This is a genomic window from Streptomyces sp. NPDC030995 (assembly GCF_055571215.1).
Genome location: NZ_JBVIFS010000047.1, coordinates 1 through 41,872, shown reverse-complemented (window position 1 = coordinate 41,872; position 41,872 = coordinate 1). Strand labels below are relative to the sequence as shown.

At 69.8% G+C, this 41,872-nt stretch carries 34 protein-coding genes and 3 pseudogenes; 19 read left to right on the top strand and 18 right to left on the bottom strand.

Annotated elements, in window-relative coordinates:
- Positions 1 to 458 precede the first annotated feature (458 nt).
- The 3 genes and pseudogenes from ACZ45T_RS36445 to ACZ45T_RS36435 form a co-directional block, all read left to right on the top strand.
- Positions 459 to 674, top strand: a complete 216-nt coding sequence (locus tag ACZ45T_RS36445; protein ID WP_468448441.1) for a hypothetical protein — start codon at positions 459 to 461, stop codon at positions 672 to 674.
- On the top strand, positions 674 to 913 hold the full coding sequence (locus ACZ45T_RS36440; protein WP_468448440.1) for a hypothetical protein: 240 nt from the start codon (positions 674 to 676) through the stop codon (positions 911 to 913). The genes ACZ45T_RS36445 and ACZ45T_RS36440 overlap by 1 nt, the downstream gene beginning before the upstream one ends.
- Positions 914 to 919: 6 nt before the next feature.
- Positions 920 to 1,227 (top strand): annotated as a pseudogene (locus tag ACZ45T_RS36435) (Ku protein); the annotation flags it as partial.
- 249 nt (positions 1,228 to 1,476) lie between these two features.
- On the opposite strand, the gene ACZ45T_RS36430 reads toward ACZ45T_RS36435, so the two are convergent.
- The 3 genes from ACZ45T_RS36430 to ACZ45T_RS36420 all read right to left on the bottom strand — a co-directional run bounded on the left by ACZ45T_RS36430 (position 1,477) and on the right by ACZ45T_RS36420 (position 4,455).
- The gene (locus ACZ45T_RS36430; RefSeq protein WP_468448439.1) at positions 1,477 to 2,367 is read right to left on the bottom strand and encodes a hypothetical protein; all 891 of its coding nucleotides are present in this window, start codon (positions 2,365 to 2,367) and stop codon (positions 1,477 to 1,479) included.
- 367 nt (positions 2,368 to 2,734) lie between these two features.
- On the bottom strand, positions 2,735 to 3,292 hold the full coding sequence (locus ACZ45T_RS36425) for a hypothetical protein (protein WP_468448438.1): 558 nt from the start codon (positions 3,290 to 3,292) through the stop codon (positions 2,735 to 2,737).
- Between the two features lie 200 nt (positions 3,293 to 3,492).
- Positions 3,493 to 4,455, bottom strand: coding sequence for a serine hydrolase domain-containing protein (locus ACZ45T_RS36420; RefSeq protein ID WP_468448437.1), 963 nt, complete (start codon positions 4,453 to 4,455; stop codon positions 3,493 to 3,495).
- 396 nt (positions 4,456 to 4,851) lie between these two features.
- On the opposite strand from ACZ45T_RS36420, the gene ACZ45T_RS36415 reads away from it, so the two are divergent.
- Entirely contained in the window at positions 4,852 to 5,703 is an 852-nt protein-coding gene (locus tag ACZ45T_RS36415) for an ABC transporter ATP-binding protein (protein WP_468448436.1), read from the top strand.
- Between the two features lie 437 nt (positions 5,704 to 6,140).
- Positions 6,141 to 7,865 (top strand): ATP-binding SpoIIE family protein phosphatase, encoded by a 1,725-nt coding sequence (locus tag ACZ45T_RS36410; RefSeq protein ID WP_468448435.1) that lies wholly within the window; start codon positions 6,141 to 6,143, stop codon positions 7,863 to 7,865.
- Here ACZ45T_RS36410 and ACZ45T_RS36405 read toward each other — a convergent pair.
- Positions 7,862 to 9,331, bottom strand: coding sequence for a carboxylesterase/lipase family protein (locus ACZ45T_RS36405; RefSeq protein ID WP_468448434.1), 1,470 nt, complete (start codon positions 9,329 to 9,331; stop codon positions 7,862 to 7,864). The two genes, ACZ45T_RS36410 and ACZ45T_RS36405, sit on opposite strands and share 4 nt — an antisense overlap.
- 108 nt (positions 9,332 to 9,439) lie before the next feature.
- Here ACZ45T_RS36405 and ACZ45T_RS36400 point away from each other — a divergent pair, with 108 nt between their 5' ends.
- From ACZ45T_RS36400 to ACZ45T_RS36390, 3 genes are read left to right on the top strand one after another with little or no spacing between them, the layout of a single operon-like run.
- Positions 9,440 to 10,288 carry an MBL fold metallo-hydrolase gene (locus ACZ45T_RS36400; protein ID WP_468448433.1) on the top strand — a complete coding sequence of 283 codons (849 nt, stop codon included), beginning with the start codon at positions 9,440 to 9,442 and terminating at the stop codon, positions 10,286 to 10,288.
- 3 nt (positions 10,289 to 10,291) lie between these two features.
- Positions 10,292 to 11,185, top strand: coding sequence for a LysR family transcriptional regulator (locus tag ACZ45T_RS36395; RefSeq protein WP_468448432.1), 894 nt, complete (start codon positions 10,292 to 10,294; stop codon positions 11,183 to 11,185).
- 57 nt (positions 11,186 to 11,242) lie between these two features.
- Positions 11,243 to 12,298: a tartrate dehydrogenase gene (locus ACZ45T_RS36390; RefSeq protein WP_468448431.1), complete on the top strand. Its 1,056-nt coding sequence runs from the start codon at positions 11,243 to 11,245 to the stop codon at positions 12,296 to 12,298.
- A gap of 123 nt (positions 12,299 to 12,421) precedes the next feature.
- On the opposite strand, the gene ACZ45T_RS36385 is transcribed toward ACZ45T_RS36390, so the two are convergent.
- Together ACZ45T_RS36385 and ACZ45T_RS36380 are read right to left on the bottom strand one after the other, a co-directional pair.
- Positions 12,422 to 14,002 (bottom strand): carboxylesterase/lipase family protein, encoded by a 1,581-nt coding sequence (locus ACZ45T_RS36385; RefSeq protein ID WP_468448430.1) that lies wholly within the window; start codon positions 14,000 to 14,002, stop codon positions 12,422 to 12,424.
- A 13-nt stretch (positions 14,003 to 14,015) separates the two neighbouring features.
- Positions 14,016 to 15,362, bottom strand: coding sequence for a M20/M25/M40 family metallo-hydrolase (locus ACZ45T_RS36380; RefSeq protein ID WP_468448429.1), 1,347 nt, complete (start codon positions 15,360 to 15,362; stop codon positions 14,016 to 14,018).
- A 443-nt stretch (positions 15,363 to 15,805) separates the two neighbouring features.
- Between ACZ45T_RS36380 and ACZ45T_RS36375 the strand changes: the two genes are divergently transcribed.
- Positions 15,806 to 16,564 carry a class I SAM-dependent methyltransferase gene (locus ACZ45T_RS36375; RefSeq protein ID WP_468448428.1) on the top strand — a complete coding sequence of 253 codons (759 nt, stop codon included), beginning with the start codon at positions 15,806 to 15,808 and terminating at the stop codon, positions 16,562 to 16,564.
- 49 nt (positions 16,565 to 16,613) lie between these two features.
- Entirely contained in the window at positions 16,614 to 17,468 is an 855-nt protein-coding gene (locus ACZ45T_RS36370; RefSeq protein ID WP_468448427.1) for an alpha/beta fold hydrolase, read from the top strand.
- Positions 17,469 to 17,619: 151 nt separating this feature from the next.
- On the opposite strand, the gene ACZ45T_RS36365 is transcribed toward ACZ45T_RS36370, so the two are convergent.
- Positions 17,620 to 18,267: a TetR/AcrR family transcriptional regulator gene (locus ACZ45T_RS36365; RefSeq protein WP_468448426.1), complete on the bottom strand. Its 648-nt coding sequence runs from the start codon at positions 18,265 to 18,267 to the stop codon at positions 17,620 to 17,622.
- Between the two features lie 107 nt (positions 18,268 to 18,374).
- Between ACZ45T_RS36365 and ACZ45T_RS36360 the strand changes: the two genes are divergently transcribed.
- The 5 genes from ACZ45T_RS36360 (at position 18,375) to ACZ45T_RS36340 (ending at position 23,391) form a co-directional block, all read left to right on the top strand.
- Positions 18,375 to 19,313 (top strand): DMT family transporter, encoded by a 939-nt coding sequence (locus tag ACZ45T_RS36360; protein ID WP_468448425.1) that lies wholly within the window; start codon positions 18,375 to 18,377, stop codon positions 19,311 to 19,313.
- A gap of 40 nt (positions 19,314 to 19,353) precedes the next feature.
- Positions 19,354 to 20,154, top strand: coding sequence for an oxygen-binding di-iron domain-containing protein (locus tag ACZ45T_RS36355; RefSeq protein WP_468448424.1), 801 nt, complete (start codon positions 19,354 to 19,356; stop codon positions 20,152 to 20,154).
- Between the two features lie 104 nt (positions 20,155 to 20,258).
- On the top strand, positions 20,259 to 20,951 hold the full coding sequence (locus ACZ45T_RS36350) for a DsbA family oxidoreductase (protein ID WP_468448423.1): 693 nt from the start codon (positions 20,259 to 20,261) through the stop codon (positions 20,949 to 20,951).
- Positions 20,952 to 21,226: 275 nt separating this feature from the next.
- Positions 21,227 to 22,885, top strand: a complete 1,659-nt coding sequence (locus ACZ45T_RS36345; protein ID WP_468448422.1) for a DUF885 domain-containing protein — start codon at positions 21,227 to 21,229, stop codon at positions 22,883 to 22,885.
- A 302-nt stretch (positions 22,886 to 23,187) separates the two neighbouring features.
- Positions 23,188 to 23,391, top strand: a complete 204-nt coding sequence (locus ACZ45T_RS36340) for a hypothetical protein (RefSeq protein ID WP_468448421.1) — start codon at positions 23,188 to 23,190, stop codon at positions 23,389 to 23,391.
- A 387-nt stretch (positions 23,392 to 23,778) separates the two neighbouring features.
- Here the strand turns inward: ACZ45T_RS36340 and ACZ45T_RS36335 are convergent, their stop codons facing one another.
- The 3 genes and pseudogenes from ACZ45T_RS36335 to ACZ45T_RS36325 form a co-directional block, all read right to left on the bottom strand.
- The gene (locus ACZ45T_RS36335) at positions 23,779 to 24,285 is read right to left on the bottom strand and encodes a hypothetical protein (protein WP_468448420.1); all 507 of its coding nucleotides are present in this window, start codon (positions 24,283 to 24,285) and stop codon (positions 23,779 to 23,781) included.
- Between the two features lie 60 nt (positions 24,286 to 24,345).
- Positions 24,346 to 24,578, bottom strand: a pseudogene (locus tag ACZ45T_RS36330) (IS256 family transposase); the annotation flags it as partial.
- A 561-nt stretch (positions 24,579 to 25,139) separates the two neighbouring features.
- Positions 25,140 to 25,816, bottom strand: a pseudogene (locus tag ACZ45T_RS36325) (transposase); the annotation flags it as partial.
- Positions 25,817 to 25,950: 134 nt separating this feature from the next.
- Here ACZ45T_RS36325 and ACZ45T_RS36320 point away from each other — a divergent pair.
- Both ACZ45T_RS36320 and ACZ45T_RS36315 read left to right on the top strand, forming a co-directional pair.
- Positions 25,951 to 26,397, top strand: coding sequence for a nitroreductase family deazaflavin-dependent oxidoreductase (locus tag ACZ45T_RS36320; RefSeq protein WP_468448419.1), 447 nt, complete (start codon positions 25,951 to 25,953; stop codon positions 26,395 to 26,397).
- A 242-nt stretch (positions 26,398 to 26,639) separates the two neighbouring features.
- Positions 26,640 to 27,023 carry a VOC family protein gene (locus ACZ45T_RS36315; RefSeq protein ID WP_468448418.1) on the top strand — a complete coding sequence of 128 codons (384 nt, stop codon included), beginning with the start codon at positions 26,640 to 26,642 and terminating at the stop codon, positions 27,021 to 27,023.
- A gap of 355 nt (positions 27,024 to 27,378) precedes the next feature.
- On the opposite strand, the gene ACZ45T_RS36310 is transcribed toward ACZ45T_RS36315, so the two are convergent.
- Entirely contained in the window at positions 27,379 to 27,579 is a 201-nt protein-coding gene (locus tag ACZ45T_RS36310; protein WP_468448417.1) for a hypothetical protein, read from the bottom strand.
- A gap of 316 nt (positions 27,580 to 27,895) precedes the next feature.
- On the opposite strand from ACZ45T_RS36310, the gene ACZ45T_RS36305 reads away from it, so the two are divergent.
- Positions 27,896 to 28,120, top strand: coding sequence for a hypothetical protein (locus ACZ45T_RS36305; RefSeq protein WP_468448416.1), 225 nt, complete (start codon positions 27,896 to 27,898; stop codon positions 28,118 to 28,120).
- Between the two features lie 174 nt (positions 28,121 to 28,294).
- Here ACZ45T_RS36305 and ACZ45T_RS36300 read toward each other — a convergent pair whose 3' ends face one another.
- The 6 genes from ACZ45T_RS36300 to ACZ45T_RS36275 all read right to left on the bottom strand — a co-directional run bounded on the left by ACZ45T_RS36300 (position 28,295) and on the right by ACZ45T_RS36275 (position 39,690).
- Positions 28,295 to 29,914 carry an extracellular catalytic domain type 2 short-chain-length polyhydroxyalkanoate depolymerase gene (locus ACZ45T_RS36300; protein ID WP_468448415.1) on the bottom strand — a complete coding sequence of 540 codons (1,620 nt, stop codon included), beginning with the start codon at positions 29,912 to 29,914 and terminating at the stop codon, positions 28,295 to 28,297.
- 865 nt (positions 29,915 to 30,779) lie between these two features.
- Complete coding sequence (locus tag ACZ45T_RS36295; RefSeq protein WP_468448414.1) at positions 30,780 to 31,970, bottom strand: agmatine deiminase family protein; 1,191 nt, start codon at positions 31,968 to 31,970, stop codon at positions 30,780 to 30,782.
- Between the two features lie 32 nt (positions 31,971 to 32,002).
- On the bottom strand, positions 32,003 to 34,171 hold the full coding sequence (locus ACZ45T_RS36290; protein WP_468448413.1) for an MMPL family transporter: 2,169 nt from the start codon (positions 34,169 to 34,171) through the stop codon (positions 32,003 to 32,005).
- A gap of 38 nt (positions 34,172 to 34,209) precedes the next feature.
- Positions 34,210 to 35,952 carry a hypothetical protein gene (locus tag ACZ45T_RS36285; protein WP_468448412.1) on the bottom strand — a complete coding sequence of 581 codons (1,743 nt, stop codon included), beginning with the start codon at positions 35,950 to 35,952 and terminating at the stop codon, positions 34,210 to 34,212.
- A 473-nt stretch (positions 35,953 to 36,425) separates the two neighbouring features.
- On the bottom strand, positions 36,426 to 37,577 hold the full coding sequence (locus ACZ45T_RS36280; RefSeq protein ID WP_468448411.1) for a tryptophan 7-halogenase: 1,152 nt from the start codon (positions 37,575 to 37,577) through the stop codon (positions 36,426 to 36,428).
- A gap of 34 nt (positions 37,578 to 37,611) precedes the next feature.
- Positions 37,612 to 39,690 (bottom strand): LodA/GoxA family CTQ-dependent oxidase, encoded by a 2,079-nt coding sequence (locus tag ACZ45T_RS36275; protein ID WP_468448410.1) that lies wholly within the window; start codon positions 39,688 to 39,690, stop codon positions 37,612 to 37,614.
- 469 nt (positions 39,691 to 40,159) lie between these two features.
- On the opposite strand from ACZ45T_RS36275, the gene ACZ45T_RS36270 reads away from it, so the two are divergent.
- Positions 40,160 to 41,443 carry an NAD(P)/FAD-dependent oxidoreductase gene (locus tag ACZ45T_RS36270; protein WP_468448409.1) on the top strand — a complete coding sequence of 428 codons (1,284 nt, stop codon included), beginning with the start codon at positions 40,160 to 40,162 and terminating at the stop codon, positions 41,441 to 41,443.
- 136 nt (positions 41,444 to 41,579) lie between these two features.
- Here ACZ45T_RS36270 and ACZ45T_RS36265 read toward each other — a convergent pair.
- The coding region (locus tag ACZ45T_RS36265; RefSeq protein WP_468448408.1) for a transposase at positions 41,580 to 41,872 on the bottom strand (293 nt) is incomplete at its 5' end.

Here is a 41,872-nt window from a genome sequence, read left to right as displayed (position 1 = left end):
ACCGCACCTGATCGACGGATGCCTCACCCAAGCCGGACTGATCATGGACAGCTGACCCTGACCAGCGCCCGACACCACTCATTCAATTTCAGTAGCGGTTGGTCAGGTGGGCCGTGGGCGGCACCTGGGAACGGATCCTCGCCGCGGTCCTGGCAGCGACCGACGCCGGTGACGACATCGGTTGACCGGAGCCAGGAGAAGGGGCTCCGGGCCAGGTCGAGCCCGAGGATCACGGGCTTGGGCGCTCCCGCGGTGGCGCCGGCTTTCGAGGACGTCACGGCAGGAATGTTGTTCGTGGCTCACTGGGCTAACGCGGCAAAGATCGTGTCCACCATGTCGAGTGTCTCGGTCCCGTGGCTCGCGACCGGGTTAGGCGGTCTCCCGTCGCAGGGTGCCGGTGTCGCGGTCGTGCGGCGTCGCGGTCGCGCCTCGCGATTCGCTCTTGTGGGTGGCGGCTGATGACCTCCATCGATCAGATCGCCACCCTGGCAACGTTCGGCTCGGTGTGGGCCGTGCTCACTGTCGGCCACAACCTTGCGGACCACGTCATTGGGCAGACCGACCACCAGGCCGCGGGGAAGGCGGCGCCGTCGGCGGCGGAGATCGCCGACGGTGTCAGCCCGCGGCGGGGTTGGGTGCGTGCCTGCGACACGTCGCCCAGTAACACCTGGTGATGGCCGTGATGCTGACGCTGGTCTGGGTCGTTCTGCCGCTGCAGATGTCCTGGTCCGGCCTGGTGGCGGGCCTCGCCGTGTCGGCCGTGACCCACGCCTCCTTCGATCGGCGGTGGCCGGTCCGCTGGCTCTTGGAGCACGTCGGCTCCAAGGGGTTTGCCGAGCTGAAGGCGGCCGGGATGAACGGCATGTATCTCACTGACCTTCTCTGTACCAATGACACGGCGGTTCTGGGCTGACCTAGGCTGGACGGCCGTGAGCTGGACCAGAGTGAGATCACCCGGGGGCTATGAGACCGCGGTCGGCACGATCGTCCCGGTCAGTGATGAGGACTTGGACGCGTTGCCGCTGCCACGGCGAAGGCGATCGAGATCGTGGCGTTCTTCCCGGCCTCGTCCATCGGCCCGATCCAGATCGGGCCCTCCTACTACCTGGCCGCCGAGGGCTCGGCGCCAAGCCGTACGAGCTGCTGAGCCAGGCCCTGGGGCGCAGCAGCAAGGTGGCGGTGGCCAAGTTCGCGATGCGGGACCGTGAGCGGCTCGGGCTGCTCCGCGGTCCTGGGTTTGGCAGCATGGGCGCTGAGGTTGTCGAGCTGGCCCGGCGTCCCCGAATCTGCTGTTCGACCAGCGTCCCAGCAGTCCCCGGCGTGCAGGCGGAGCGTCAGCCGGCCCGCTCCGACCCCCCGCTCGATCAGCCACGTGGGCGGCTCGGGCAGGGGGCGCGGCGCGCGGCGAGGGCCCCCGGCTCCTCAGCGGTGCTCAGTGTCCGCTTGGCGCGGCGGGGCTCGGACCGGGGGCGGAGGCTAGCTTGCTGTCGCGTCGGGTGAGCAAATCGCGCGGGCGGCGCCTCCCCTGACGGTAGTGCTGTCGTTGAAGTAGTCCATTAGCCAGGTGTCGCCGGGCGCGAAGGTGGTGCCCCGGCGAGAGTCAATGGGAATGACGTGCGCCCCCGTGACGAAACCGCCGCTAATCGCGACCTCGCCGGCCGGACACACGACACGAGCCGCCCCGAAACTGTCCGGCGGTGTCGTCGTGGCGGTGCCGGTTACCTCGTGTGTGCTGATAGGGCCGCTGCCGCCCGTCGCGCCCGTCGCGCCCGTCGCGCCGGTCGCGCCCGTCGCGCCGGTCGCGCCCGTCGCGCCGGTCGCGCCCGTCGCGCCGGTCGCGCCCGTGGCTCCGGTGGCGCCCGGGGTACCGGGCTCACCTTGGGTGCCGGTGGCGCCGGCTGGACCGCTCGGGCCCGTCGGACCGGTGGCTCCGCCGCCGGCGCCGGTGGCGCCCGTGGCTCCGGTGGCGCCCGGGGTACCGGGCTCACCTTGGGTGCCAGTGGCGCCGGCTGGACCTGTCGGGCCCGTTGCACCGGGCTCACCCTGGGGGCCGGTGGCGCCCGTCGGACCGGTGGCGCCCGGCTGTCCCGGCTGGCACTCGTCGTCGTGGTCGTCGTCCTCACCGGCCACTGTCCGGGGCCAGTAGTCATCGGGCCGGTGGTGATCCGGCCGGCATTCGTCGCCTCCTCCTGTGGGGCCCGCTGTGCGGACTGCCTTGGTGGTCTGGATGGTTTGGGCGGTGGCGAGGGCGGGGCCGGCGATTCCCGTGAGTACCAGGGCAAGCGATGCGAGGGTGCCGCCAGTCAGCCAGCTGCTGCGTCTGGGCAGTGGTCCAAGGGTTGTACTGGTCTTGTGCTCGGTGCTCATGTAACGCCGCTCTTTCTCGAAACCGGATCGCACGATGGCGGTGGGTCCCCTTCCGGACCACCTCGGCCATCGTGGGGATCGGGATCACAGGTGGTGGGACGCCTCGCGGAGGCGTCAGTGGATCGGACCAGTGGTGCCGACCCCAATGGGTGCATACGCGGTGGCACCGCGGGACCCGTCAGCGGGCTGTGATCAAGTTGAGCAGATGGCATCTTTTGCCCCGACCTCCGTCACTTCCTCGAAGGCCCCACCGACCGATCTGCCGCCGGACTCCGGCCGGGCAGGGCCGAGTCGAACTGATCGTCGTCGGTGCAGTCAACACACCAGGCCCTTCACCAGACCGCGCTGCTGGTCTCCGCCCTGCTGATCACACTGGTGTGACATCAGCGGCGGGGCAGGGGGACGACGCCCTTGGCATCGTCCCCTGCCTTTGATCCGGGACCGCAGCGGCCGTACTGAGCTGACGGCCCTCCAGGCCGGTCAGCCCGTCCGGCACGATGCCGGTCCAGGCCGCCAGCAGCAGCATGTAGGGAATCGCATCCCTGTGGGACGGGAACAGCCCAGCCCTCACCCTCTCGATGCCCCGGTGCCTCCTGGTGAACTCATCCGGCGTGATGCCCAGGTGAGCGGCGGCCTCGGTCCGCGTCACCGGCCCCATACCGAACACCGCGACACGGTGCCTACGCAAGTGCATCAACCAGTCCCGGGCCGCCAGCGCGTACGCCCGCCACGAATTCGGCGACGGCGCCGCGCTCGACGGCAGCGTACGAAGCCAGGCATTCACCGCCCGCGTCGCCCTGGGGCCGCCCTCGTCCTCGAACAGGAAGTCGTCGTCGAACAGTACCGACATCCGTTCGGGGATCAACGGCTCGCCATCGAGCCCCCAGGACTGCCAGCCCTCGGCAGAGAAGAAGTGCACCAACACGCGTCGGGACGGTAAGTCCGCGACACGTCCGTCATCAACTGCTAACCCCACGTCTGATCAACGGGAGTTGAGGAATGACTTCGAGCGCCACTCGTCCCACACCGCGCGCACTGCACGCGACGTCACGTCCACGCCGATTACGCCAACGCCCGCGGCTGTCGTGTCAGTCGGCGGCCCGCAGGGGGTCGTCGGCCGCCCCGTCATTTGGTCCAGATGTCCAGCAGTTGGTTCGCCGCACGGAAATTATCGGGTGAATCCACGTTGCACACCACGGTGACTGCAGTGTTCCGGTCCGGGCTCACCTTGAAGGTGCTGTGGAACTGCTCCCAGTCGCCGCGGTGCACCAGGCTCTTGTCGGGGAGAAGGAGGATCCCGGCCCCGTACCGTCCTTCTTCGATGCCGCGCTGGCGCAGGACGTCGCCCACACTCACGGCTCCCTCCGTGACTCCGGTCAGCAGTTCCGTTCCACCGATGCGGCCGGTGCGGTAGTTGTCGGCCCAGCGGACGAATTCCCCAGGGGTGGTCTGGACGGACCCGTCTCCGTACTGTTTCCAGGGGGAGGAATTGGGAGTGAAGGAGCCGTCCTTCTCGTCGTACGACTTCGCCTTGCCGGGAACGTCCACCGCCGGGGACAAGGTCATGCGCAGGTGCAGCGGGGTGAAGAATTCCTGCTGGAGGAACGTCGGGAACGGCGTGCCGGTGACCCTTTCGGCAACGTGGGCCAGGAGGATGTAGTTGGAGTTGGAGTAGGAGAAACGCTTACCTGGCGGATCCTCCGGCTGTGAGGCGAGGATGGCCGCGATCGCTTCCTGCTGGCCGACCGGATCCGTCACCTCGATGCCCTTGTCCTCCAGCAGATCCTGGTAGTCGGGAATGCCGCTGGTGTGACGCATCAGGTCGCCCAGCGTGACATGCTGCGTCCAGGCGGGCGGGTTGTCGAGGTAATCGGACAGGGGGTCGTTCAGTGTGAGTTGATGCCGCCCGGCCAGCAAAAGAACCGCATCCGCAGTGAATTGCTTGGAATTGGATGCCATGTCGAAGACCGTCTTCGAGGTAATGGCACGCCCGGTCGCCAGGTCGGCTTTCCCTCTGCCCGCCTCCCAGATGACATCACCGCGTTTGCCCACCGCGGCCGCGCAGCCTGGACCATCGGCGGAAGGCACCAGCTCCTGGAGAACCCCCGCACTGCGTTTCTCGCGGTCGTCGCGGTCGCGTATGCCTGCGGGCCTATGACGCCGGAAAGCGCGACCACAATCACGGCACCCCATGCCGTGCACAACACGACGCCATCCGATCCACGTAGACCACCTTCTTCCCTACTGTCGAGAGTCCTCCGGCGGTCATACCCTGGCCAATCGATCAAGAGCCGACGGATTCTGCTGCAGACAGTCGCGGTGGCCGAGCGGCGGGTGGCATCGCCGACGAACCTTGCCTGGCGCAAAGTCCTGGCCGTAACCCCTCCAGTTGCTGGGTTCTGCGTGCCGACCTGCCGCATACGCGCACATAAGAGTGGCCCCTGCAGCTATCGTTGCGCGCATCAGCGCCAGGCAGGAGCGACCATGGACACGCCCGCGCAGCCTCGGACCGTCGCCGCGCTCAACGCAGCGAGCGTGCGCCGTTTCACCTCCGGGCTGGTGATCCTCGACCGGATCGACTGGACCGTACGCTCCGGTGAGCACTGGGCGTTGCTCGGCGCGAACGGCGCGGGCAAGACGACCGTGCTGCGCCTCATCGGTGCGCTGATGCACCCCACGGACGGCACCGTCGAGATCCTCGGCCACCGGCTCGGTCGCGTGGACCTGCGCGAACTGCGGGCGCGTATCGGCCTGGTCTCCAGCGCGCAGCGTGTTCCCGAGAACGAGACCGCGCACACGATCGTCCTGACCGGTGCGACCGGGACCGTTCAGCCGCTGTGGCGCAAGTACGACGCCGGGACCCGCGAGCGCGCCCACGACCTGCTCGCCGAGATGAACTGCAAGGATCTGGCCGACAGGCCGTACGGCGTGTGCTCCGGCGGCCAGCGGGCCCGCATCCTCATCGCTCGCGCGCTCATCGCCGACCCGTCATTGCTGCTCCTCGACGAGCCGTTCAACGCGCTCGACCTGCCCTCGCGCGAGGACCTGATCGACGCCCTGCACCGACTCGCCGTCGGTCGCCCGGATCTGGCGACCGTCACGGTCACCCACCACGTGGAGGAACTGGCCCCGAGTACGAGCCACGCGCTGCTGCTGCGCGAGGGCCGCGTCCATACGTCGGGCCCGGTCGCTGACGTCCTGACCGGCGACTTGCTCACCACATGCTTCGGCCGTCCGATCGAGGTCACCCGCCATGACGGCCGCTGGGCGGCCCGGTCCGGCCACAGGCAACGGCCACGGAGCGCCGAGGAGGGCGCGATGACCGGCCCGCAGTAGGAGGGCCGCCAGGCGAAGGCGCGTGCTGCGGGTCGCCGGGTCTCGCCTCGGGGAAGATACTGAAGGTCACGGCGTGTGGAGGCGACATGCGTGAACCGGAGCATCGTGGCCCGAGGCCGGCCTCGGTGCCCGTCAGCGAAACGGCTGCGGTCGTACTGGACGGCGCAGGTGTGGTCGTCGCCCGATCGGAGTGGGCCGCGACGCTGCTGGAATGCTCGCCGGGGCAGACCTGTGCGCCCCTTCTGGGGCTGCTGCCGCGAGCCGGAACGGATGCGGGACCGGCCGGGCGCCTGGTGGCCGTTCCGGGTGGCGATCATGCGGGTCAAAACGTCTCTCTGGTCTGCACGGTTGTCCGGCTGACGGCTCACAGCCACAGTCCAGGCGATTCCGGCGCTGACGCGCAGTGGCTTGTCCTGGTCGTCCCAGCGGAAACCGCGGTGGAGGCAGCCGAGCGAGATGCGTCGCGACGCCGCACGGGGCTGTCGCACGCCGCCGCCGCGGGCATCGGCGCCTCCCTGGACGTGACCGAGATGGCCGAGACCCTCGTGGATCTGCTCGTCCCTGATTTCGCCGACCTGGCGACCGTGGACATCGCCGAGCAAGTGCTGGCGGGCGACGAGCCGCCGCACCTTGACACCAGCGGCGACGTCCGCCTGCGTCGGACCGCTGCCGCGCAGAGCCCGGAGATTTCCGCCGAGGACCTCCTGGCGGTGGGAGAGGCGCTTCCTCCCGTAAAGGACAGTACGTTGATGCGTCCCCTCATGAAGGGGCTGCCCGTGCTGGTGCCGGACGTTGCCATCCTGCACGCGAAGCTCGGCGTGGATCCGGAGAGCCTGCCGTTGTTCGTCCCGCGCGGGGCTCACTCCTCCGTAGCGGTGCCGCTCTTCGCGCGAGGTCTGATCCTCGGCTGCGTCACGGTCTGGCGCAGTCAGCTGCCTTCCGCCTTCGGCGAGGAGGACGCAGCCCTGCTGCAGGACGTCGTCTCCAGGGCCGCACTCGGCGTGGACAACGCACGCCGCTACGCCAAGGAGCACCGGTCTGCGGTGGCCCTGCAGCGGAGCCTGCTGCCGCGCTCGGCCCTGGACTGCGCCGCCGCGGAGGCGGTGGGCGTCTACCAGCCGGCGAGCGGCGGCCTGGGAGTCGGCGGGGACTGGTTCGACGTGATCCCCCTGGCGTCGTTGCGCGTCGCCTTCGTCGTCGGGGATGTCGTCGGCCATGGCCTCGATGCCACCGCGGCCATGGCGCGACTGCGGACCGCGGTGCAGACCCTCGCCGACCTCGATCTGGATCCGGGTGAGCTCCTCACGCACCTGGACGACCTGGTGCTCGGTCTCTCCGGAGAGGAGATGACCGGCGATTCCCGCTCCGAGACGGCGGTGCTCGGAGCGACCTGCCTGTACGCCGTCTACGACCCGGTGACAAGAAGGTGCGCCGCTGCCACAGCGGGACATCCGCCGCCGGCGGTGCTGTCGCCTGGTGAGGAGCCGGTCTTCGTCGGCATGATGCCCGGACCGCCCCTGGGAGTCGGCGGAATGCCTTTCGAGGTAACGGAGTTCGGTGTACAGCCCGGCAGTTTGCTCGCGTTCTTCACGGACGGACTCGTCGAGAGCCGCGGCGGCGACATCGAGGAAGGGATGGAAAGACTGAGGAGCGCGCTCGTCGGCGCGAACGCGAACCGGACCCTGGGCGAGATCAGCCAGAGCGTCTTCGACAGCGTGCTGCCCCACGAGCCCTCCGACGACGTCGCCCTGCTGCTCGCCCGCACCCACGCCCTCTCGTCCGATCAGGTCGCCGAGTGGGAACTCGAAGCCGACCTGTCCCTCGTCGCGCACGCCCGCGAGCTGGTGGTGAGCCAGCTGTCCAGCTGGCAGTTGGACGAACTGAGCTTCGTGACGGAGCTCGTCGCCAGCGAGCTCGTCACGAACGCGATCCGCTACGCAGGGGGACCGGTCGGCCTCCGGCTGATCCGTGACCGGGTGCTCGTCTGCGAGGTGTCCGACCTCAGCAGCACCCAGCCGCGCCTGCGTCGTGCACGTGAGACGGACGAGGGCGGGCGTGGCCTGTTCCTCGTCGCCCAGCTCACCGACCGTTGGGGCTGCCGGTTCACCAGTACCGGGAAGACCATCTGGACGGAGCAACCCATCGGCGGGCTCCTCGTCTAGCTTCCTGCGAAGCGCATGGTGGTGCGGGATTCCTGGTCGTACCGGTCCCAGCGCGGCATGGCCGGGTGGTTGGGGTCGCCGGTGCGTATGAACGAGATCCATGCCTGGTGCATGGTCCTGGCGAGGCCGTCCCTGATCTCGGTGTCCATGCCCGCCAGGAACGGCGCGTGCGACCACTTGTCGAAATTGTCGAAGACGAACGGCAGGTCCAGGCAGTGCGGGGCGCCCAGGCGGCCGTCGTGCGCGGGAGTGGGGAAGTCGAACTCGTACGCCCAGACCGGGCGACCCCGTACCGCCCGCGCTTCCGCGAACGCCAGGGTGGGCTTCCTGAACAGCTCGTCGGTGCTCAGGTCGATGAGAACGTCGATCGGCCGTGCGCCGGGGCGGGCAGCCTCGTACGCCGCGTATGCTTCGGCCGCGCCGTCACCGAAGCTGTCCCGTGCCCGGCGGAGCACCTGTTCCTTGGTCGTCGACGCGTACGCCTCGCCCAGCGCGAAGGTGAAAGCGGACTCTTCCCTGGTCCAGCCGATGAGGACGTCGATGTCCGCGCCCGGACCGTCGAGCAGGTTCAGGGCGGGTTGCCGCGCCGCCGTCCCGCTGTCGAGCACCGGCATGAACGGCGCGGTCCAGTGTCCCCATTCCATGGTGGCCGTGAGGAGTCCGACGGTGGCCTCGACCAGTCGCGGCCACGGCACCGTACGCAGTTCGTCCTCGTCCTTCGCGCCGACGATCTCCAGATAGGCGGCGGTGCGGGCCAGGGACTCGGCAGGCGTCGCGAGGGGCATGGCGAGCGGGACGCTCTGGAGGATGGCTCGGCGGAAGAGGCGGCCGTCACCTCCGTGGGCGGCGAGTGCCGCGGTGGAGAGGGCGCCGGCGGACTGGCCGGCGACGGTGACGTTGCCGGGATCCCCGCCGAAGGCGCCGATGTTGTCCTGGACCCAACGCAGCGCGGCGAGTTGGTCCGTGAGCCAGAGGTTGGCGCACTCGGCGCCGTCGTTCGATGCGAAGGACAGCAGGCCGAGCGGTCCGAGCCGGTAGTTGAGGTTCACCACCACCAGGTCGCCGTGCCGCGCGAAGGTCTCACCGGAGTAGTTCGGCATCGCCCCGGACCCGGAGATGAAGGCGCCGCCGTGGATCCAGACCAGGACGGGACGGTGTGCGTCGTCGATGCCGGGCGTCCACACGTTGAGCGTCAGACAGTCCTCGTCGAAGGGCGGGAAGCCGTGGCCGCCGAGTATCGGGTCGCCCTCGCGGACGGCCTGCGGGGAACTGGGTCCGTGCGTCGTCGCGTCGAGGGTGAGGCTCCATCCCCGGTGCGGCTGCGCGGGGCGCCACCGGAGGGGCCCGACGGGCGGCGCCGCGTACGGCACGCCCCTGAACACGGCAAGGTCATCTTCGAAGACGCCGCGGATCGGGCCCGAGCGAGTGTTCACGACGGGCGCGGTGCGGTCCTGAGTGAAACCCATCCAGTGCGTCCTTCCAGACCGGGATCGAGGATCTTGGCCACTCCAAGTTATTGCGAAATTGTGGCGAGCGTCAATATTATTCGATCCACCGTTGAGACGGAGGATCGAATGGCGACGTGGCGTATCGGTACAACCACGATTCACAAGGTCCTGGAGGCGGAGGTGCCGGTTCTTCCCACGGCGGCCCTGCGGACGGACGACACCGCACTCCTACAGAGGTACCCGTGGCCCGCCCGTGACTTCAGCAGGGTGGACGGCACCTTCGTGCTCTCGGTCCACGGGCTGGTGGTGGACACCGGCATGCGCAGGATCCTCGTGGACACATGCGTCGGCAACGCGCGGGCATCGGTGCCGTTCCTGCGCATGCTGGACTCGCCGTGGCTCGAAGACCTCGCCGCCCTCGGTTACCCTCCGGAGTCGATCGACACCGTGGTGTGTACCCACCTGCACTTCGACCACATCGGGTGGAACACGCGCCTGGAGCAAGGGAAGTGGGTGCCGACCTTTCCACGTGCCCGTCACCTGGTCACACGTGTGGAATGGGACCACTGGGCGGACGAAGCGGATGCGAACCTCGACGACACGATGCAGCCGTTGATCGATGAGGGTCTCGTCGACTTCGTCGGAACCGATCACCGGGTGTGCGACGGTGTGCGCCTGGAAGCCGCTCCCGGGCACACCCCGGGCCAGGTCGCGGTCGTGGTCGAATCCGGCGCGGAACGTGCGGTGATCACCGGTGACCTCGTGCACCACCCGGTGCAGTTCATCGAACCCGATGTAGCCGGCCTCGCCGACACCGACGCGGCGCAGGCCGCCGCCACCCGGCGGGCATTCGTCGAGCGGTACGCCGACACGGGAACGCTCGTGATCGGCACGCACTTCCCCGCCCCCACGGCCGGCCTGCTCCGGCGGGGCGGTGACGGGACCGTGCGGTTCGTCGCGGACGGCCTACGCTGAACCGTGGACTTCCGGCAGCTGACGTACTTCCTCGCCATCGTGGACCACGGCGGCTTCACCCGCGCGGCCGCGGCACTCTACGTGTCGCAGCCGTCCCTGTCACAGGCCATCCAGGCCCTGGAACGCGACGTGGGTGGCGGCCTGTTCCATCGGATAGGCAGGAGGGTGGTCCTGACCGAGGCCGGTACCGCACTGGTTCCACGGGCGCGGGAAGCCCTGCACGCGCTGGAGCTGGCCAGGGCCAGCGTCGACGCCGTCCGTGAACTGCGCGGTGGGCGCCTGGAGATCGCCGCGATGGCCTCACCCACGATCGAACCCCTCAGCACCATGGTCCAGCGCTTCACCGAACGCTTCCCCGCGGTGTCGCTCAGCCTGCGCGTAGCCCTCACCCGCGAGGACGTGGTCGAGACGGTGCGTACGGGAAGCTGCGAACTCGGACTGCTGACCACCTCGTCGCCGCTGCCGGGTCGGGACGTCGTCCCGCACCCTGTTGGAGATGACAGGCTCGTCCTGGTCACCCCGATGGACGGGCCCTTCCCGCCCGGGCGGGCCGTGCGAGCGGAGCAGCTCGAAGGACATCGGCTGATCGTCGGACAGCGGGGGACCGGGATCCGCGCTTACGTCGACGACCTGAAAACCCGGGGCATCGACGTCCGCATCGCGGTGGAGAGCGAACACCGCATGGCCTTCCTGCCCCTGGTGCTCGGGGGTGTCGGACTGGCGGTCGTGACGGAATCCTGGGCCGACCTCTCCGAGCGGGCCGGAGCCCTCGTCCTCGACCTGGAACCGGCCTGTGTCCAGCACAACGTCCTGGTGAGCCGTAAGGCAGAGCTGACGCCTGCTGCCCGTGCCTTCCTGGAGATCGCCGTCCCACCGGCTCATAGGACCAGCCTATGAGGCACATCGGGGATACGTGTTGGACCCGGACGGCGCCCGGTTGCTGGAATTCGAGCCATGACGAACCACAGCATCGCCCTCATACCCGGTGACGGCATCGGCACCGAAGTCCTCCCGGCGGCACGCGAGGTCCTCGACACCGTCGGGAAGCGCCACGGCATCACGTTCACCTACGAGCAGTTCGACTGGTCCTGCGAGCGCTACCTACGTCACGGATCGATGATGCCCGAGGACGGCCTGGAGCAGCTCCGCCGTCACGACGCGATCCTGCTCGGCGCCGTCGGCTACCCGGGCGTGCCGGACCACGTCTCCCTGTGGGGGCTGCTCATCCCGATCCGCCGGGCCTTCGCCCAGTACGTCAACCTCCGCCCGATCCGCGTGTTCGACGGGCTGCCCAGCCCCGTACGCGCGGCCACGCCCGGCAACGTGGACTTCGTGGTCGTCCGAGAGAACACCGAAGGCGAGTACAGCGAGATCGGAGGCCGGATGAACCGCGGGTGTCCCGATGAACTGGCAGTACAGCAAGCCGTGTTCACGCGGACGGGAGTGACCCGGGTCCTCGACTTCGCCTTCCGCCTCGCCGAACGGCGCGGCGGCCCCCTCACGTCGGCGACCAAGTCCAACGGCATCGTGCACACCATGCCGTTCTGGGACGAGCTGGTGGCCGAGCGTTCCGCCGAGCACCCCACGGTCGACTGGAACCAGGAACACATCGACGCGCTGTGCGCCAAGTTCGTCCTCGACCCCGCACGCTTCGACGTCGTCGTCGCGTCCAACCTCTTCGGGGACATACTCAGCGACCTGGCGGCGGCCGTGGCCGGCGGCATCGGCATCGCTCCGTCCGCCAACCTCAACCCGACGGGCGAGCACCCGTCCATGTTCGAGCCGGTCCACGGATCGGCCCCCGACATCGCCGGGCAGGGCATCGCCAATCCGATCGGCGCGATCTGGTCCGCCGCCATGATGCTCGACCACCTCGGCCACCCCGGGGCCGCGGCCGACATCACCGACGCCATCGCCCGCGTCCTGGCCACCACCCCGGTGCGCACGCGCGACCTCGGCGGCTGCGCCTCCACCGCCGAATTCACTTCCACCGTCCTTCAGCACGTCTGACGGGGCGCCGAGGCCAGGCACCGTAAACCGTGATGAGGGCGGAGCGCGCATGCGCTCCGCCCTCATCCGATGGTTGGAGTCAGGGGCGCAGGCCGATGAGCAGGGCGATCCGTCCCCGCATCGTCAGAGCCCCGACTCCTTGTGCCAGATTCGGCGGGATGCCGAGAGCGGGTCCTCGACGACTGACGGTTCGGTGTCCCAGAGGCGAGTCGCCGGCTGTTCCGTTGTGAAGGGTGCCCAGCCGGGATCCCCCGAGACGGCGAAGGCAATCCAGGAGGCACGGAGCTGTTCGGACAGGCGCGTGAAGTCCTGGGACGGGGCCTTCCCGCCGAACAGAAAGTCGGCCATCGGCCCTCGCGCGTGGCCGAAGGTCGCCGGGATGTCCACGGTGTGACAGGCGCCGAGGGCCCCGCCGAAGGCCGGACTGTTCCACGTGAAGTCATAGAGCCACGCTCGTCCGCCCGACGCGGCGTGTGCCTCGGCCAGCCACGTCGCGGGCATCCGGAACAGCGCGTCCGAGAACATGGTGACGTACAGCTGGGAATCGGTCAGGTCCGGGTGGGCGGCGCGGTAGTCGGCTGCGGCCTGACGGCCGAGCCCCAATCCATCAGTAACGGCCTCGAGGTCGAGGTCGCGAATCTTCGCCGAGGGCTGCGCCGGCTTTCGCGATGCCCGATCGCGGAATCCCGCGCGTGCCGCCGCGAACATCATGGGCATGGCCTTGACCATCGCGCCGAGTTTGACCTTGACGAGACCGCGTTCCATGGCGAACAGAGTGAACTCGTCATGCGTGTAGCCGGAGATCAAGTCGATGTCACGTGCGCACCCTGAACGGAGGGCGAGCCATGGCTTGTCGACCACAGTGATGCCGTCGATGACGGGCGAGAACGCGGTGATGGCCTCGGGAGTCGTCCACTTCGCCGGATCCGCTCTCATCGCGGGCAGAGGGTCGTCCTGTACCGCCAGTAGAGCTTCAGGGGACACGGAAGCCAGACCGTCGAGGCCCACGCCGACGGCTTCACCGATCATCGCGGCGATCCGCCGGGCTTCCTCCTCGGGCAGGAACCGCCCGGCCATGCTCTGGACGATGGCCCGACGGAACAGCCCGCGCGCGGCCGGCGCGGACAGCAAGGCGGCGACGGACGCGCCTCCGCCGGACTCGCCGAAGATCGTCACGTTGTCCGGGTCACCGCCGAAGGCCGCGATGTTCTCTCGTACCCATGTGAGTGCGGCGGCCTGGTCGAGGAAGCCCCGGTTGGCGGGTGCGCCCGGCACATAGCCGAATCCCTCGAATCCGACGCGGTAGTTGAACGTCACCATGACCACGCCGCCCCGGGCGAGTACCTCGCCGTCGTAGCCCGGATCAGCGGAATAGCCCGTCTTCCACCCCCCGCCATAGATCCACACCATGACCGGCAGCCGGTCGCCGGCGCTTCCTGGGGTCCAGACGTTCATGCTGAGGCAGTCCAGGCCGTCCTCCGGCCGCCAGGCCGTGGGCATTCCGGGGACCAGCGGCAACTGTGGCGGTGCGGCGCTGAAGGACGTGGCCGGACGGACACCGTTCCAGGCGGGGACCGGAGCCGGCGCCTGGAACCTGAGGGGCCCTTCCGGGGGGAGGGCGTAGGGAATGCCCTTGAAGACCGACAGCCCGCCTTCGGCCGTGCCTTCGACCTTGCCGGTCAGGGTCTCGATGACAACACCCATGGGGTGGCTCCTTTCACGTGGAGAGTCTGAGGACGGCGTCGAGCAGGCATTTCCCGCCGAACATCAGGTCGGTGATCCGGGCATGCTCGTCAGGTGCGTGGATGAGTCGCATGACGTCCGCGTCACTTGCGGAGGGAAAGAATCCGACGACCTTCGTGTCGGGGAGGGCGCGGGCGTCCGTGGCGGCCGGGTTTATGTACGGCAGCACGCGCGCACCCGGTTCGTGGGCTGCGACGGTATCGCCCAGAACCCGCAGCAGTTCCGGGGCGTCCTGGCCGCCGCGGCTCACTCGGCCGTGCAGCAGCGATACCTCGACATGGTCTCCGACCGCCCTCTGCACCTCGGCCACCCACCGGTCGGGCAGCTCGCCGGGAAGGAGACGTCCGTCCAGCACCACGTCGGCTTCGACGGGTACCACGTTCTGGCGCTGCCCCGCGGACAGCACGGTGGGAGTGGCGGTGTTGTGCAGCCCTGCGACGACGAACTCCCGCAGGACGGGATCGATGGGCAGGCTCTTCGCACGGGCCCAGGTCGGGTCCTTCAGCAGCTGCTCGATCGCCTCCGCGCCCGGGCCCGGGTGCAGGTCCGCCAAGGTGTGGAGCATGCGCCGCGAGGTCGGATGCAGCACCGACTCCGGAGCGAACGCACGCAGCCTCAGCAGGGCCTCGGCCAGCGTGAAGACCGCCGACTCGGAGCGCGGGACTGAGGCATGACCGCCCGGCCCGCGAGCGGTGACCCGCATCCGGGCACTGCCCTTCTCGGCCACCTGGGCGGTGTAGACGGGGCCGCCGGGAGTCATGAAGCGCTGGCCGCCGCCTTCGTTGAACGCGAACTCGGCCTCGACGAGGCTGCGGTGGTTCTCCCACAGCCAGTACGCCCCCAACCGGCTGCCGGCTTCCTCGTCGGCGGTGACCACCAGCAGCACGTCCCGCCGCAGCGAGATCCGGTGCGCGGCGAGGAGTTGCATGATCAGCAGGCTCGCGGCGACTTGGCCCTTCATGTCGAGTGTCCCGCGGCCCCACACACGGCCGTCGGCCACCTCGCCCGAGAAAGGGGGACGGCTCCATCCGCCGGGCCCCGCGCCGACCACGTCGGCGTGGCCCAGCAGCATGAGCGGCGGCTCCTGTCCCGTCCCGGGCAGCCGGGCGACGAGGTTGGCCCGTCCGGGCTCGGACTCCAGAACCTTGTGTGCGATACCGGAGCGGGACAGCTCGCGGGAGAGATGGCGTGCGACGGCGATCTCATTGCCCGGAGGGTTCGAGGTGTCCAGGCGGATCAGCGCCGAAAGGTGACTGACGAGGTGTCGTTCCTGGTCGGCCCAGGAGAAGGGCAGCGACATCGGCTCAGGTGAATTGGACATCTACGCTCCGGATTTTCTGGAACGGCGCAGGGCCGCAAAGCAGAGCTGCGCGCCGAGCGCACAGGCGACCAGGACCACGGCCGTGGGCGGTCCCCTCGCGCGGCCATCCGGAGCCTCTGGGCTACGTACGGCTGCGATGTTACACGTGTAACTATATCTGAAGTTCCTGTGTAGCGTCCCGCCCTCGGAGGTTTCATTCATGGCGCGATCACGGCGTCCGGGTGTGGGGCGGGGGCGAGCCGGAGGAGGCTGAAAGCCGTTCTCTGCACTTCGCAGACCTGTACGGGAACGTCATCGTCGCGGCGCAGCTTCCCGTGCGATAACGGTCGCCGATCCAGGCGTAGGCCCCTGAGTCGATGGTGAAGCACGACGCATCCGCGAAGGCATCCCGTCGAACAAAATCCGTACGCCTCCTCGGCAGGCGTGGGGCTAGCGTGCTCCCCATGACGACCGCCAACGACTATGAGAAGCACGTCGCGGAAGCCCGACAAGCCACCATGTCGGGCTGGGACTTCAGTTGGCTGAAGGGCCGGGCGGACGGAGAGGGTCCCTCCTGGGACTACGAACGGCACGCCCGCGCCCTGCTCCCGCGCGCGCGAAGCCTCCTGGACATCGACACCGGTGGCGGTGAACTTCTCGCCTCGCTCACCCCGCTGCCACCGCAGAGCGTGGCCACCGAGAACTGGTTGCCCAACCTCCGCCTGGCCCGGCAACGCCTCTCCCCACTGGGGGTAGAGGTCCACCAGGCATCGGGCTCGAACCTGCCCACCGGATCCTTCGACCTGATCCTCAACCGGCACGGAGTGCTCGATGCGGCAAGCATCCGCACTGCACTCGCGCCGGGCGGCCGGCTCCTCACCCAGCAGGTGGGCAGCCGCAACCACCTGGAACTGAATGAAGCCCTCGGCATCCCCTCACCAGTCAACCCGGACAGCTGGACCCTGGGTGTCGCCGTACAAGCACTGGAATGCGCGGGCCTTGACGTGACGACGGCGCAGGAGGAGATGAGCTCCTACACCTTCCGCGACATCGGGGCGGTGATCTTTCAACTGCGCGCCATCCCTTGGCAGTTCCCCGGATTCGAGCCCTCCCGGTATGAACCCGCGCTACGCCGACTCGACGAGCACATCAGAATCACAGGCGGATTCACAGTGCACGACCACCGGTTCCTGATCGAAGCACAAGCGCAAGCACGAGGTTGAGGATCAATCTCAGGCCACGAAGTGCTGTGGGCCCCTACAGTGGTACCCAATGACACTCTTACATGCCCATGACTATGGGGGCGATGGCCCTCAACTTGTTCTACTGCATGGTTACGCACGGTCGCTGACCGACTGGGACGCCGCGGCCGCCCTGCTCGCCGCCGGGCACCGTGTACTCGCCGTCGACCTTCCCGGGCACGGCCGTTCTCCCGGTATCTCCGGCTGGACCATCCCCACCGTGGTGCGGCACATCGCGGAAACGCTCGACGCGCACGGCGTGCCGGAGGCCGTTGTGGTGGGCCATTCCCTCGGCGGACTGGTCGCGGTCGAGTACGCCCGGGCGACCCCGGACCGTGCCCGTGCCGCCGTGAATCTCGACGGCTTCTGGTGGGGACGCGAGTATCCCGGCGCTGACCGGGTGAGCGAGGGGCTGCTGGCGTCGGCCGGGATCATCGTGCCGCCCGAGTACGTCGAGGAGCAGGTCGTCAACTCCGCCCGGCTCGGGATTCCCGCCGACCGCGCGGAGGCCGCTGCCCGCGCGGCCGCACGCCCGTTGCCCGACGGCAAGTGGCAGATGCTGCCGGAACGGGCGGAGGCGCTGGAGATCCTCGACGAACTCCACAGGCTCGGCGCGCCCGGAGTCGCCACATGGCTGGACGGGGTCGACTGCCCGCTGCTGCTGGTACAGGCGGGCCGACGGCTACCGCCTGCGCCCGGCATGGAGTGGTTCGCCGACTTCAGCACCCGGTTCGCACAAGGGGTCTCCGACGAGCTGGCCGCGCTCTCCCGCACCCGGCCGACGATCAGCGTCAGCCGGATCGACGCCACCCACCCCATGCACCTGGAGGCTCCGGAAGAGGTGGCGACGCTGGTCGCCGGGTTCGTTCGAGGACTGCCCGACTAAAGAATCGGCACGGCTCACGAACGCCGTTCTCGTCCGTTTCCCGCCGCTCGAATACAGACTAGAAGAAGCCCCGTTGATCTGTTTGCGCAGATCAGCGGGGCTGTCTTTCGTACCTCGATGGCCGGTTGGGGGACGCTGAGGCCGTCCCGGTTCAGGGGCGGCCGGGGTCCAGGAGGCGCCGGGCGAACGCGCAGAGGGCCTGGGCGATGCGCTCGTGGGGGATGCCCAGGTTGTTGCGCTGATGGTGGTAGAGCTGCGGGGCCAGGGGCCCGAGGGCGATGTCGGCGAGTGCGTCGGGGTCCGGGGCGCCGCCGGCAACGAGCAGGGTGCGTACATGGAGGCGCCAGAAGGCGTAGGCGCCGGTGGCGTAGCGGGCGGGCCCGGTCTCCGCGCCCAACGCGAGGGGCAGATGCCGCTGGAGCAGGTCCAGGTAGGCGATGTAGAACGCGGCCAGGCGTTCGGCGGGGGGTGCCTCCGGCCCCAGCGGCGGCGGGCCGTAGATCATCTGCCCCTGTAGCCGGCGTTCGTGCTCGTCCAGGAGGGCGGTGGCGACGGAGGGCGGGTCGGGGAACGAGCGGTAGAGGGTTGCGCGGCCGACGCCCGCGGCCTTCGCGATCTGCTCCATCGTCACGGTGCTCGGATCGTGCGTGGTGAAGAGCAGTTCGGCGGCGGAGAGGATCAGCGCGCGATTGCGCACCGCGTCGGCGCGCTGCCGGGGTGCGGTGGCGCCTTGGGGCACCGCTTGGAGATCACCGCGGAGGGCCGGGGGCGGGGCGGGACGCTCGTCGCCGTTGCTCATGCGGGCCACCCTACTTCCCGAAACTCTAAGTGGACGGCTTGTCCGTTTGACATGCTGAGGTCTATGTTAAGTGAGACGACCGTCCGTTTGATGTGTGGGGGAACAAGATGAACGCTGCGCTGCTCGCGGCAGCCCTGCTGGTCGGCTGCCTTCTGGCCGTCCAGGCGTCGGTCAACCTGCAACTGAACAAGGCCGTGGGAACCCCTTACGGCGCCTCCACGGTCCAACTGGGCGTGGCCACCGGACTCCTGGTGGTCCTGGCGGCGGTGACCGGCTCACTCGGCGCGCTCGGGAAGATCCCCGACGTCGAGTGGTGGCACCTGCTGGGCGGCCTGGCCAGCCCCCTCTACATCACCAGTGGCATCCTGCTCTTCCCCCGGCTGGGAGCCCTGGCCTCGGTCGGGCTGTTCGTCACGGGGCAGATGTTCTCCTCGCTGGTCCTCGACCTGGGAGGCCTCTTCGGGCTGGAGAAGAAGGGCCTGAGCCCGGGCATCGCGGTCGGCGCCTTCGCGGTCCTCGCCGGCATCATCGTGATCATCCGGGGACAGCAGGCGACCGCCCCGCCCGGAGCCCCGGCGATGTCGGGCCCGGGCCGGATCGGATGGGTCGCCCTCGGCATCATCGCCGGCGGTGTGCTCCCGGTTCAGGGCGCGGTCAACGCCGAGCTCCGGCACGGTCTGGGCGCCCCGATCACGGTGGCGGCCTTCAGTTTCACGGTGGCCACGCTCACCATCGCCGTCGTCCTGCTGGTGCTGCGCCTGACGGGCAGGACCCCCGAGCCGCAGCTGGCCCCGCTGAAGGCGATGCCCTGGTGGGGCTGGCTCGGCGGAGCCTGCGCCGCTGGCTATGTCACCGGCACGTTCCTCTTGATCCCCGAGATCGGCGCTGCGGTGACCGTCGGGCTGACTGTGACCGGCCAGCAGCTGACCTCCGCCCTGATCGACCACCGGGGCATGTTCCGGCTGCCGACCCGCGTGCTGAGCGTGCCGCGTCTGACGGGACTCGGCCTGCTGCTCGCCGGATCGCTGGCCATCCAACTCGTCTGAGCTCGCGCTCGTATGACCCTGAGAGAGAAGGCTGTTCCTCGTGGAGACCTACGCCGTAGGGTCCGAACTGCACGCCCTGTCCTCTGAACTGCCGATACCCGGCTTGGGCCGGCAGCCGGTCAACGCCTACCTGCTGCGCGGTGAGCAGCCGATGCTGGTGGACACGGGCATGCCCGTGGACCGGGACGCGTTCGAAGAAGCCCTGTGGTCCCTGGTGGACCCCGTGGATCTGATATGGATCGCCATCACCCATGACGACCGGGACCACACCGGAAGCCTGGTGCGCTTGCTCGCCCGTGCTCCCGGCGCGAAGGTCGTCACCAACGGGATATCGCTCACCCGGCTGTCCGAGGAATTCGACATCCCGCGCGAGCGGGTGGTGACGGTGAACCCCGGGAGCCGGATGTCGATCGGTGACCGGACTGTCAGCTTCCACCGGCCGCCGACGTTCGACTCGCCGGGCACGCTCGCGATTTTCGACCACGAGGCCGGCACCCTCTTCAGCTCGGACAGCTTCGGCACCGTCTTACCTGAAACCGTGCAGCACTTCGGTGATGCCGACGAAAAGGAATTCTTCGAGGGCTTCGACGTCCTGAACCGGGCGATCGCCCCGTGGACGGCCCTCGTCGACGCGGAGAAGTTCCTCCGCACCGTCCAGGCGGTGTCCTCCCTCTCCCCGGCCCGGCTGCTGTCCGCCCACGGGCCGACGGTGGAGGGCCGGACGGTCACCTCACTGATGGAGGCCATGGCCCGCATCCCGTTCCTGCCGGCATGGCTTCCGGGCGCGGACATCGACCTGGAAGCCGCCTTGGACGCGTACGGCGCCCAAGCCGCCCCCTGATTGCCCGAGCGCTCGGCCCTGATCCACGCCGAGCCCTGAACCGCCCACTGCCAAGCCCTGAACCACCCACTGCGCCACTTCCTCGACACCCCTCGGAGTCACCGTTGACCGCTGCATCCCTGACACCGCCGCCGGGCATCATCACCGTCTTCTCGGACATCTGGTGTTCCTTCGCGCACATCGCCATCCACCGCCTGCACACCACGCGCAAGAGGCTCGGACTCGAAAGCCAAGTCAGCTTCGACCTACGGGCCTTCCCCCTGGAGCTCCTCAACGACGCGCCCAGCCCCCGCCCCGGAACCGACAGCGAAGTGGGCCGGATGGCCAGTCTGGAGCCGGCGGCCGGCTGGCAGCTCTGGCAGGCCAAGGACTGGCTCTACCCCTCCACCGTGCTGCCCGCGCTGGAGGCGATCCAGGCCGCCAAAGCGCAGTCCCTGACGGCGTCCGAACAGCTCGACCTGGGCCTGCGGAAGGCATTCTGGGCCGAGTCCCGGTCCGTCAGCCATCGCAAGGTCATCCTGGACGTGGCCGCGGAGACGGGCGTCGTCGACGTGACGGCGCTGGCGGAGGCCCTGGACGACGGCCGTGCCCGCAGCACCCTCTCCGGCCAGGCCGCGGTCGCCCGTACCGAGGCGGTCCGGTGCAGCCCGCACCTGTTCCTGCCCGACGGCAGCGACTGGGCCAACCCGGGGATCGACGTGCGCTGGGAAGGCGCCTACGGCGTCGGCTTCCCGGTGATCGAATCCGACGACCCGAAGATCTACGACGACCTCCTCCTGGCGGCCGCTACGGGCTAACGACCCGGCCGGAGTCCGGTGTCCTGCCTGGTCAGCAGCCGGGGGAGGGGGAGCGCAGCGGGGTGGCGTCGGGGGCGGGGTGGGTTCGCCCGGCCCGTTCCCCGGCAGGCACGCCGGCAACGAACCACCGGACACGGCCCTGCCCGTGCCCCGCCGGAGCACGCACTCGGGGTTTCGGGCCAGGGGCGATCCGATACTGGTGATCCTCCGGGGTGTCGGGACTGGGCGTTGTCCGGGGAGGGCAGGCACTCGGGGTGCTGACCCAACCGGACGCCTTGCCCCGTCAGATCTCCGACGCCTACGTCGACGCCCTGGTCGAGCTCGATCCGATCACCGGCACCGCCCTGGGGGTGCTCGGCACCTCGGGCGCGCTCCCCGACTTCTCGCCGGACGGCCGGCAGGCCGTGGCCGAGCTCGCGCGCTCGACCCTTGCACAGCTCGCGGCCGTCGCACAGACGCCGGGTGCCGACAGCGCGGTGGAACGGCGGTGCGCGACCCTGCTGAAGGAGAGGCTCGGGGCGGAGCTGGCGCAGTTCGAGGCCGGTGAGCACCTACGTGCGGTAGACAACCTCTCCTCACCGCTGCACCAGGTACGCACGGTCTTCTCGCTGATGCCGGTGGAGACGGAAGAGGACTGGCGGGCCGTCGCGCAGCGCTTGAACGCGGTGCCCGCGGCCCTGGGCGGCTACCAGGCGTCGCTCGCCGTGGGCGTACGGCAAGGCCTGCTGGCGGCGCCCCGTCAAGTGGCCGAGAACATCACGCAGCTGAACGAGTGGCTGGCGACGGGCGGCTTCGGCCGGCTGGCCGCCGACGCCCCCGAGGGTCATCCGCGCACGGAGGTCGAGAGGGCGGCGCGGGTGGCCACGGGGGCGGTCGTCGAACTGCGCGACTGGTTCGCCCAGGTGTACGCGGGGCAGGCAGACGGCCAGCCGGACGCGGTGGGCGGCGAACGCTACGCCCTCTTCGCCCGCATGTACACCGGTGCCGAGGTGGATCCGTACGAGGCCTACGGGTACGGCTGGTCGGAGTTCCACCGGCTACTCGCCGAGATGCGCACCGAGGCCGCGCGGATCCGGCCGGGGGCGGACGACCCGTGGGAGGTGCTGGCCTGGCTCGACCGCCACGGGCGCGCCGTCGAGGGCGTGACGGAGACGCGGCTGTGGTTGCAGACGTTCATGGACGAGGCCGTCGAGGCGCTGGACGGGACGTACTTCGACCTGGCCGAGCCGGTCCGGCGGGTGGAGTCCCGGATCGCGCCGCCGGGCGGCGCGGCCGCCCCGTACTACACCCAGCCCTCGCTGGACTTCTCCCGCCCGGGCCGCACTTGGTTGCCGACGCTCGGCCGGACCCGCTTTCCGACCCACCATCTGGTGTCCACCTGGTACCACGAGGGGGTGCCGGGCCACCATCTCCAGCTGGCGCACTGGACGGTCGTCGCCGGGTCCCTCTCCCGCTACCAGACGAAGGTCGGCAAGATCAGCGCCACCACCGAAGGCTGGGCGCTGTACGCGGAACGCCTCATGGACGAACTCGGCTTCTACACCGAGCCGCAGGACCGGCTCGGCCACCTCGACGCCCAGATGATGCGGGCGCTGCGGATCTTGGTCGACCTCGGCATGCACCTGCGGCTGGAAATCCCGCCGCACTCACCGTTCGCCGCCGGTCAGCGCTGGACTCCGGCCCTGGCCCGGGAGTTCCTCGGGCGCTACTCGGGCCGCCCGCCCGCGTACCTGGACAGCGAGATCGTCCGCTACCTGGGCCGCCCGGCGCAGGCGATCACGTACAAGCTGGGCGAACGGGCCTGGCTGCAGGGCCGGGAGACGGCCCGGGCGAAGCAGGGCGCGGACTTCCAACTCAAGCGGTGGCACATGGCCGCACTCTCGCTCGGCTCCCTGGGGCTGGACGACTTGAGGGAGGAACTGGGCCGGCTCTGAGCGGGCGGCCGGGCGGCCGGGCGGCCGGGCGGCCGACGGCTGGTCTGCGGGAAGGCCCCGGTGGCGGCCGGCCAGCCGTGACGCGGCGGGGGGCCGGCAGGACAGGGGCCGGCTCATGTTGGTGGTTTGGCTGGGAATGGTTGACACCCTTCATGCTCGGATGTCTCCTTGGTGAAATAACCACGCTGCCTCCGGCTGTACTTGACGAAGGTGGTGGGGGGGCGTCTGCATGGTCCTGTCATGGCGATTGATCGCAACGTGCACAGGTCATGATCCGCAGGTGAGGCAAGGGGGTAATTGTCATGGCGCACGAATACACGGTCACCCACCCCAATGGCGATGTGCATCTGACAACGGATGCACATCATTCGCACTTCGAGAGTCTTGAGGACTTTCTCGACCACCACAAAACCACCATCACGGCCGCGCTGAGCCTGGCGACCGTCTCGGTTCAAGCCCTTGGGCTGTACCTGGGTCACGGAAGGCGTGGCTCGCAACTGCGGTGATTTCGGCTCGGTAGGTAGGGCCTGAAAGCGAAACGGCCACCGGTTGATCCTTCAGCGTGATCTTCTATCGCCGATGGTCACCGGTGGCCGGAGTTGTCTCCGAACCAGCACGGCTGGCGGCTTTGGGGTCTCGGTGCAATCCGAACGGCCAACGCCCGCGTGCATGATGAGCGTGACGGGGGTCGGGTGGGGTAGTTGGTCTGTTCGTGGTGGGGATCGCAGACACAGACTGATGAGGTGTCTGGGCCTGCGTAGCACGGTAGTTGGGATCGTCAAGCCGTACATCCGGGCCAGAGCGACGCATCTCGCGTCACGGAGTAATTGTCAAGAGTTGTGGACGATGAGAGCCGCTGAGGCGGCGGCCGCAGTTGACGGGGACGTGTTCGGTCAGTGATCAACTCCGAGAAAGAGGACGGTGGCCCAGTCGCTGGTGACCAACAGCAGGTTGCGCGACCATACGGCGCCCATGCCCATGCGCGGGCCGTCGACGTCGCCAGAGCTTCGGACGGGCCCCAGATGGGCTTCGATGAGGTCGGCGATGCCATCGGCGAGTTCGCCTGCCTGCTGGATCTCGGCGGGCGTGCGCAGGTTGGCGGCTGGCCACTTCTTGGCGGACTGCATGTACCCGTCGGTCACCTCTCGGCGGAGGATGTCCCGCCAGGCTTGTGGTGACTCGAACGGGTCGACAGACGTTGCTACCTGATATCCACTGGGCCCCGCGTCGTACACGGCTTGAGCGAGACGCTTCATCCAGTCATGACCGGGTGTCATCCCAGCCACCGGGACTACATGGAAGAGGTCGATGGACGACACATGGTTGCAGTCGTCGAGCAGCTCCTCGAGCAGTTCGGCTGCGGCTGACACCGCGTCTGGAGCGTCGAGTGGGTTCAGCATGGGCGTCTGGGTCCTCTGTGCGGTTCTGCGCTTCGGCCTCAGTGTGTCAGCTGAGCACGTTCATGCTGCGAGGTTTTTGGGGCGTTCGACGAGCTGACCGCGTTCGAAGCGGCCCCGGCGCGGACCAGCGGGACGAGGTGGGCGCCGGTGATCGCGCGCCATCGGGCCTGGGCGGACTCGACGAGCTTGAACACCATCGCGAGCGCCGCTGCCGGACTGCCGGCGCCGCGTGCGACCTTGGTGCGGAGTCTGGCGGTGGAGAACGTGGACTCGATCGGGTTCGTGGCCCGCAGCCGGCCGCGCCGGGCGCGGCCACGCAGGTCCGGCCACCCCGGGGCCGGCAGGTCGGCGGGTCCGCGACGTCCGGTACGAATGTCCGTTCCGGCATGCGTACTGGAACGCGTAGCCGAACCCCGGCCAACGCTCGGCCACCCCTGCCCCGAACCGCTCAAAGATCAATTACGGAACAACCCTTAGCTTGTCGCTTATCGTTCGGTTCGGTGGATGGGCGAGCAGCTAAGGACGTTCAGATCCAGTTGCCCCAGCCGAACGTGGCGATGTAGGCCCGTCGGATGGCGTCCCAGCCACGGCCGCTGCCGATGTGAATCACTGCCAGCGCAAGAAGGAACCAGGCGGTGAAGGCACCAGCAACGATAGCGGGTGGCGGGCGGCCGGTTCTTCGCGCCGAGCGGGCGGCCGGGGCCGGGGCGCGTGGGTTTTGGTGCACCGGCTGCGGTTCCCGTCTTCGCGTGCAGTTCCTGAACCGCGGCGGACCCGGGCGGGGGTGAGTCCCCCTCGCTGTGAGTCGCCTCGCCGGAATCCGGCGGGGCGAAGTCGTGCGCCCACAGGTATTCAAGTGTCTGCCGTCCCCGCCGCAGGTGTTCGGGGAGTTGGGCCAGGGCGAGCTGGGCGGTGATGTGGTTGCTCGCGGTGTTGGCGCCTGCGTTGCCTGGCCGCAGCAGGGCGGCCACCAGCTCCCCGGAACCGGCCTGGCCGTGGTCGACGAACGCGACCAGCGGATGATGGCCGAAGGTCTTCTTCCAGGTCGTGGTGGCGTCCTGCTTCTCGGAGTGCGCAAAGACCAGCACGCCGTCGATGGCCACGATCACGTGCCCGTCGGCGGCCGGACCGTTCGCCCCGGCCAGCTCCCAGATGCGCGACCGTCCTTCGGCCCGCGCCGACCTGATCGCGGTGAGGGTCTTCGGTCCGGCCGCGGCGAGGGCGTCGATGAGCCGGGAGACCGGGGGGTCGGATGCCACCGGGCCGAACACGTCGGGCTCGGCCCGCAGCATGGCGACATCGGCGAGGCAGTCCCCGCCCAGAGGCGTCGCGAGCGCGACGTCCGGCAGGACCTTGCCCGGGTCGTGCACCGTCCGCGGCTTGCGCCAGGCCGCCAACGCCGCCGGTATCGCGTCGTCCAGTCCGGACTTGCGGACCGTCTCTACCAGCAGCACCGCCCCGGCCTGTGAGACCACCGAACGGCCACCTCCCCGACACGAACACGCGGGTAGCACCCGATATGCTTCTTCACATGGGAGGTGCCTCCGACCGGTGTGGGAACAAGGGCCTCGACAATCCTCATTCTTGCTGGTCGTGGGCACTTTGCGTTTTACCTGACCATCTGTCGGACACCACACTTCATGACGTGACGATGGGGTGAATGCGATGCCTCTTGAGGGCGAGTACGAGCCGAGTCCGGCGCAGTGGGTGCGCGATCAGGTCGAGCTGTACGAGAGTTCGGGCGGCACGCAGGGATCGACACTCTGGGACACGGGCCTGCCCGTCGTCATTCTCACGACGCGCGGCGCGAAGAGCGGCAAGATCCGCAAGATCCCGTTGATGCGCGTGGAGCACGAGGGGCGGTACGCGGCCGTGGCCTCGAAGGGCGGCTTCCCACGTCACCCGCTCTGGTACTTCAACGTCAAGTCCGACCCGCACGTGGAGCTCCAGGACGGGCCCGTACGCCGGGACATGGCGGCCCGTGAGATCACCGGGGATGAGAAAGCCGAGTGGTGGGAGCGCGCGGTCGCCGCGTATCCGCCGTACGCCGAATATCAGGAGAAGACCGACCGTGTGATCCCCGTCTTCGTGCTGGAGCCCGCGCGCGGGTAGGACCCGACGCTTCTTCACCTGGGAAGTGCCTCCGGCTGGTACGCAAACAAGGACTCAACATTCCTCGTTCTCGCTGGTCAAAGGCACTTTCCGCTTGCCTGGCCACCAGTCGGACAACATACTTCGTGACAGCGCGAGGTTTGGGCGTCTATCGAAAGTGCTGCCAGGGACCTGAGCTGTGTGCGCGAACGATGAGCGCAGCTCGGTGGCGTCCGGAGCGGAAGTCAGGAAGGGTGGGGCGCATGGTTTCGGTATTGCAGAACGTGGCGATTGACTGTGCGGATGCCTACGAGCTGGCCCGCTTCTGGAGCAGCGTGACGGGCCGTCCGATGCATCCGGATGTCAGACCGGGTGACCGCGAGACTCAGGTGCTGCTGGCGGAGGGCCCAGTGCTGTACTTCAACCAGGTGCCCGAGGCCAAGACGGTCAAGAATCGGATCCATCTGTGTTTGCGCCCTGAGACCTCGCGTGATCAGGAGGTGGACCGGCTGTTGGGCCTCGGTGCCACCTTTGTCGGTGATCACCGGAATCCTGATGGTTCAGGCTGGGCAGTTCTTGCTGATCCCGAAGGCAATGAATTCTGCGTTCTGCGCAGTGAGTCCGACCGCGCCGCCATGAATTCCTGACGCTGACGCGCCGTCCTGGCCGGTTTCGTACGACAACTGGTCACGGCCACGCGTTGATGCCCGCGACGAGAACGGCCGCTTCGTATCGGACGGTGAGCTTGTCGTACCGGGTGGCCACCGCCCGGTGCCTCTTGAGGCGATTGATGCCGCGTTCGACTGTGTGGCGCTCGCGGTAGTCGCTCTTGCCGACGGCCGGCCGGCGGCCACCGCGAGCGCCGAAAATTCGCTGCCAGGTCCCGCCAGGGGATGCTGGTACGCACCCGGAACCGGATGCCGTCGATCAACTGCCGCCCCTGGGCTGTCGTGTACTGGGCCTGGAGAACGACCCCAGAGGCCTGGGCGTCCCCCGGGCCTCCTAGAAGGCGACGGGATGGAGCAATGGGGTCTTCCCCTTCAGGGCGGAGGTGAGCTCGGCCTTCGGGGCATCGGGGGCGGATGCGGATGCGGCAACGGCGGGTACGGCGACCACCGCTTCGGGCGCGGTCACGGCGACGGGGGCGGCGATTGCGGCGACGATGGCGAGGACGGCGGTGGCCCGCAGGGTCCACTTCAGCACGGTGAGGCTCCGATCTTGGCGTGTGATGGCATGCGCCTTGATCGTCGCCACCCATCTGGTGTCCGGGCATCGTCCGAAGGTCGCGACCGTCTCCCCCGCACGGGGGAGGCGGCCGCCGCGTTCGTGGGAGCTGTTGTGACGGTTCCGGTTGCCCGGCATCACCCAAGCAAGTTCAGTACCGGGCCGCCGATGGGATGTTGCTCGTGAGGCGACGGGATCGCGGGGTGGGGAGCTGGCAGTCTGAACCGATGCTTCATGTGCGGAACTGTGGCTTCCGACACTGCGTGAAAGGATGCGAGTCTGCTCGACTGGCCAGATGTTGATCAACGTGATTCTCCGCGTCCTACCCTTTTGGATCCGCGAACCCCTGCTCATCGCCGCCAGCCTCTTCTTTGCCGGCCTCGGCCTTTATTGGTTCGCCGTGGCGGGAGAGTGGCAGCGAGCCGCCTTCGGCATCGTGTTTCTCGCGCTCGCGGTCCTGCGGGCCTTCATTCTGCGCCGCGAGTGGAGATCCCGCCCTAGAGCCGCCCCAGCCGAATGAAGAGGCAACCAGCTACCCCGGGTGGCGGATGCTGCGGCGCCAGCGTGCTGCGGGCGTGTGCGTGTGGCCGGCGCGGTACCACCCGCGCACAGCTGGGAGCCGCCCCCTGCCGCTGTCCGCGGGTCCGATCGCACCGGCGGGCCCGCGGCCGATTCGCCGATTTCCGGCAACCGGTTACCGGTACTCCACGGTCAGAGTTGCCTGCATGTCCTTGTTGACGAAGAGGTAGGCCGGAGCCGTCTGGTTCAGTTCGAACCGAAGGCGGATCTGGGTCCGACCGGAGCGGTTGATCGCGGACAGGCCTGCGGCGGACAGGTTGCCGGAGGCTTTGCTGCCGGAGGCGAAGGGGCCGATCTCGGCCGTGCCCGAGGTCGTCGTGGCAGCGGCCCAGTCGCCGGTCTCCACCGTGCAGCCGCCGAGGCAGCCGGTGTGGACGTCGACCAGGAGCCGGTTGCCGGCGGGGCTGGCCCAGGGGGCGCCGGATCCGCCGCTCCTCGTCAGGGTCACCCAGGCTCGGGTGATCTCCCTGCCGGAGGGAACGACGCCGGTGTCGAAGGACAGCACGGTCCGGTTGAACTTGCCGTCGGCGCCCCGCCCCAGGGCCAGGCCGGAGGTGTCCTCGAGGGTGCCGACGGCCGGGCCCGAGCCGTCACCTGCGGCTTTGATGTAGCCGTCCTCGGCGTCCACGCTGGGCAGTGTGACGGTTCCCGTGGGCGGCGTCGTCGAGCCGGTCCCGCCGAGGGCCTTGACCATGGCCATGATGGTCTCGATCTGCTTGCCGCCGTGCCGCGCGTAGTCGGAGTCGCCCAGGTAACCCCACCAGTTCCAGCAGCCGTTGGGGTTGTCGAGAGTCGTGGTCGCAATGGCCTGCGGATACAGGACGATCAGGTTGTTGGTGTCGGCGTACTCGTTGAGGTACGCCTTGTCGATGAATTGCGTGCCGAAGCCCTGGTACGAGTAGCCCTGCTTGCAGCCGTGGAGAGCGACGACCACCTTGCAGGCCGCGCCGTTCGCGCAGCTCGTGGGAACGTAGACGAAGCCCTTCTCGTCCATGGAGATCGGCTTGGCGGCGCCGCCGGGCGCGTACTTGTTCTGGTCGAACCGGATCAGGCTGCCACCGAGGCTGGTCGCAGGTGCGCTGACCGAGCCGAGGAGATGTCCCAGGAACTCGCGCTCGGCGTCCATGCCGCAGTTGTTGATCCACGGGTTGGCGGTGACGGTGCACGCGTTCGGGCCGAGCGGGCTTATCCAGGCGTGGCCGGCGGCGGTGCCGTTGTTGTAGAGCACGTTGGCGCCGAAGTGCCGGTAGTAGTCGTTCAGCGCGGTGGACACCGGGCGTTCGACGGTCGAGTCGCTGGAACCGCTGAAGACGTAGACCGGGTCGCCGTTCAAGCCGGCCGCGCCGTCGATGGTGCCCTGCGCCGACCAGTTCGTGGTCGTCTGCTTCAGGGTGGCGAGCTGGAGGTCCTGGTAGACCTCCATACAGGCGTTCAGGGCCTTCCCCAGGTCGTTCTGCGCGCAGTAGTGCGGTCCGGACGCGAAGGTGGCCGAGCCGTCGAACGTACCGGAATAGGCCACGTGCAGCTGGGTCGCCATGTACCCGCCGGATGAGACGCCGGCGCTGTAGACGCCGTCGATGTTGTACGCCTTGAGTTCGCCGATGACGGGCGGTATGGCGGCCTCGGCAGCCTTGGCGGCGCCGGCGGCTGTGGAGGCCGGGCCGCCGACGAGCACGCCGACGCCGAGTAGCAGCGCTGCGGCAGCCCCACTGAGCCTGCCAAGAAATGGATGCACAAACCCTCCACTGGTGTGAAACGGCTCACCGGTTCGGATGGCTGCGACGATAGCTTCCGGCTAAATCCCGTACGCACAGTGGCGGTTGCCACAACGGGCTGCCCGTCTATGGCGGTTGTCACCCTGGACGCGGTTCGTCCGGGGGATGGGCGATAACCCCTTGGTCGTGTGACGGACCGGGCATACGGTCGGGCGGGCGAAGGTAACTGTGAGGGGGCCGGCAGGTGGAAAGCGGAGCGGAGACATCAGGGGAAGCGCTTGGCTATGCGGTGGCAGCGAACGTACGCCGGGAGCTCCCGTACGGGCCAGGCGCCGTGGAGACCAGGCGCGGAACCAAGCACTTCCCGCCTGGCGGAAAGGTCTGGCTGGTGCGACCCCGGTGGGACTGGGGACACGGTCGCGTCATCGCCGTCGGCCGGCATCGCGGGTCACCGCGGTACGCGTGCGTCATCGTGCCCGTCTGGCACCTGGAGAACTTCCGTGTCCGGGGCCTCTACAGCCCGGCTGTGGTGCGCCGCCTGAGCGATGCGACGTCTTCGCTGGGACTGTGGGATTCCGCGGACGAAGCCCGTCCGTGGGCGGAGCGTTGGGGCTCGGGCGCAGGGCTGTACGAGCAGGACCCGCGAGCCGCGGAAGTTTCCCGATAGGTCACCCGCTCGCGTTCGCTGTCCAGGTCGGCGAGGATCTGGTAGCGGCGTGGCCGGCTTCGGCCATGGCGGTGACGACGGCGGCGACGCGGACCTGGTCCTTCTCTCGTCGAAGCCGACAGATGGCCTCGTGGACCCGCTGGAGAGCGAGTGGTCTCGGTCTTGCGGCGACGGGGCGCCAGGTCCCCCAGGTGACGCGTGGCGCGTGGTGCGTGCGGTCAGGCGGCGGGCTTGCCGGGTTGGTCGTGGGTCGAGCAGTGGATACCGCCGCCCCCCGAGGCGATCGTGTCGATCGCGACCGGCACGATGTCCCGCTTGGGGAAGTGCTCCTGCAAGAGACCGCGGGCCCGGTCGTCGGCCTGGCGGTCTCCGAACTTGGGCATGAAGACGGCATTGTTGGCGATGTAGAAGTTGGCATAGGTCGATACGAAGTCGTCACCCTCGCCCGTGATCCTGTTCAGGTCGGGCTGCGGCAGATCAATGACCTCGAAGCGCCGGCCGCGGGCGTCCGTCGCCTTCGACAGGACGGACTTTGCCTGGTCGGCGGAGCGCGACCAGGAGTCCGGCGGGGTGCTGGGGTGCGCGCGGTCCAGCAGGACCACACCGGGCGCGGTGAAGCGCACCAGGCTGTCCACGTGAGCGTCCGTGATGTCCTCACCGCGTACGCCGGCCAGCCACACCACCTTCTCGACGCCCAGGGTCTGCTTGAGCTCCGCCTCGATGGTGTCCCGGTTCTTGCCCCGGTTGCGGTTGTCGTTGACGATCGAGCTCTCGGTGATCAGCAGTGTGCCCTCGCCGTCGGTCTCGAGGGATCCGCCCTCCGCGACCAGCGGGGCCTGGGCCCGGGGGATCCCGTACTTCTGGAGCAGGGTGCGGCCGAGGGCCCCATCGTTCTTGTGCTCCTGCTTGTCGCCCCAGCCGTTGAAGTTGAAGTCGACCCCTACGACCTTGCCGCCCTCCTCGATGAAGACGGGGACGGTGTCACGGGCCCAGAGATCGTCGATGGCCAGCGGGATGACCTCGACCTGTGAGCCGCACGCCCGCTGCGCCGCGTCCGCCTGATCGGGCCTGGCCATCATGACGACCGCCTCGTACTCCCCGACGGCCCGCGCGATCCGCGCGATCCGCGCGATGTCCTCGCGTACGTCGGGCAGGTCTCCCTCCCAGACCGAGGGCAGCGCCGGCCAGGACATGAACGTACGGGTGTGGTTCTCCCACTCGGCGCCCAGCCGACGCTTGCCGCCGGCAGCGGCGGCCTGCGAGGGCCCGCTGGTGGCGCCGGCCTGTGTTCCGGTCCCGGAGGGGCCGCAGGCCGAGGAGCTTGCGACGAGCGCGCCGATTCCGGCGAGGGCGCGAAGGGCGGTCCGGCGGGTGGGGGTGACTCTCGCATTGACTGAAAATTCAGTCAATCCGGGGGATCGGCCGGACAGCCGCTGGTGCGCTACGGCACCGGGAGCCGAATCGGTGGCGCCGGCTTGCCGACCCGTCGGCGGAGGGCGTGCGGTGCCCACCAGTTGGCATTGCGCAGCAGGGTCATCGTGGCGGGGACCAGAAGGCAGCGGACCAGGCTGGCGTCGACGGCGACGGCGATCGTCAGCGCCGTCGCCAACTGCTTCATCACCATCAACTCGCCCGTGGCGAAACCGATGAAGACGATGCACATCAACACGGCCGAGGAGCTGATGATCCGGGCGGAGCGCTGAACGCCGACCTCGACCGCGCGGTCGTTGTCCAGTCCCGAGTCGTGGAGCTCCTGGATGCGGGACAGCAAGAACACCTCGTAGTCCATGGACAGGCCGAAGGCCAGGGCGAACACCACCACGGGGAGCCAGTATCCGAGGCCGCCGAGGGTGTGCACCCCCAGCACCCCGGCGCCCCAGCCGTCCTGGAACACGAGGACGAGAGCGCCGAACGACGCTCCGAGGGAGAGGGTGTTCATCGCGATTGCCTTGAGCGGCAGCAGGACCGAACGGGTCATCAGCGTGAGCAGGACGAACGTGGTCAGCGCGATGAGCGCGGCCGCCTGGGGGGCGTGGCCGGTGACCTCGGCTCTGAAGTCGATGTCCAGGGCGTTGCGTCCCGTGACCCAGACCGGGAAGCCGGCCGGCCGTTCCGCCCGGATCCGGTGGACCAGCCGGTCGGCGGGCCCGCCCGCGGCCTCCGCCCTCGGCACGATGCGGAGTACGGCGACTCCTGGGCCCGCCGGCATGGCCGCGACCACCGTCTCGACGTCCGGACCGCCGGCGAACCGGCCCGCCCACGCTTCGAGGCCGGCCGGGTCGCTGCGCGCCACGACCACCACCGCGTCGGCGCGGTGCTGGGGGAACCGCTCGGTCACGGCGTCGGCATAGCGGCGTGCCTCGGCAGCGGGCGGGAGCTGGCGCTCCCCGACCGGGCTGACCAGGTGGACGCGGAGGAACGGTGTGGCACAGGCGAGCAGCAGCACCCCGACGCCGACCGCGACCGGCAGTGCGTGCCGTCGGGTCCACCGGGCCAGCCGGGCGAACGCGCCGACGTCGGTGCGGGGGGCGGCGCACGCTCCGATCCGCTGCGGGAAGGCCGCCAGGAGCGCCGGGGTCAGGGTCAGCGCGGCGGCCAGGGAGAGGGCGACGGTCCCCGCCGCGGCCAGGCCGATCGCGGCGAAGAAATCGCTGGGGAAGGCGGCCAGCCCGCAGAGGGCGGCGGCCACGACGAGAGCGGCGAACAGGATCGCGCGTCCCGCGGTACCCATCGTCCGTACCACCGACTCCGGGACGCCGTGTCCCGCGGCCCGCTCCTCCCTGAAACGGCCCACCGTCACCAGCGAATAGTCGATGGCCAGGCCGAGCCCCACCATCGTGGTCGTCGAGAGCGCGGGGGAGGTGAGGTCGTACCAGCGCGACAGTACGAGCAGCCAGAGCATCCCCGTTCCGACCGTGCACACGGCCGCCACCACCGGCACGGAGGCCGCCACCAGGCCACCGAAGAGCACATAGACCACCGCCAGCGTGATGGGCAGGGTGATCAGCTCGCTGCGTCGGGTGTCGGCCAGCGACTGGGCGGCCACCGCGCGGCGCGCACGATCGCTGCCACCGAGGGTCACCTCCAGGCCGGGGACGCCGTCGGCGATCCGGCGCAGCCGGGATTCGACGGCGCGTTCGGCGTTCTCCCGGAGACTGTCGGGAAGGGTCAGCTCCAGCCGGACGGAGACCAGGGCGGCCTCTCCGTCGGCGGAGACCGCCGAGGCCGTCGGATTCGGGCCCGTCGGCGCGGTCATCTCCATGACGCCGGCGATCGCGGACACGTCACGCTGTGCGGCGGCCAACTCCCGCTGGAATCCCGGATCGGCCACCGGCGCGCCCGCGACGACCGCGTCGATCTGCCCGCCGAAGGCGCGGCCGCCGTCCAGGAGGCGGTTTCCCCGGACCGACTCGTGCGCGGCCACGCTCCACGGTTGCCGGTCCAGCCGGTCCATCACGGGTCCGACCGCGCTGAGGCCGGCGCCCAGCAGCAGCAGCCACAGCAGCAGGACGAGCCGGTGGTGGCGTACGCAGGCCAGCGCGAGCCGAGCCGACGCCGACGCCGACGGCGGTACCGGCGCCGGCACGGGCCCGCGCACGGGCACCGGCACCCGCCTGTCTCCGCCCGTCGTGCGGACCGGGTTCGTCCTCAACGGGTGCATCGGCGGACCCCGATGCCGGACGCGGAGCCGACCGTGACGTCTCCCGGCTGACTCACCGTCAACCGGGTGAGTCCGCTGTCGTCGCCCGCCGGGGCCAGGCACCCACCCTCCGCCCGGAGCCACCGTGAGTAGGCGATCCTCAAGGTCACGGTTCCGGGCCTGGGCATCCGTACGACGACCTCGGCGCTGTCGGAGCTCACCACGGACCCGGGCGGATCGACCAAGGGCACCGGTTCCCTGACGCGGTAGATCCGCCAGTTCTCGTCCCGCCACACCGCCTCGAGGTACGGGGGCCCGCTCGTCACCAGCGCGTACTCGCGCTCCGACGCGGCGTCCAGCGGGCCGTTGTGCAGTACGACGAAGCCGACGGCCCAGTGGTCGAGCCACGCGCGGTACGCGGCCGCGGTGAATGTCCCCGCCGGCACGCCGGCCCCGCCGTACCCGTCGTAGAACAACCGCCCGCGTTCGACGTCGGCCTGCCGGTTCCAGCCGCGCGCCAGGTTGACGTACGGCGCCAGCACCGCCGCCTCGCGATGGCTGCGGGCCATGACCACCTCCACCCGGGCGCGGTCAGCCCCGAGCCGGTCGAGGGCGCGTACGACACCGTCGGTGTCCGCCGCCCACCGGGGCACGTCCACGGTGTCGGTGACATGGGCCACCGTGTTTCCGCCCACCCAGGTCAGGGCGAGGACGAGGGCGACCACGGCAGAAGCCTGCCGCCAGGTCCCGAGCCGGTTGAGGGACCAGGATCGGCCTGCGCCGGTGGTGCGGACGGTCGCCGTCATCGCGGCGGCGAGCAGCACCGGCGGCGCCACCAGATTGGCCAGCCGCTCGGCATTCGTCCCGACCGGCGAGGGGATCAGACACGCGAGCACGACCCCGATCGCGTACACCGCCGCTGCCGACCTGAGCATCCGCCAGGAGCGCGGGGCCGCCAGGGCGACGGCCGCGCTCATGAGCAGCGGGGGCCAGAGCCGCACGAAGGGCATGGGCTGTTCGCCCTGCATGGGGAACAGCCAGGCGGCTGTGCCGAGGACGGCGACCGGAGGCAACACCAGCGCGGCCGCCGCCACCCACCGGGCCCTCGGCGGACACGCCTCACCGGATACGTCGACCCCACCGACCCCACCGACCACACCAGCCACACCGGCCACCACGAGGAACAGCCCGGCGACGGGACTCGCCATCGCGGTCAGCACCGCGCAGGCGGCCGTGAGTCCGGTACGACTCCCGCTCGTGCAGGCCAGCACGGCAGCGAGCCCGAAGGCAACGCCCAGCATGAACGTCGTGCGCCCCGAGGCCACCTGGCACCAGAGCATCAGGGCCGCCATCAGCGCGGGCCACTGGGGCCGGTGCACTCCCGAGCGCGCCCACAGCCGGCCCGTCAGCCACGTGGACGCGAGCCCGCTCGCCGCGGTGACGGGGACCACCCCGAAGGCCGCCATCAGGTAGGGCGAGATCAGGCTGTAGCCGGCCGTGTGCAGCCCGCCGTACCAGGAGAGGTTGTAGAGCGACCCGGGGTGGCGCGCGACGAACCCGGCCCAGGCCTGCTGCGCCGCGAGATCCCCGCCACCGGTCGCGAGGACCCCCGCCCACAGGGCGTACAACGGGAGTACGAAGGCGGTGGCGATCAGCGGCACACGGGCGCGCCGGTGCCACGGTTCGCCGACGGGCGCCGCCCCCGTGTCGGGTGGCGGGACCGAGCACGGGGACAGTTCGACTGCGGTCACGGGGACAGACTCCGTTCGGCTGTTCTACGGGGCTGCCCGGTCAAACGACCGTCAAAGTCCTGCGTGCTCGGTCCAGCGCCCATGTCATTCCGATGCCCCATCGTGTGGGGCGCGCGGCCATCCCGAACCGACCTCAAAGGGCCTCTGACCTGAGCTTCGAGCCGCCTCCCGCACCAGGGCTGCAGCCCGGTGGGGGAGGCGCGGCGAAGGTCGGCTGAAGCCGGGCGGCGGCCGCCGGATCACCACCGGCGTCACCCCGGTCCAGCCCCGTTTCGCGGTCTAGTGCTGTGACCGGAAAGGTTTGCCGGGTCGCGGCGTCCGGTGCCATGGGGCCTCCCCAGGCCCGCAGGGCCTAGGGGACGCATCGCAAGGCGGAGGGCCGCGGCTCGTACTGGACGTACCGGCGCGGTCCGACAACGCGGCGAGGTGCCGTGCCGGGGGCCGTGACCCGGTGAACCTTGCCGGTCACAGCACTAGTTGCGGGGTCCCTGGCCCGCGTGTTGGCGTACGGCCACCCGCCGTTGCCAGAACGGCAGTTCCGGCCAGCGGGTTTCCGCGGCGTACGCCTCGGCGTGATGGCGTAGGTAGGCGGCGGCGACGCCGTCGAGGAATTCCGTGTACGCGGCCAGGACCGGGCCGTGCGGCGCGCCCGCGAGGCACAGGGCTGCGGCGAGGCCGGCGCGGGCTCCGCTGTGCAGGGCGGTGAGGATGCCCTGCGAGGAGAGCGGGTCGAAGGCCAGCGCCGCGTCGCCGGCAGCGATCCAGCCCCGGCCGCCGTACGGCTCGAGGCGCAGGCCGTGGGCAGCGCTCCAGCGCGGTGCCGGGGGAGCGGTGAGGTCCCCGGCCGTGAGGCGGGCGCCGATGTGCCGGGTGTGCAGGGCGGCGCGCAGGAACCCGTCGGGGGTGCGCAGACGGGGGTCCGCGATGTCGGGGTCCGTCAGATGGGCGACGATCCGGCCCACGGGGGTCAGCGTCGTGTACCACCATCCGCCGGGCACCGCTTCGACGACGGTCCTGACCTCCTTGTCCGACTGCCCGCCAGCGCACGGGCTTTGACGCGTCATCAGTACGTGGGTGGCCACGAGCCGGTCCTGGCGGCGGCGGACCGCTCGACGCCGGGCGAGGGCCGCGCGCCGTCCCGTCGCGTCGACGGCCCAGGCGCAGCGCAGCTCCCGTGTGCCGTGCTCCTGGCGCACGAGCAGGCGCAGGCCGGGGCCGTCGTCCACGGCGTCCAGGGCCCGCCCGCGCAGCGGCTCGGCGCCCGCGGCGTGGGCCGCCTCCCGCAGGAACGCGTCGAAGCGGAGGCGGTCCAGCTGCCATCCCGCGCCGTACGGGTCCTGCACCGGGCCGCGCTCGTGCAGCGCGGCCGAGCCCCAGGAGACGTACATCCCGGTGGAGCGCAGGTGGGGCGCGGCCGTGCCGTCGGGCCACAGGTTCAGGTCGCGCAGCAGCGCGGCGGCGGCCGACGGCAGGCTTTCGCCGACCTTGTGGGCGTCCGCTGCGGGCGCGGGCGGGTCGTCCACGATCGCCACGCGTCGGCCGGCCCGCGCGAGTACGAGGGCGGCCACCGCGCCGGCCGGTCCCGCGCCGGCGACGACCGCGTCGTACACCTCGTGACGCGTCACCGCCGGCCTCCGGGCCCGGCCGTCGAGTGCCGGGTCATCGGTTGCCCGGGAAGCGGGCGATCTTCTCGATGTAGCCCGCCGACAGCTCCTCGTCGGGTTCCTCTGCGAGGGCGACGGCCGTCGCCAGGACGGCGTCCCGCAGCCGCTCGTCGGCGGCGAGCGGCACGTGCAGGCTCAGCAGGTTGCGGCCGCGCGGCGGGGCCGGCTCGGCGGGGAAGGAGACCTCGGACTCGACGAGCATCTCGGCGGGCAGCAGGGGGTCGTCGGTTGCGCCCGGCCGGCGTTCGACCAGTCCGAGCCGGCCGAAGTCCTTCACCATGGCGTTGATGTTGGCCTTGTACTTCGGGGGCAGCCAGCGGTTCCAGGGGGCCCGCCGGGCGAACGCCGCGAGCCGCTCCTCGCGCGGGCGCGTGGTGTCGACGGCGATCAGGTAGTCCTCCTCCACGAGGACGTGGTTGGGCACCCGGGCGGGCCAGAACGTCGGCAGGTACGGGTCGTACCGGCCTTCGTACCCGGAGCGGCAGCTCGCGGTGTCCGTCTGCCAGGGCACGGCCATCCAGCGGGTCAGGTCGCCGGGCCCCTGGGCGTACAGCGGCCCGTCGTACGCCAGGGCGGTCTGCTGAGTGAGCACCCTGCCGTAGGGGCGCTCGGGGTCGCTCTGAGGGCGGTGGCGGATGCGGAACGGCGAGCTGTACAGCGTGGTGTGGCGCATCGGCCAGGTGATCTCGCAGCCCGGGTGGAAGGCGTCGGCGAGGCAGAAGGACAGGGCCGCGCGGTCCAAGGCGGCGGGCCGGTCGGCGAGCGGCAGCCGGTCCAGCTCCACGGGCGTGATCTCAGCACCGGGGACGAGATCGGGGACGAGATCGGGGACGAACTCGCCACGGGTCCAGCGCGCCAACAGCCGTGCCTGGAGCGGGGAGATGGCCAGGTGCTGGCGTGCGGAGACGGGGGGCAGGCTCATCGCGTCGCCGTAGACGGGTGGCCAGGGAATCGGTGACGTGCCGTCCCGGTCGTGGTCGCGCATGGTCTTCGAGATCTGCCGGCGCAGCTCCTTGTGGCGTGGGCCGGGGTCGGCGAGGGCGGCCAGCAGATCGGGGTCGAGGAAGTGTTCGCGTCCGCCGTGTCCGAACAGGGTGGCCAGGCCCTGGTTGACCCATTGCAGATCGCACAGGCGGCGCAGGATGGGCAGGATGTCGCGGGTGAAGGAGACCTCCGCCGGCTCGGGGAGCGCCCTGGCCGTGGTGAACGCGTCGCGGACGAGGTCGTACAGCGTGCGCAGGGACTTCAGCTCCGGGGCGTAATTGGGCGGGCCGACCAGCACCCAGGCCGGTTCGACCGGCAGCGCGCGGCCGTCGACGTGGACCTCGGCGGTGACCGGGCCGTCGGAGATGTCGTCGTACCAGCCGTCGTTGTTGGCGAAGGTCTCGGCCTCTTTGCGGTCGACGGACGCGGCGACGCCCCGGCCGCCGAGGAAGACCAGCCGCCCGGCCCCGTCGGTGCGCAGCTCGCCGAGGTAGACCGGGATGCCGAGGAACGTCCCGGTGTCGAAGCACAGTTCGGGACTGCCGGCACGGTCGCGGCCGTGGACGGAGCGGGGGCCGGGGTCGATGATCAGCTTGGGGCGCTCCGGTCCGCCGACCAGGGGGTTGCGGAGTTGACTCTCCTCCGCCTGGGCGGCCTCGGGAATGTCCAGGGCCAGCTGGAACTGGTACCAGGCGGCCTTCTTGTTGGCGACGTGCACGGTCCAGCGCACGTCGGCGTTGTCCGCGGTGAGCTCGGCAACCGGCTCCCCGGCCGCGTTATAGCCGTAGATCCGGAACCGGGCCGCCTGCCGCTTCAGGGCGCCGGTCGCGTCCTTGTACGAGCCGGTGTGCAGCGGAGGCTCGTCCTCGGTCTCGGGGGCGAGGAAGAACTCGTCGGTGCTGTCGCCGACCCGGGCGACGCCGATCGCGGGGTGGACGGCGGCGCGCACGATCCGGGTGTCGTGCCGCGGAGGCTCGGCGGGCGGGGGCCGGGCGGGATCGGTTCCGGCGGCCGGGATGCCGTTGGCGTGGGTGTCGTTCTCGGAGGGTCCGGAGGGTCCGGAGGACGAGGAAGCGGAAATGACGGCCATGGCTCGATCTCCCGCGATGCGGCGCTGCCGGGCTGTGCCGGGGTGTGCCGGGGTGTGCCGGGGTGCACAGGGCCCGTGGAGCGTTGTACAGGGGTTGTACAGGCGTGCATCGTGCGTACAGCTCTCCATGCTGACAAACGAGCGTGCGATGCGCGACCGAAGGGCGGGCGCACGGGCGCACCGTGCACGGAGGGGCTGGTCACACGCGGCACCCGGGGCGAGCGCCGCCGAGTCGCACGCCACCTGGAACTCCACCAGACTGGACGGCGGGCCCCGCGCCGCTGAATGCGGCCGCCGCGCCCCGTCGACCCGCGTAGCTTCCGGTATCACGGCTGGGCCACCGGGCATGTGTGGATGTCCGCAGACAAGACCCGATCCGCCACGCTTGACAACTGCTCATGTACCTGACAGCAGTGGCACTGCACCACTCCCATGAACGGCACCACACCCCGAAGGGAGCAATCAGCGCATGACCAGGCCTGAGAGCGCGGGATACGACTACGACGTCGTCATCAGCGGAGCCAGCCTCGCCGGCAGCGCCGCGGCGATCCTGCTCGCTCGACGCGGCGTCCGCGTCGCACTGCTGGAACGCCGCTCGGACCCCGAAGCGTACAAAGTGCTTTGCACCCACTCCATCACGGCCAACGCCTATCCGGTGCTGGAGGAACTCGGCCTCATCCCCGCTCTCGAGAAGGCGGGAGCCGTCCGCAACGCGGCCCGCTGGTACACCCGTTGGGGATGGATCGAGCCGAGGGCCGCGCCGGCGGGCCCCGAGCTGCCGTACGCGTACAACGTTCGACGCAGCACGCTCGACCCGTTGATCAGGTCCCGTGCCGCGGAAACCCCCGGCGTCGATCTGCTCCTCGGCCACCAAGTGACCGGGCTGGTCCGGGAAGGCGGGCGAACCCTGGGGGTACGCGCGTCGACCCCGCAGGGCGAGCGGGAGATCCGGGCCCGCCTGGTGGTCGGCGCCGATGGCAAGGACTCGGCCGTAGCGAAGTTCGCCGCGGTGCCTGCTCGGCTGCACGAGAACACGCGGTTCGGCTATCTCGCGCACTTCCGCAATCTGCCGCTGCGCGACGGGATCAGTCACGCCTGGTTCCTCGAGCCCGACATGGCCTACGCGTTTCCGAACGACGACGGGGTGACGGTCGTCGCGGTACTCCCGGACAAGAAACGGCTACCTGCCTTCCGGGAAGACCTGGAGGGCAGCTTCTTCGCATTCGTCCGCGCCCTGCCCGAGGCACCGCCCATCGACTCCGCCGAGCGCATCACGAAGATCACCGGCACTGTCAACTACCCGCTTCACAGCCGCAAGCCGACCGCACCGGGCGTCGCACTCATCGGCGACGCCGCCGTGACCGGCGATCCCCTGTGGGGAGTGGGATGCGGGTGGGCGCTTCAGTCCGCGCATTGGCTGGCAGCGGCGGTCGCCGCGGCCGCAACCGGCCGGGGCGACCTCGACAGGTCACTCGTGATGTACGCACGCAGACACCGGCGCCAACTGCGCGGTCACCAGTACCTTGCCGCCGACTTCGCCAAGGCCCGTCCGTTCAATCCCGTGGAGCGGCTGATGTTCTCGGCGGCGGCGCGCGATGAATCGGTGGCGCGGCACATGCATCTGTTCGCATCCCGCCTGATCGGTCCGATGCGCTTCCTGAACCCCGTGGCAGTGGTCAAGGCTTCGGCCGTCAACATCAAGCATCGCGGGGCGACTGTGCCACCCGCTCACCTGTCACAGACAGGGGCGTGAGCGGCTCCCCTCCCACTCCACTCGCTTTCTGCGGCTTCCGCGGAAGGGAATGCTGAACCGCTCCGGGGTTCTGCGGAGGCTTGCTTCCACCAGGCCATGGCAGGCACGTCGGTCTAGGGCCTGTGTGATGTCGTGATCATTCGGCGGTCTTGATCAGGTCGTCGATCCAGATCATTGCGGCGCGGAGGTGGAGGCCGGCGAGGTAGCTGTCCGGGCTCTTGTCGCAGCGGGTGGCGATGCCTCGCCAGGCCTTCAGCTTGTTGATCAGGCGCTCGACCGTGTTCCGTTCCTTGTAGAGGTCGGCGTCGTGACTGACGGGTCGGCCGCCTCGTGTGCCCTTCTTCTTGCGGTTGGCGGCCTGGTCCCGCTTTTCCGGGATGACTGCCTTGATACCGCGTCTGCGCAGGTAGGAGCGGTTGCCGCGGGACG

What these genes read in the sequence shown, in the direction of transcription:
- ACZ45T_RS36340 (WP_468448421.1), top strand. Translation starts at nt 23,188, where the DNA reads ATGGCGCACGAATACACGGTCACCCACCCCAATGGCGATGTGCATCTG.
- ACZ45T_RS36335 (WP_468448420.1), bottom strand. Translation starts at nt 24,285, where the DNA reads ATGCTGAACCCACTCGACGCTCCAGACGCGGTGTCAGCCGCAGCCGAA.
- ACZ45T_RS36360 (WP_468448425.1), top strand. Translation starts at nt 18,375, where the DNA reads ATGAACGCTGCGCTGCTCGCGGCAGCCCTGCTGGTCGGCTGCCTTCTG.
- ACZ45T_RS36320 (WP_468448419.1), top strand. Translation starts at nt 25,951, where the DNA reads ATGCCTCTTGAGGGCGAGTACGAGCCGAGTCCGGCGCAGTGGGTGCGC.
- ACZ45T_RS36400 (WP_468448433.1), top strand. Translation starts at nt 9,440, where the DNA reads ATGGCGACGTGGCGTATCGGTACAACCACGATTCACAAGGTCCTGGAG.
- ACZ45T_RS36305 (WP_468448416.1), top strand. Translation starts at nt 27,896, where the DNA reads ATGTTGATCAACGTGATTCTCCGCGTCCTACCCTTTTGGATCCGCGAA.
- ACZ45T_RS36390 (WP_468448431.1), top strand. Translation starts at nt 11,243, where the DNA reads ATGACGAACCACAGCATCGCCCTCATACCCGGTGACGGCATCGGCACC.
- ACZ45T_RS36415 (WP_468448436.1), top strand. Translation starts at nt 4,852, where the DNA reads ATGGACACGCCCGCGCAGCCTCGGACCGTCGCCGCGCTCAACGCAGCG.
- ACZ45T_RS36375 (WP_468448428.1), top strand. Translation starts at nt 15,806, where the DNA reads ATGACGACCGCCAACGACTATGAGAAGCACGTCGCGGAAGCCCGACAA.
- ACZ45T_RS36365 (WP_468448426.1), bottom strand. Translation starts at nt 18,267, where the DNA reads ATGAGCAACGGCGACGAGCGTCCCGCCCCGCCCCCGGCCCTCCGCGGT.
- ACZ45T_RS36275 (WP_468448410.1), bottom strand. Translation starts at nt 39,690, where the DNA reads ATGGCCGTCATTTCCGCTTCCTCGTCCTCCGGACCCTCCGGACCCTCC.
- ACZ45T_RS36315 (WP_468448418.1), top strand. Translation starts at nt 26,640, where the DNA reads ATGGTTTCGGTATTGCAGAACGTGGCGATTGACTGTGCGGATGCCTAC.
- ACZ45T_RS36430 (WP_468448439.1), bottom strand. Translation starts at nt 2,367, where the DNA reads ATGAGCACCGAGCACAAGACCAGTACAACCCTTGGACCACTGCCCAGA.
- ACZ45T_RS36370 (WP_468448427.1), top strand. Translation starts at nt 16,614, where the DNA reads ATGACACTCTTACATGCCCATGACTATGGGGGCGATGGCCCTCAACTT.
- ACZ45T_RS36380 (WP_468448429.1), bottom strand. Translation starts at nt 15,362, where the DNA reads ATGTCCAATTCACCTGAGCCGATGTCGCTGCCCTTCTCCTGGGCCGAC.
- ACZ45T_RS36445 (WP_468448441.1), top strand. Translation starts at nt 459, where the DNA reads ATGACCTCCATCGATCAGATCGCCACCCTGGCAACGTTCGGCTCGGTG.
- ACZ45T_RS36440 (WP_468448440.1), top strand. Translation starts at nt 674, where the DNA reads ATGGCCGTGATGCTGACGCTGGTCTGGGTCGTTCTGCCGCTGCAGATG.
- ACZ45T_RS36270 (WP_468448409.1), top strand. Translation starts at nt 40,160, where the DNA reads ATGACCAGGCCTGAGAGCGCGGGATACGACTACGACGTCGTCATCAGC.
- ACZ45T_RS36385 (WP_468448430.1), bottom strand. Translation starts at nt 14,002, where the DNA reads ATGGGTGTTGTCATCGAGACCCTGACCGGCAAGGTCGAAGGCACGGCC.
- ACZ45T_RS36405 (WP_468448434.1), bottom strand. Translation starts at nt 9,331, where the DNA reads ATGGGTTTCACTCAGGACCGCACCGCGCCCGTCGTGAACACTCGCTCG.